The 57,671-nt window shown below is 69.4% G+C and carries 46 protein-coding genes and 2 pseudogenes (1 of these 48 cut by a window edge); 26 read left to right on the top strand and 22 right to left on the bottom strand.

What is annotated here, in order from left to right; genetic code table 11:
- Positions 1–517: 517 nt before the first annotated feature.
- Positions 518–2,263 (bottom strand): acetyl/propionyl/methylcrotonyl-CoA carboxylase subunit alpha, encoded by a 1,746-nt coding sequence (locus tag AFR_RS39570; RefSeq protein WP_023562465.1) that lies wholly within the window; start codon positions 2,261–2,263, stop codon positions 518–520.
- Between the two features lie 64 nt (positions 2,264–2,327).
- Between AFR_RS39570 and AFR_RS39565 the strand changes: the two genes are divergently transcribed.
- The 3 genes from AFR_RS39565 (at position 2,328) to AFR_RS39555 (ending at position 4,726) form a co-directional block, all read left to right on the top strand.
- A complete protein-coding gene (locus AFR_RS39565; RefSeq protein ID WP_238547192.1) occupies positions 2,328–2,927 on the top strand; it encodes a PadR family transcriptional regulator in 600 nt (199 codons plus the stop codon).
- 89 nt (positions 2,928–3,016) lie between these two features.
- Positions 3,017–3,967: a daunorubicin resistance protein DrrA family ABC transporter ATP-binding protein gene (locus tag AFR_RS39560; RefSeq protein WP_023562463.1), complete on the top strand. Its 951-nt coding sequence runs from the start codon at positions 3,017–3,019 to the stop codon at positions 3,965–3,967.
- Between the two features lie 3 nt (positions 3,968–3,970).
- Positions 3,971–4,726 (top strand): ABC transporter permease, encoded by a 756-nt coding sequence (locus AFR_RS39555; RefSeq protein ID WP_023562462.1) that lies wholly within the window; start codon positions 3,971–3,973, stop codon positions 4,724–4,726.
- On the opposite strand, the gene AFR_RS39550 is transcribed toward AFR_RS39555, so the two are convergent.
- The 5 genes from AFR_RS39550 to AFR_RS45605 all read right to left on the bottom strand — a co-directional run bounded on the left by AFR_RS39550 (position 4,723) and on the right by AFR_RS45605 (position 8,666).
- A complete protein-coding gene (locus tag AFR_RS39550; RefSeq protein ID WP_041841483.1) occupies positions 4,723–5,343 on the bottom strand; it encodes a Maf family protein in 621 nt (206 codons plus the stop codon). The two genes, AFR_RS39555 and AFR_RS39550, sit on opposite strands and share 4 nt — an antisense overlap.
- 53 nt (positions 5,344–5,396) lie before the next feature.
- Positions 5,397–6,524, bottom strand: a complete 1,128-nt coding sequence (locus tag AFR_RS45610) for a S8 family serine peptidase (protein ID WP_023562460.1) — start codon at positions 6,522–6,524, stop codon at positions 5,397–5,399.
- Entirely contained in the window at positions 6,521–7,939 is a 1,419-nt protein-coding gene (locus AFR_RS46520; protein ID WP_148308213.1) for a hypothetical protein, read from the bottom strand. The genes AFR_RS45610 and AFR_RS46520 overlap by 4 nt, the downstream gene beginning before the upstream one ends.
- Positions 7,939–8,349: a hypothetical protein gene (locus AFR_RS39540; protein WP_148308212.1), complete on the bottom strand. Its 411-nt coding sequence runs from the start codon at positions 8,347–8,349 to the stop codon at positions 7,939–7,941. The genes AFR_RS46520 and AFR_RS39540 overlap by 1 nt, the downstream gene beginning before the upstream one ends.
- Positions 8,350–8,462: 113 nt before the next feature.
- Positions 8,463–8,666, bottom strand: coding sequence for an acyl-CoA carboxylase epsilon subunit (locus AFR_RS45605; protein ID WP_084298280.1), 204 nt, complete (start codon positions 8,664–8,666; stop codon positions 8,463–8,465).
- A gap of 101 nt (positions 8,667–8,767) precedes the next feature.
- On the opposite strand from AFR_RS45605, the pseudogene AFR_RS48245 reads away from it, so the two are divergent.
- From AFR_RS48245 to AFR_RS39520, 5 genes and pseudogenes are all read left to right on the top strand, one after another.
- Positions 8,768–10,012: pseudogene (locus AFR_RS48245) on the top strand (serine/threonine-protein kinase); the annotation flags it as partial.
- Positions 10,007–12,253 carry a serine/threonine kinase C-terminal domain-containing protein gene (locus tag AFR_RS48890; RefSeq protein ID WP_498368209.1) on the top strand — a complete coding sequence of 749 codons (2,247 nt, stop codon included), beginning with the start codon at positions 10,007–10,009 and terminating at the stop codon, positions 12,251–12,253. The pseudogene AFR_RS48245 and the gene AFR_RS48890, both read left to right, overlap by 6 nt.
- Positions 12,254–12,315: 62 nt before the next feature.
- Positions 12,316–12,519, top strand: coding sequence for a hypothetical protein (locus tag AFR_RS44670; protein ID WP_023562456.1), 204 nt, complete (start codon positions 12,316–12,318; stop codon positions 12,517–12,519).
- 193 nt (positions 12,520–12,712) lie between these two features.
- Positions 12,713–13,453, top strand: a complete 741-nt coding sequence (locus AFR_RS39525; protein ID WP_023562455.1) for a M50 family metallopeptidase — start codon at positions 12,713–12,715, stop codon at positions 13,451–13,453.
- A gap of 78 nt (positions 13,454–13,531) precedes the next feature.
- A complete protein-coding gene (locus AFR_RS39520) occupies positions 13,532–14,191 on the top strand; it encodes a M50 family metallopeptidase (RefSeq protein ID WP_023562454.1) in 660 nt (219 codons plus the stop codon).
- Here the strand turns inward: AFR_RS39520 and AFR_RS39515 are convergent, their stop codons facing one another.
- Positions 14,192–15,769, bottom strand: coding sequence for an acyl-CoA carboxylase subunit beta (locus AFR_RS39515; RefSeq protein ID WP_041841482.1), 1,578 nt, complete (start codon positions 15,767–15,769; stop codon positions 14,192–14,194).
- Positions 15,770–16,942: 1,173 nt separating this feature from the next.
- Between AFR_RS39515 and AFR_RS39510 the strand changes: the two genes are divergently transcribed.
- From AFR_RS39510 to AFR_RS39500, 3 genes are read left to right on the top strand one after another with little or no spacing between them, the layout of a single operon-like run.
- Positions 16,943–18,673 (top strand): hypothetical protein, encoded by a 1,731-nt coding sequence (locus tag AFR_RS39510; protein ID WP_148308210.1) that lies wholly within the window; start codon positions 16,943–16,945, stop codon positions 18,671–18,673.
- Between the two features lie 32 nt (positions 18,674–18,705).
- Entirely contained in the window at positions 18,706–19,566 is an 861-nt protein-coding gene (locus AFR_RS39505) for a biotin--[acetyl-CoA-carboxylase] ligase (RefSeq protein WP_023562451.1), read from the top strand.
- Between the two features lie 4 nt (positions 19,567–19,570).
- Positions 19,571–20,185: a PH domain-containing protein gene (locus AFR_RS39500; RefSeq protein ID WP_023562450.1), complete on the top strand. Its 615-nt coding sequence runs from the start codon at positions 19,571–19,573 to the stop codon at positions 20,183–20,185.
- Here AFR_RS39500 and AFR_RS39495 read toward each other — a convergent pair.
- From AFR_RS39495 to AFR_RS39485, 3 genes are all read right to left on the bottom strand, one after another.
- Positions 20,112–20,675, bottom strand: a complete 564-nt coding sequence (locus AFR_RS39495; protein WP_023562449.1) for a GtrA family protein — start codon at positions 20,673–20,675, stop codon at positions 20,112–20,114. The genes AFR_RS39500 and AFR_RS39495 overlap by 74 nt on opposite strands.
- Positions 20,676–20,737: 62 nt before the next feature.
- Positions 20,738–21,301 (bottom strand): GtrA family protein, encoded by a 564-nt coding sequence (locus AFR_RS39490; protein WP_238547191.1) that lies wholly within the window; start codon positions 21,299–21,301, stop codon positions 20,738–20,740.
- A gap of 23 nt (positions 21,302–21,324) precedes the next feature.
- Positions 21,325–22,116, bottom strand: coding sequence for a sigma-70 family RNA polymerase sigma factor (locus tag AFR_RS39485; RefSeq protein ID WP_023562447.1), 792 nt, complete (start codon positions 22,114–22,116; stop codon positions 21,325–21,327).
- Positions 22,117–22,426: 310 nt separating this feature from the next.
- On the opposite strand from AFR_RS39485, the gene AFR_RS39480 reads away from it, so the two are divergent.
- The 4 genes from AFR_RS39480 (at position 22,427) to AFR_RS39460 (ending at position 28,072) form a co-directional block, all read left to right on the top strand.
- Positions 22,427–24,232, top strand: a complete 1,806-nt coding sequence (locus AFR_RS39480) for a phosphoenolpyruvate carboxykinase (GTP) (RefSeq protein WP_041841481.1) — start codon at positions 22,427–22,429, stop codon at positions 24,230–24,232.
- Between the two features lie 55 nt (positions 24,233–24,287).
- Positions 24,288–25,139, top strand: coding sequence for a hypothetical protein (locus AFR_RS39475; protein ID WP_023562445.1), 852 nt, complete (start codon positions 24,288–24,290; stop codon positions 25,137–25,139).
- A gap of 1,003 nt (positions 25,140–26,142) precedes the next feature.
- Positions 26,143–27,270 carry an NAD(P)/FAD-dependent oxidoreductase gene (locus AFR_RS39465; protein ID WP_023562443.1) on the top strand — a complete coding sequence of 376 codons (1,128 nt, stop codon included), beginning with the start codon at positions 26,143–26,145 and terminating at the stop codon, positions 27,268–27,270.
- Between the two features lie 31 nt (positions 27,271–27,301).
- Positions 27,302–28,072 carry an isoprenyl transferase gene (locus tag AFR_RS39460; RefSeq protein ID WP_023562442.1) on the top strand — a complete coding sequence of 257 codons (771 nt, stop codon included), beginning with the start codon at positions 27,302–27,304 and terminating at the stop codon, positions 28,070–28,072.
- Positions 28,073–28,139: 67 nt separating this feature from the next.
- Here AFR_RS39460 and AFR_RS48240 read toward each other — a convergent pair.
- Positions 28,140–28,658, bottom strand: a pseudogene (locus AFR_RS48240) (EamA family transporter); the annotation flags it as partial.
- Positions 28,659–29,053: 395 nt separating this feature from the next.
- On the opposite strand from AFR_RS48240, the gene AFR_RS39455 reads away from it, so the two are divergent.
- Positions 29,054–29,929, top strand: a complete 876-nt coding sequence (locus AFR_RS39455; RefSeq protein ID WP_023562440.1) for a LysR family transcriptional regulator — start codon at positions 29,054–29,056, stop codon at positions 29,927–29,929.
- Here the strand turns inward: AFR_RS39455 and otsB are convergent.
- Positions 29,906–30,733 carry a trehalose-phosphatase gene (gene otsB / locus AFR_RS39450; RefSeq protein WP_041843329.1) on the bottom strand — a complete coding sequence of 276 codons (828 nt, stop codon included), beginning with the start codon at positions 30,731–30,733 and terminating at the stop codon, positions 29,906–29,908. The two genes, AFR_RS39455 and otsB, sit on opposite strands and share 24 nt — an antisense overlap.
- A 260-nt stretch (positions 30,734–30,993) precedes the next feature.
- Between otsB and phoH2 the strand changes: the two genes are divergently transcribed.
- From phoH2 to AFR_RS39430, 4 genes are all read left to right on the top strand, one after another.
- Entirely contained in the window at positions 30,994–32,406 is a 1,413-nt protein-coding gene (phoH2, locus tag AFR_RS39445) for an RNA 5'-3' helicase PhoH2 (protein WP_023562438.1), read from the top strand.
- Positions 32,407–32,791: 385 nt separating this feature from the next.
- The gene (locus tag AFR_RS39440; protein ID WP_023562437.1) at positions 32,792–33,511 is read left to right on the top strand and encodes an aggregation-promoting factor C-terminal-like domain-containing protein; all 720 of its coding nucleotides are present in this window, start codon (positions 32,792–32,794) and stop codon (positions 33,509–33,511) included.
- A gap of 78 nt (positions 33,512–33,589) precedes the next feature.
- Entirely contained in the window at positions 33,590–34,381 is a 792-nt protein-coding gene (locus AFR_RS39435; protein ID WP_041841480.1) for a serine protease, read from the top strand.
- 60 nt (positions 34,382–34,441) lie between these two features.
- Positions 34,442–35,104, top strand: coding sequence for a rhomboid family intramembrane serine protease (locus AFR_RS39430; protein ID WP_023562435.1), 663 nt, complete (start codon positions 34,442–34,444; stop codon positions 35,102–35,104).
- Here the strand turns inward: AFR_RS39430 and AFR_RS39425 are convergent.
- Together AFR_RS39425 and glpX are read right to left on the bottom strand one after the other, a co-directional pair.
- Entirely contained in the window at positions 35,091–36,092 is a 1,002-nt protein-coding gene (locus AFR_RS39425; protein ID WP_023562434.1) for a DMT family transporter, read from the bottom strand. The genes AFR_RS39430 and AFR_RS39425 overlap by 14 nt on opposite strands.
- Positions 36,089–37,114, bottom strand: coding sequence for a class II fructose-bisphosphatase (glpX, locus tag AFR_RS39420; protein ID WP_023562433.1), 1,026 nt, complete (start codon positions 37,112–37,114; stop codon positions 36,089–36,091). The genes AFR_RS39425 and glpX overlap by 4 nt, the downstream gene beginning before the upstream one ends.
- 96 nt (positions 37,115–37,210) lie before the next feature.
- Between glpX and AFR_RS39415 the strand changes: the two genes are divergently transcribed.
- Positions 37,211–37,762: a DUF4245 domain-containing protein gene (locus AFR_RS39415; RefSeq protein ID WP_023562432.1), complete on the top strand. Its 552-nt coding sequence runs from the start codon at positions 37,211–37,213 to the stop codon at positions 37,760–37,762.
- On the opposite strand, the gene AFR_RS39410 is transcribed toward AFR_RS39415, so the two are convergent.
- The 4 genes from AFR_RS39410 to AFR_RS39395 are packed head-to-tail and all read right to left on the bottom strand — an operon-like array spanning position 37,759 to position 40,314.
- A complete protein-coding gene (locus AFR_RS39410) occupies positions 37,759–37,962 on the bottom strand; it encodes an exodeoxyribonuclease VII small subunit (RefSeq protein ID WP_023562431.1) in 204 nt (67 codons plus the stop codon). The genes AFR_RS39415 and AFR_RS39410 overlap by 4 nt on opposite strands.
- Positions 37,962–39,179 carry an exodeoxyribonuclease VII large subunit gene (gene xseA, locus AFR_RS39405; protein WP_023562430.1) on the bottom strand — a complete coding sequence of 406 codons (1,218 nt, stop codon included), beginning with the start codon at positions 39,177–39,179 and terminating at the stop codon, positions 37,962–37,964. The genes AFR_RS39410 and xseA overlap by 1 nt, the downstream gene beginning before the upstream one ends.
- A 20-nt stretch (positions 39,180–39,199) precedes the next feature.
- Positions 39,200–39,733: a hypothetical protein gene (locus AFR_RS39400; RefSeq protein WP_052359576.1), complete on the bottom strand. Its 534-nt coding sequence runs from the start codon at positions 39,731–39,733 to the stop codon at positions 39,200–39,202.
- A gap of 59 nt (positions 39,734–39,792) precedes the next feature.
- The gene (locus AFR_RS39395; protein ID WP_148308208.1) at positions 39,793–40,314 is read right to left on the bottom strand and encodes a hypothetical protein; all 522 of its coding nucleotides are present in this window, start codon (positions 40,312–40,314) and stop codon (positions 39,793–39,795) included.
- A gap of 50 nt (positions 40,315–40,364) precedes the next feature.
- On the opposite strand from AFR_RS39395, the gene AFR_RS39390 reads away from it, so the two are divergent.
- The gene (locus AFR_RS39390) at positions 40,365–41,402 is read left to right on the top strand and encodes a 4-hydroxy-3-methylbut-2-enyl diphosphate reductase (RefSeq protein WP_052359575.1); all 1,038 of its coding nucleotides are present in this window, start codon (positions 40,365–40,367) and stop codon (positions 41,400–41,402) included.
- Here AFR_RS39390 and AFR_RS39385 read toward each other — a convergent pair.
- Positions 41,399–42,565, bottom strand: a complete 1,167-nt coding sequence (locus AFR_RS39385; protein WP_041843325.1) for a DNA recombination protein RmuC — start codon at positions 42,563–42,565, stop codon at positions 41,399–41,401. The two genes, AFR_RS39390 and AFR_RS39385, sit on opposite strands and share 4 nt — an antisense overlap.
- 54 nt (positions 42,566–42,619) lie before the next feature.
- Between AFR_RS39385 and AFR_RS39380 the strand changes: the two genes are divergently transcribed.
- Positions 42,620–43,336: a hypothetical protein gene (locus AFR_RS39380; RefSeq protein WP_023562425.1), complete on the top strand. Its 717-nt coding sequence runs from the start codon at positions 42,620–42,622 to the stop codon at positions 43,334–43,336.
- Here the strand turns inward: AFR_RS39380 and AFR_RS39375 are convergent.
- Positions 43,333–43,881 (bottom strand): hypothetical protein, encoded by a 549-nt coding sequence (locus tag AFR_RS39375; protein ID WP_023562424.1) that lies wholly within the window; start codon positions 43,879–43,881, stop codon positions 43,333–43,335. The two genes, AFR_RS39380 and AFR_RS39375, sit on opposite strands and share 4 nt — an antisense overlap.
- Before the next feature lie 54 nt (positions 43,882–43,935).
- On the bottom strand, positions 43,936–46,461 hold the full coding sequence (valS, locus tag AFR_RS39370; protein WP_041841479.1) for a valine--tRNA ligase: 2,526 nt from the start codon (positions 46,459–46,461) through the stop codon (positions 43,936–43,938).
- A 177-nt stretch (positions 46,462–46,638) separates the two neighbouring features.
- Between valS and AFR_RS39365 the strand changes: the two genes are divergently transcribed.
- The 3 genes from AFR_RS39365 to AFR_RS39355 all read left to right on the top strand — a co-directional run bounded on the left by AFR_RS39365 (position 46,639) and on the right by AFR_RS39355 (position 57,589).
- Complete coding sequence (locus tag AFR_RS39365; protein ID WP_023562422.1) at positions 46,639–50,307, top strand: LamG domain-containing protein; 3,669 nt, start codon at positions 46,639–46,641, stop codon at positions 50,305–50,307.
- 65 nt (positions 50,308–50,372) lie between these two features.
- Complete coding sequence (locus AFR_RS39360) at positions 50,373–57,095, top strand: polymorphic toxin-type HINT domain-containing protein (RefSeq protein ID WP_023562421.1); 6,723 nt, start codon at positions 50,373–50,375, stop codon at positions 57,093–57,095.
- Positions 57,095–57,589: a hypothetical protein gene (locus tag AFR_RS39355; RefSeq protein ID WP_041843322.1), complete on the top strand. Its 495-nt coding sequence runs from the start codon at positions 57,095–57,097 to the stop codon at positions 57,587–57,589. The genes AFR_RS39360 and AFR_RS39355 overlap by 1 nt, the downstream gene beginning before the upstream one ends.
- Here the strand turns inward: AFR_RS39355 and AFR_RS39350 are convergent.
- Positions 57,529–57,671 carry the 3' portion of a methylated-DNA--[protein]-cysteine S-methyltransferase gene (locus tag AFR_RS39350; RefSeq protein WP_084298517.1) on the bottom strand. It continues 418 nt past the right edge of the window, so the window shows 143 of its 561 coding nt (coding positions 419–561); the start codon falls outside the window, past its right edge; the stop codon is at positions 57,529–57,531. The genes AFR_RS39355 and AFR_RS39350 overlap by 61 nt on opposite strands.

The raw sequence follows: 57,671 nt of genomic DNA, 5'->3' as shown, positions 1-57,671 counted from the left end.
GTCTTGGTTGGCCTGGTAGCCCCGACTTCCGTGGAGTTGGGGTCTCGGCGGGCCCGGTGACCCCGACTTCCCTGAAGTTGGGGTCTTGGTTGGCCTGGTAGCCCCGACTTCCTTGAAGTTGGGGTCTCGGCGGGCCTGGTGACCCCGACTTCTTTGGAGTTGGGGTCTTGGTTCGCGTGGTGGGCCCGACTTCCGTGGAGTTGGGGCTTCGGCGGGCCCGATGACCCCGACTTCCTTGAAGTTGGGGGTCTTGGTCGGCCTCGTGGCCCCGACTTCCCTGAAGTTGGGGCGCCGGCGGGCCTGGTGACCCCAACATCCCCGAAGTTGGGGTCGTGGTTCGCGTAGTAGACGCCGACCGCCGCGGCGATCACGTCCCAGGCGCCTGCCGGCCCCGACTTCCATGAAGTTGGGGTCTTGGATGGCCCGGTGACCCCAACGTCCTTGAAGTCGGGCCAGCCGTCTGCCGAGGCCCGACCGAGCCCCGCGCCCACCCAAACCCGTGCGCTACTTCCGGAGGCTAGGCGATTTCGCAGATCGTTGTGCCTGCGGTGATGGTCGCGCCTACTTCGACGGTGAGCTCGGAGACGGTGCCAGCGCGGTGGGCCTGGAGGGGTTGTTCCATTTTCATGGCTTCGACGACGACGATCACGTCGCCCTCGGCGACGGTGTCGCCGTTGTGGGCGGCGACTTTGACGATGGTTCCCTGCATGGGGGCGGTCAGGGCCGCGGCGCCACTCGCTCCGCCGGCCTTGGTCGCAGCGCGTTCTTGTCGGGCGCGGGGACGGGACGGGGCGCCTGTACGCGTACCGGAGCGAAGGTTTGCAGGAAGGCGCACTTCCAGGCGCTTACCGGCGACCTCGACCACAACGGTTTCGCGTTCTTCGGTTTCGAGGGGCGCTGTGGCCGCCGGGGTGAAGGCGTCGACACCGCCCTGCCATTCGGTTTCGATCCAGCGGGTGTGGACGGTGAAGTCGACAAACGCGGGGTCGCGCACGACGAGCCGGTGGAACGGCAGGACCGTGGCCAGGCCTTCGATGACCGTTTCGTCGAGGACGCGGCGGGCTCGTTCGAGGGCTTCGGTGCGGTCGGCGCCTGTCACGATGATTTTGGCGAGCAGGGAGTCGAAGTTGCCGCCGATCACGCTGCCTGCCTCGACGCCGGCGTCGACGCGTACGCCCGGGCCGGATGGCCAGGTCAGGGCTGTGACCTGGCCCGGTGCGGGGAGGAAGCCGCGACCGGCGTCCTCGCCGTTGATGCGGAACTCGATCGAGTGGCCTCGCGGCGCGGGGTCCTCGGTCAGCGCGAGTTCGCCGCCGTCGGCGATGCGGAACTGCTCGCGGACGAGGTCGAGGCCGGAGGTTTCCTCGCTGACCGGGTGCTCGACCTGCAGCCGCGTGTTGACCTCGAGGAACGAGATGGTGCCTTGCTGGCCGACGAGGTATTCGACCGTGCCGGCGCCGTGGTAACCGGCCTCGCGGCAGATCGCCTTGGCGCTGGAGTGGATGCGGGCGCGCTGGTCGTCGGTGAGGAACGGGGCCGGCGCCTCCTCGACGAGCTTTTGGTGGCGGCGCTGGAGGGAGCAGTCGCGGGTGCCGACGACGATGACGTTGCCGTGTGTGTCGGCCAGGACCTGGGCCTCGACGTGCCGGGGCCGGTCGAGGTAGAGCTCGACGAAGCATTCGCCGCGGCCGAAAGCGGCGACCGCCTCGCGGGTGGCCGACTCGAACAGGGCCGGGATCTCCTCCAGGGTGCGGGCGACCTTGAGACCGCGGCCGCCACCACCGAAGGCCGCCTTGATCGCGACGGGCAGTCCGTGCTCGCGGGCGAAAGCGACGATCTCGTCAGCGTTCGCGGCCGGCTCGGCCGTTCCGGGGACCAGCGGCGCGCCCGCGCGCTGCGCGATGTGCCGTGCGGTGACCTTGTCACCCAGGTCGCGGATCGCCTGCGGCGTCGGCCCGATCCAGGTCAGACCCGCATCCTGTACGGCTTGGGCGAAGTCGGCGTTTTCCGACAGGAAGCCGTAGCCGGGGTGCACGGCGTCGGCACCGCTGCGGGCGGCGATGTCGAGCAGCTTGTCGATGCGCAGGTAGGTCTCCGTCGCGGTGTCGCCGTCGAGGGCATAGGCCTCGTCGGCGAGCCGCGCGGGCAGCCCGTCACGATCGGCGTCGGCGTAAACGGCGACGCTGGTCAGACCCGCGTCCTTGCAGGCCCGGATGACCCGGACGGCGATCTCACCGCGATTGGCGATCATTACCTTGCGCACGGGCTGAGCCTATCGTCAGGTACCGACAAGTTTCTCAGTCAAGTTTGCCTATTACGCTGTGAGAATGTCGGCAACCCGCATGATGATCCTCGGCCTCGTCCAGTGGATGCAGCCGGTGCACGGTTACGACGTGCGGCGCGAGCTGCTCAGCTGGAGCGCCGACAAGTGGGCGAACATCCAGCCCGGCTCGATCTATCACGCACTGCGCAAGCTGAGCGACGAGGAACTGCTGCGTGAGGTCGCGACCGAGCAGGTCGGTGCGCGGCCGGCCCGGACCACCTACGAGATCACCGACAAGGGTTCGGCGGAGTTCCAGTCGCTGCTGCGGGGCAACTGGTGGTCGATCGCCACGCCGCCGGACCCGTTCCTGGCCGCGTTCTCGTTCCTGCCGGCGCTGCCGCGTCACGAGGCCGTGGCCGCGCTGCGTAACCGGGCGACCCAGCTGGAGGCCGGGAACAAGCAGCTCCAGGCGGCGATCAGCTCGGACTGGTCACGCAACAAGCCACCGTTCGTGTCGTGGATGTGGGAGCTGACCATGGAACGGTCCGAGGCGGAGATCCGCTGGTGCGAGCGCATCGCGAAGCGCATCGAGTCGGGGGAGTCCTACCTGCCCCCGGCGGCGGGATCGGCAGGGACGGCGCCGACCGGCTGGGAAGATCTCTGATTAATCAAGTTTGACTAGTCGCCGGAAGCGGTCCTACGCTGCCTCTCGACCGGTGGCGGGCAGCAGTCCGCCCAGGACTGGGGGTCACCATGATCGAAACGCGAGGGCTGCGGAAGTCCTTCACGTCCCGTCAGGGCCGCGAGAAGAAGACCGTCGAGGCCGTCCGCGGCGTGGATCTGAAGGTCGACGAGGGTGAGATCTTCGGCTTCCTCGGCCCGAACGGCGCGGGCAAGACCACCACGCTGCGCATGCTCGCCACGCTCATCGAGCCCGACGGCGGCGATGCGACCATCGCCGGCGCCGACCTGCGCAAGGACCCGGGCGAGGTCCGGCGCCGGATCGGGTACGTCGCACAGGGCGGCAGCACCTGGGACGACTCGACGGCCCGCGAGGAGCTCGTCCTGCAGGCACGGCTGTACGGCATCAGCAAATCCGAGGCGCTCGCGCGTTCCGCCCGGGTGCTGGAAGGCTTCCAGCTCAGCGAGTACGCGGACCGCAAGTGCAAGACGTACTCCGGTGGCCAGCGCCGCCGCGTCGACATCGCGCTCGGCATCATCCACGAGCCGAAGGTCGTCTTCCTCGACGAGCCGACGACGGGCCTCGACCCGCAGAGCCGAGCCCACATGTGGGACGAGATCCGCCGGCTGCGGGCCGAAGGCATGACCGTCTTCATCACCACGCACTACCTGGACGAGGCCGACGCACTCTGCGACCGCATCTCCATCATGGACAACGGCGAGATCGTGGCCTCCGGCACGCCGGCGGCTCTCAAGCGCGAGATCTCCGGTGATGTCGTACGCGTCGGAGTGCCGTCACCCGCCCGCGCCGCCGAGGTGCTGGGCTCGGCCGACTTCGTCAACAAGCTCGAGACCCACGACGACAGCGTCCGCCTCTACGTGGACGAGGGCGCGACCGCGATCCCGCTGATTCTCCGCGCCCTCGACGGCGCGGGCGTACAGCTCGGCACGATCGAGTTGCACCGGCCCAGCCTCGACGACGTGTTCCTGACCAAGACCGGCCGATCCCTGCGGGAGAGCTGAGCCATGAAACTGCTGCACGACACCTCACTGATCTTCCAGCGGCAGATGCAGCTGCTGCTCCGCAACCCGATCTGGATCCTGGTCGGCGTCTTCCAGCCCGTGATGTACCTGCTGCTGTTCGCGCCCCTGCTCAAGCCGGCGTTGAACGTGCCGACCAACGCTGAGGCGTACGAGATCTTCGTCCCCGGCCTGCTGGTCCTGCTGGCTATTTTTGGCGGCCTGTTCCAGGGCTTCGGCCTGATCGCCGAACTCCGGGCGGGCGTCATCGAACGCTCCCGCGTCACCCCGGTCAGCCGCTTTGCACTGCTCCTGGGCCGGTCACTCCGCGACACCGTGTCCCTGCTGGCCCAGGCTGTCATCATTACGCTGCTCGCGCTCGTGTTCGACCTGCGGGTGTTCATCGGGTACCTGCTCCTCGCGTACCTGATGCTGGCCCTGATCTCTTTGATGACGTCCGCAGTCTCGTACGGCGTGGCCCTGGCCGTGAAGAGCGAGGACGTCCTGGCGCCGGTGATGAACACGGTCGCTCAGCCCGTACTCCTGCTGTCCGGGATCTTGTTGCCGTTGACCTTCGCCCCGGGCTGGCTCCAGGGCATCGCCGACTGGAACCCGTTCTCCTGGGCGGTCAACGGCGTTCGTGCGCTGTTCCGCGGCGACCTGGGCAACTCGGACGTGTGGCAGGGCCTGACCATCATGGCCGTGCTGGCAGTCCTGGCCCTGACCTGGGCAGCGCGCCTCTTCGCCCGCAGCGTCCGCTAACCCTCCCGCCGCCACAACTGCGGAACGGTGAGCCCGAACGTCATGAGCAGCCGTCGCAGCAGCGGAAGCGAAAGCCCGATGACGTTCCCGGCATCACCCTCGATCCGCTCGACGAACGCCCCACCCTTCCCGTCGATCGTGAACGCCCCGGCAACATGTAACGGCTCACCCGAGGCGACGTAGGCCTCGATCTCCTGGTCGGTGAGGTCGGCAAAATGCACCACGGTACGACCGACCTCCTCCGCCTGCTTTCCGGTGGTCAGATCGGTGAGGTGATGCCCGGTATGCAGAACGCCCTGCTTGCCACGCATGGCCGTCCACCGCCGTACGGCCTCGACGGCGGTGTGCGGCTTGCCGAGAATCTGCCCGTCGAAGGCGAGCACGGAATCACACCCGAGAACAAGCACACCCGGCTCGGCGGGAAGGGTGGCAGCAACGGCCCGCGCTTTCAACCGCGCAAGCTCAAGACAAAGCTCACCGGCGTCGGTGGCCTTGACGATCGACTCGTCAACACCACTGACCCGAACGTCGACGTCGATGCCGGCGGCATGAAGCAACGCCTTCCGAGCAGGACTCTTCGAAGCAAGAACAAGGCGCGGTGTGATGTCGGTCTGCACGGAACCCAACGCTACAAGTCCGTGGGTGGCCGCGCCGGAGCGAGGCCCCGCTTTCAGCCCGACGAGCCCGACCGCCGCCGAACAAGAAGGAAAGCGCCCACCAACCCACCCAGCAGAACAACGACCGCGGCAATCCCACCAACAATGAGCGGGGTGGTGCTGCCGGCAAGCTCGTTGTCTGGGGGAGCGGCCACGGTCGGAGCAACCGTCGGCGTCGAGGAAGCGGAAGCCGACGGCGCGGCCGAAGGAGCCGGCCCCGAGCCAGGACTGTCACTCAACGCCGCAACCAGGTTGAGGACGCCATGCCCGTAGTCTTTGTCGACGCCTGGTGCACCCTTGTCGGTAGCTGTGGACTCCAGTCGCGCCACAACCTCCGGGGCGCTCATGTCCGGATACTTGCTACGAATCAGTGCGGCCGCTCCAGACACGATGGCCGCAGCATCCGAGGTGCCTGTTCCAACGCGATAGCCGCCACCGGCGTCGGTACTTTCGATGTCCTCTCCAGGTGCCATCAAATCGAGCGCGGCACCGGAAACCGAAACATCGGCTTTTTCCCCGGAACGGTTGGTGGCGCCGACCGCAACTATGTCCTTGAGGAAAGCCGGCGCGATGACGTCGAACTCGGCCGGTTTATTTCCAGCGGAGGCAATGATCACCACATCTGCGGCCTTGGCTTCCTCGACAGCCGAAAGAGTCGCTGGATCGATGGAACCGCCGAGCGACAGATTGATTACCTTCGCGCCCTTTTTGACGGCATAGTCGATCGCCGGCCCGACCTCGGCGTTACGCCTCCCGCGATCAAGCACCCGGATGGGCAACACCTTGGCGTCCGGGGCTATACCCAAAGCCCCATTGTTGCCGTTTCCGTGGGCAGCGATTAGTCCAGCCATTCCCGTGCCATGGCCAGACCTGTCGGTTCGACCGTCAGCGCCGCGTTTGACAAAGTCGGTGCCGTCAAGAACGGAACCAGCGAGATCAGGATGTCCGGCAACCCCAGAATCAATGACGGCGACGGTGATGCCCTTGCCGGTGCTGGAACGATGTGCTTCTTCGACCTTGAGGTATTTCAGGTGCCACTGTTTGTTCCGGACCGCATCTGCAGCGATAGCCGGTGCACCGTAGGCAGCGGCGCTGGAACCCGCCAGCACCGCCGCAACCACGGCTGCGATAAAACGTGTCACCTGCGGTAACCGATGGCAGGTCCGGGGTCGATAGGACCAGGCTCCTCCGGCGGAAGCACGACCGGGTCGACGCCCTCCTCGGTCGTCCAAGGATTGTCAGGGTCCCAATGAGTTGGTTCGGTGCGATCGCTGTTTCGACCGCGTGTCCGGCTGGACGGGCTCATGGCTGGGCCGTGCTGACTTGAGCCGCGCCCGACAGAAGTGGTTCCCCGAGAACCCGGGGCACCTCCTTGCTGGCCGATGACACCACCCACCGGGTTGACCCGGGCTCCGGTTGCCGGGCGACTTCCCGGGCTTCCCGCCGGCATCTGACCAATGACGCCGCTGCCCGGGTTTGCTCCTATGACCCCACCGGATGGCATGGTCATGCGGCCACCGACTCCACCTGCTCCCATGCCGGGTTTCATCGCGGTACCCGGCGTGAGTCTTCCGCCGTTCTGCGCATAGGCACTCGAGGACGTCGAGACGCCTGGTGGGCCGATGATGCCGGGCACCAAGCCAGGAGGCGTCGGAGGTGGAGCGGGAACCGGAGATGGGAAAGGCGCCGGCCCAGTAGTCGGAGGTGTAATGACCGGAGTCGTCCCGACGCCGCCCAGGACAGGTCCGCTGCCCCCACCCACGCCAGGCGAGATCGGGCTGACCGGGACGTTAGTGGTGGGTGACGGAGAAGCGACCGGCGAATGGGAAATCGGGTTGTGGGACGGTGTTGAGACGCCGCCAGATCCCGATCCTGATCCCGGAGCAGGGATCACCGGAGGAACCGCAAACCCTGTCGACGAATCAGATCCATCTCGGCCTGTGGACTCAGGATCCTGACTATCGGTCCCCGGCTTGTAGGGCTGAGGCTTCTTGAGGGCGGCGTCGCCTTCGATGATGGTGCTGCTCAGGTCGTACATGATGACGCGGGCCTGGTTGTTCAGTTGCTCTTGCTGGGCCGACGTCACCGGCGGTTTGTCCTGGGCCGGCGTCTGGATCGACGTGGTCGACTTGGCCGGCGCGTCCTTCTTGGCCTGCCAGGCCAGGTTCTTCTGGTCGTTCGCCTCGTACTGGTCCAGGATCGGCTTCAGTTTGTGGCGGGCCAGGCTCAGCGTCAGCGTCACCGTCGAGAAAGCCAGGTAGTTGGCCGCCGCGGCGTCGTGGGTGGCCTGGAGGTCGACCAGGAGTTTGTCGAGGCGTGCGATGTAGGCAGCTGCGGCCGGGCTTTTCGAGGGCGGCCAGACACTTGCGAGGTTGTCTCGGAACATCTGGACCTGGCCGCGGTGGGTCAGGGTCAGGTCCGCGGTTTTGCGCCAGCCTTCGACGACCTCGAAGTGGGGCGCGGTGTCCTGGTCGGCGATGACGGACCACATGAAGCGAACGTCTTTCGACATCCAGTCCGTGCCGCCGTAACCGCCGCCGCCGTCTGCGATCAACATCAGCTGTCGACCCCGCCTTCGCTCTTGAGGGGGTTGCTGGCGTCGGTGAATGCTTGCGTGACGTCGTTGACCTTGGCGTGGGCGTAGGCGTCCGTGTCGGCGTATTCGGCACTGATCGTCTGGGCGGCCGTTGCGAAGTGGTGGGTGCCGTCGCGGAAGTTGAAGGTGTTGGAGAAGGTCTGCTGCTGGACCTCGTGGTGGCGATCGAGGAAGCCGGCCAGCTCCGGGAAGGCGGGATTGCCCTTCGGGACTCTGGTGAGCATGGCGGTGGTGACCTGGTCGAGGTGTGGGGCGTAGCCCGACGCCACCTCGTTGGCCAGGGTCGCGGCGAACTCTTCCATTGCCTGGATGTCTGTTTCGATGGATTCGAAACCGCCGAGCCAGCCTTGTGGTTCTCGCGCTTCGCTCATCGCCGTGGCCCTCCCCCGAGAGTGCGAAATCTTCCGCGAGAGTAGTCGGTCACTGCTTGTCTTTGCTGTCCCTACCCAGTGCTGTGGACAGTCGCAACCTTACCGAAACCTGTCTATGTCCGGGTGGGGTGGGCGGAGGCTCTCCAGGTGGTCCGGCCTGCGGCTGGGCGGGCGCTGCGGGCCCAGGCTGACAGCTCAGGCGGGCCCGAATGTGAAACTTCGTTCGTGGTTCGGGTGGTCAGGACCACCGTCAGCGCCGCGAGTTCTTCCGGGGTCGGTGTGCCTCGGATGACGCTGACCTGGGGTTCCTCATCCATTGATCAAGGGTACGACGGTTCGGGTGGTTCTCGGTGACACGCGTCCCACACTCGGCTGATCGATTCGCTGCGGCTCGACATGACCGGGTATTTTCTGCGTGATGTCTACTTCCCCCCCGCTTGTTGTCGCTGACCGCTACCGGCTTGTTGCGCCGCTCGGTCAGGGCGGGATGGGTCGTGTCTGGCGGGCGACCGATGTCGTCCTGCACCGTGAAGTTGCCATCAAGGAGCTGGTGCCGCCGCCTGGGCTGACGCCTGACGAGCGGCGAGAGATGCGGGAGCGCTCGCTGCGTGAGGCGCGCGCCATCGCCCGGCTCAACAACATCAACGTGGTGCGTGTTTTCGACGTGCTGCGGACCGACGCCGACCCGTGGATCGTCATGGAGTACGTGCCGTCGCGTTCCTTGCAGGACATTCTCGCCGCGGACGGGCCTTTCGCCCCGGTACGCGCCGCTGAGATCGGCCTCGGTGTCCTCAACGCGCTCCGGGCCGCGCACCGGGCGGGTGTGGTGCACCGGGATGTGAAACCGGGCAATGTACTCATCAGCGAGGACGGCCGGGTCGTGCTGACCGACTTCGGCCTCGCCACCGTGCCCGGCGACCCGAATGTGACCCGCACCGGCCTCGTGCTCGGTTCACCGGCCTACATCGCGCCTGAGCGGGCGCGGGACGGCACTGCGGGGCCGGGCGCCGACCTGTGGTCACTGGGCGCGACGCTCTACGCCGCCGTCGAGGGTGCGTCACCGTTCGCGCGGCCGTCCGCGATCGCCACGCTGGCTGCGCTCGCCACCGAAAACCCGCCGCCGGCGCGCAACGCCGGGCCGCTGAAGCCGGTGCTCAACGGTTTGCTCCGCAAGGACCCCGCTCACCGCATCAACGCGGAGGAGGCCGAGCGGTTGCTGCTGCGCGCCACCGGCCGCCGCTCGAAGCTGAGTTTCCCGATGAGCCCGACCATGCGGCGCCCCGGTGTCGGCCGGGAGCGCCCGTCGGCTGCTCTGTCACCGCCCGTCGTGCCTGGTGTGTCGGCTTCCGCGCCGGTTGTGCCCGGCCCGCGCCCGCCCGTTTCCCCGGCGCGTCCACCGGTCTCCCCGGGGCGCCCGCCGGCCTCTGCGGCCCGTCCGCCGGTCGAGCCGCCCGCAGGTGGTCCCCCTCCGCGGTTCACGCCGGGCAAGGCCGTGGTCGGCCGCCCACCGGCGGAAACCCCGACGCGGGTCGACGGTCCGAAGCCGCCCGCTCTCGATGCCACCAAGATCGAAAATCGTTCCGGTACGGACACAGCCCCGCCCACCACCCCACCAGCATCTGCACGGCCGTCGCGGGGCGCTGCCCCCGACGCGACGATGCGCGGGTCGGGCTCCGCCCCAGGCTCCTTCACGGCTGACGAGGTCGCCGCCGCCCGCAAGCGCCCCACGGGCCGCACAGCCGTACCCATCACCCCAGCCGTCCGCCCCGCGCCGGCCGCATCGTCGGGCCCCGCAGTGGCTGACGCCCCCACCGAGGTAAAAAACCCCCCGGCCAAACGCGACTCAACCGCCCCAGCCACGCCAGCCCCCGCAGCGGGACCAGCCACGCCGGCACCCGCTACCCATGCACCGGCAGCGACGGCACCGGCCACGTCTGCACCCGCACCGGCGGAACCAGCCACGCCGGCACCGGCACCTGCCACACCGGCACCGGTACCTGCCACGCCGGCACCGGCACCTGCCACGACGGCACCCGCACCTGCCACGACGGCACCCGCGGCGTCTGCACCGGCTGCCGCGGCCTCCTCCCCGGCGGCACCCGCCCCGGTCGAGGCGGAGCAGCCGGAACCCCCAGCCAAGTCCACCGTCACCACACCCACCGACGAGTCCGCAGCGCCGCCGGTGGAAGCCGGAACCGCAACAGACACGCAGCAGCCGTCGACCGAGACCCCCGAAGCCGTCGACGAAGCGTCGGAGGCCCGGACCCCGGAAGCAGCAACCTCGGAAGCGGTCACCGAGGCACCAGAAGCAGCAGCCTCGGAAGCAGCAGCCTCGGAAGCAGCGACCCCGGAATCCGTCACGCAGGCCCCCGAAGCCGTCGAAGAGACGCCGGAACCCACCAAGCCGGCCCTCGCCGCAGCCTCTCTCGCGACTTCCAAGGCAGCGCGTAAGAAGGCCCGTGCCGCCGGCACCACCACCAAGCCCGACCAGCCCGCCGAAGCCGTCCCGGCCGAAGCCGCCCTGGCCGAAGCCGAGCCGGTCACGAGCAAAGACGCTGAGCCGGTCGAGAACAAAGACGCCGAGCCGGCCACAAACAAGGAAGCCACGACCCCGGCCGAAGAAGAGCCGACGACCGCAGAGCCCAAGGCCGCAGAGCCGGTAACCGCAGAGCCCCAGGCTGCAGAGCCGGTAACCGCAGAGTCCCAGGCCGCAGCGCCGACGACCACAGAGCCAAAGGCCGAAGAGCCGAACCCGGACACCGCTGAGTCGAAGGCCGAAGAGCCGAAAACCGCAGAGGCACCGACCGAGCCCCCCACGGCTGACAGCGACCCAGCACCCAAGACCAACAGCATCACCCCGGCGGCCCCCGAGACAGACGGCAAACCGCAGGCCAAGCCCGGCACCACCCCCGACCGCACCCGCATCATCAAGCCGGTCACCCCCGCGGACGCCACCAAGCCCCGCACCACCGGCGGCACCCCCAAGCGTCCTCAGAAGACCGCGGCCGAGCGCAAAGCGTCCACCCGGGTCGGCGCGGTCCCCGCCGCCCGTACGGAGGCGGCGTCAGCGCGCGCCGCCGCCCCGACCTCAGGCGTTCCCGGGTTCGGGCAGCCGAGCCGCCCCGCCTGGCAGCCGATGAATCTGCGGGAGCCGTCGAGCGGACCGCGAGGCATCACGATCTTCGGGACCACGCTCACCCGCAGGCAGACCGTCATCGCGATCGCCGTGCTGGCCGCCGTACTGCTGGCTCTGATCGTGGTGATTCCGCAGGCGTTCGGTGGCGAGGAGGACAAGCCGGACGGCCGTAAGGCCGGGGTTGCGCCGGCGGCGAGCGCGACGAAGCCGACGACCGCGGCCACGACAGCTGCGCCCGCGCCCGCTGCGCCCGCGCCGGAGTCGCCGTCACCGTCGCCGTCGTCCGCGGCGCCGAGTTCGCCTCCGCCGCCGGCTCAGGGTGATGTCAAGATCCCGAAGGGCTGGTACCGCTACAGCGACGACACCGGCTTCTCGGTGCCGTTGCCGAACGGCACGTCGATCGAGCGCCAGGGCACCGAGGTCTACTTCACCAAGAACAACCGGCTGCTGATCATCGATCAGACCGACAAGCCGCGACCGGATCCGGTGGCGGACTGGGAGCAGCAGGAGGACGACCGGGCCGGCCGGAACTACCGGAACTACAACCGGATCAAGATCCAGCCGGTGGACTACTTCGTGAAGGCCGCGGACTGGGAATTCACGTACACCACGTCGAGCGGCAATCCGCAGCACGCGGTGAAGCGCGGGGTCATCACCAAGGCGGGCAAGCAGGCATACGGCCTCTCCTGGTACACCTCGCCGGGCGACTGGGACGCCGGTAAGAAGGATCTGCAGCTGATCTACCAGGGGTTCAAGCCGAAGTCGTGACCTCCGCGATTGAGTGATCAGGTGAATGGGTATTCATCGGTCACCACTCATGGAGGTGCAAGATGATTCGACGACACGGCAAGAGGCCCACGATCGCGTTGTGGATGCTCGTCGCGATCGCCGATGTAGCGCTCGTCATGGCAGCTGTCGGCACGCTCGCCGTGCTGTTCACCGTCGCCGTGGCAGCAATCCTCGCCGGAGGCGTCCTCATGCTCCAGCGCCGCACGACTCCCCAGCAGGAGTCCATCCTGCGCCGCCGCGCTTAGGGGGTGTCGCGGGGGCCAGGACGGCCTGCGCCGGGCCCAGCTTCCGCCTCGCTGCGCGGACCGAAAGCCCGGATACAACACCGGTATCCGACCTTCCGGCCCACTGGCGACGCGAAACCTGGACCTCGCCGCAGACTCGCCCTGACCCCCGCGACACCCCCTGACCGGCGCTGATCGACTACGCTCGCGGGCTGTGTCGATCGACTCGGTAAGTGACCTCTGGGACACCCTGCTCGGTGCCCAGCCGGACCCGCCCGGCCTGCTCGTCCTGGTGACGGCGGTGATCGCGCTGGTCGTGGTCTCGTTCCGGCCGCTGTGGCGGGTCGCGCGCAACGCGATCACCATCGCCCACGAGGGTGGCCACGCGCTGGTCGCCCTGCTCACGGGGCGCAAACTGCGGGGCATCCGGCTGGAGTTCGACACGTCGGGGCTCACGCTCTCGGCGGGTCGCCCGACCGGCCCCGGCATGATGTTCACCCTGCTGGCGGGCTACATCGCGCCGTCCCTGGTGGGTCTCGGCGGCGCCTGGCTGCTCGGCGGCAATCGCATCACGCTGCTGCTGTGGCTGGCCGTGGTCCTGCTGCTGCTCATGCTCATCAACATCCGGAACGTCTTCGGTGCGGTGTCCGTCCTGGTCACCGGCGCGATCGTGTTCGGGGTTTCCTGGTACGCGTCCGCGCAAGTCCAGGCCGCTTTTGCGTACGTCGGTGTGTGGTTCCTGCTGATCGGCGGTGTGCGCCCGGTCTTCGAGCTGCAGAAGTTGCGCGGTCGCGGTCGCATGCCGGAGTCCGATGCGGACCAGCTGGCCGGCATCACGCACGTACCGGCGATCTTCTGGGTGGGTGTTTTCCTCGTCGTTGATCTTGCGGCGCTGGTGGTCGGCGCGTTCATGCTGGCCGGCCAGTGGTTGCCCGCTGTCAGCAACACGCCCTGACTTGAAGTAGCCGGACGGCAACACTTTGAGTATCCGGCGGTGATGTGGCTTGCCGGTGACCGTCAGTAGCGTCGGACCATGGCGGGTTCTCTGGGTCTGGCCTGGACTTCCGGCGTGGTGGCCTGGGTGGCCGCCGTGCCGTTGTGGCGGTTCACGCAGCACACGATCGCGGTCGCGCACGAGGGCGGCCACGCGATGTTCGGCGTCCTCTTCGGTCAGAAGGTCCACGGCGTCAGGGTGACCGCCGACGGTGGCGGCGAGACGCGTTTTTCGCCCAGCATGCCGTGGCTCGCCGACCTGTTCATCACCCTGGCCGGTTATCTCGGGCCGTCCGCACTCGGCCTCGGCGGAGTGTTTTTGCTGGCCCGCGGACAGCCCGAGATGGTGCTGTGGGCGAGTGTCGGCCTGCTGGCCGTCATCCTGCTGATGATCCGTAATCCGCTCGGGTTTGTCGCCGTCATCGGTACGGGCGTGGTGCTCTACTGGGTCGCCCGGCACTGGCCGGACCCGGCCCAGCTGGCCTTCGGCTACTTCTGGGTGTGGTTCCTGCTCATCGGCGGCGTCCGGACGATCACCGGACTGTTCTGGGCGACCTACCGGGACGACCGGGGTTCCGACGCCGCGATCCTGCAGAAGCTCACGGTGCTGCCGGACATCTTCTGGCTGGCGCTCTTCTGGCTCGGCACGATGGCGGCGCTGGTCTACGGCGGCGCCACCCTGCTGCACCTGCGCTCCTGATCAGAGCGGGATGTTGCCGTGCTTCTTCGGCGGCAGCGTCTCCCGCTTGCTCCGCAGCATCCGCAGCGCCCGCGTGACCTGCGCGCGGGTCTCCGACGGCTTGATCACCGCGTCCACGTAACCCCGCTCGGCCGCGATGTACGGGTTCGCGAGTGTGTCCTCGTACTCCTTGATCAGCTCGGTACGCAGCGCCGCCGGGTCGTCGGCTTCGGCGAGCTCGCTGCGGTACAGGATGTTGACCGCACCCTGGGCGCCCATCACCGCGATCTGCGCCGTCGGCCAGGCGAAGTTCATGTCGGCGCCGAGGTGCTTCGAGCCCATCACGTCGTACGCGCCGCCGTACGCCTTGCGGGTGATCACGGTGACCTTGGGGACGGTCGCTTCGGCGTACGCGTAGATCAGCTTGGCTCCGCGCCGGATGATCCCGTCCCACTCCTGGCCGGTGCCCGGCAGGAAGCCGGGCACGTCGACGAAGGTCAGCACCGGGATGTTGAACGCGTCGCAGGTCCGCACGAAGCGGGCGGCCTTCTCGGACGCCGCGATGTCGAGCGTGCCGGCGAAGTGCATCGGCTGGTTCGCGACCACACCGACCGGGCGGCCCTCGACACGACCGAACCCGACCACGATGTTCTGCGCGTACAGCGGCTGGACCTCGAGGAAGTCCTCGACGACGGCCTCGACGACCCGCTTGATGTCGTAGGGCTGGTTCGCCGAGTCCGGGATCAGCGAGTCCAGATCAAGATCGGCTTCGCCCGCCACCAGGTCGGCGGTCTCCTCGAGCACGGTCGGTTCGTCCAGGTTGTTGCTGGGCAGGTACGACAACAGCGCCCGTACGTAGTCGACGGCGTCGTCCTCGTCGCTCGCGAGATAGTGGGCGTTCCCGCTGCGGGAGTTGTGCGTGCGTGCGCCGCCCAGCTCCTCCATGCCGACGTCCTCGCCGGTGACCGTACGGATGACGTCCGGCCCGGTGATGAACATGTGCGACGTCTGGTCGACCATCACCGTGAAGTCGGTGATCGCCGGGGAGTAGACGGCACCACCGGCGCACGGACCCATGATCAACGAGATCTGCGGGATGACACCGCTGGCCCGGACGTTGCGGAAGAAGATGTCGGCGTAGAGCCCGAGCGCGACCACACCCTCCTGGATGCGCGCGCCGCCGGAGTCGTTGATGCCGATGATCGGGCAGCCGATCTTCATGGCCAGGTCGAGCACCTTGACGATCTTCTCGCCGAACACCTCGCCCAGCGAGCCGCCGAAGACGGTGAAGTCCTGCGAGAACACGCACACCTGGCGGCCGTCGACCGTGCCGTGACCGGTGACCACACCATCGCCGTACGGGCGGTTCTTCTCCAGCCCGAAAGCGGTGGACCGGTGCCGGGCGAGTCCGTCCAGCTCCACGAATGAACCCTCGTCGAGCAGCAGCTCGATGCGCTCACGGGCGGTCTTCTTGCCGCGGGCGTGCTGCTTCTCGACCGCGCGGGCCGAACCGGCGTGCACGGCCTCGTCGATGCGCCGCTCGAGATCGGCGAGCTTTCCGGCCGTGGTCTGGAAGTCGTCCTGCTGCGCCGTCACGATGCCCTGTCCTTCGCTCGCCCCCGCATGCCCCGAAGATCGTATCCAGGGTCAGCAGGGGGAAGTGCGGTGCCCGGGCGAGGGGTAGCGCACTTCGGACGTTTCGCACTCAATGCCCCATTCGTTACAACCCCCGTGACGACATGGATGACCCCCGTCGGCGTGGCGTTGATCGTCGGTGGCATCACCACGCTCATCGTTTTCCGCAGGGCCCTCTTCGGCAACGCGCAGAAAACCGCCGCCGAACGGCCCACGACCCGTACCGGCCGCCGAGCCGCCGGCACGGGCGGCGCCCACGCCGACGGTGCTGCCGCGAGCGGGGAAGTCCCTGGTCGTGCTGCCCCGACCCGCAAACAACGCCGCGGCCGGTCCGCCGCCCGCGAGCCGGAACCCACCGCCGTCACACCCCCGGCCCGCTCGAGCTCGGTCTACGCGACGTCGCGCTCAACCGACGACCGCCACCCCGGCGGCGCGGTCCAGGACTCCGGGTCGCGCTCGGTCGGCGATCGGCCGTCCGAGGGGCCGGGCCAGGTTTCCGGGGCGCGCCCGGTGGCCGGCCGGCAATCCGAGGGGCCGGGTCAGATCTCCGGGGCGCGCTCAGTAGGCGGCCGGCAGTCCGAGGGGCCCGGTCAGGTTTCTGGGGCGCGTTCGGTCGGCGGTCGGCAGTCTGAAGGGCCGGGTCAGGTTTCTGGGGCGCGCTCCGTAGGTGGTCGGCAGTCTGAGGGGCCTGGTCAGGTCTCCGGGTCGCGTTCGGTCGGCGACCGGCAGGCTGGGAACGCGCAGGCCGGCGACCGGCAGTCCCGTGGTGGCGCCCCGGCGTCGCGGGCGGGTGCGGGCGGGCGGTCGTCGCGTTCGAAGGGAACGGACGACTCGGGTGACCGGGCCGGCGGGAAGCGGCAGTCCGGCGCGGATCCGCAGGTCTCGCGCCCCGGTCGGCCGACCGACCAGAGAGCGGAAGCTCTGTCGGCGGCGTTGCTGGCCCGGTCGCGCGGAGCTTCCCCCGCGCCGGCGCCTGCGGCCGGCCACCCGGAGGGCGCTCCGGGATCTCGACGTTTCTGGCCCACCTCGGCTCCCGTTTCCGGCGCGGAAACCGGACGATCCGCGAGCGTCGCGCCTGGTGAGGAGCTGTCCGGCCGGATCCCGGTCGTCCCGCCGCAGAGCAGGGACGGTGGAGGGGTGCGTCTGTTCGACGAAGAACCGCTCGCGCCTGTTGCAGTGGCCTCCGGACCCGCCGACGTAAGCCTCCTCGCGCTGGACACCCTGGTACCGGTGCGCAGTGGCGATCCCGAGCTCGACATCGACCCCGACCTGGACCGTGTCGCGGACGAGGAACCTCCGCCGCTCGACCTGGCCGACGACTTCCTGGCCGACCACTTCCTCGACCCCGCCGACCAGGCCCTGCACGAGCACGGCGCTGACGGCCGGCTCCCCGATGAACAACAGTCCGATGAGCTGGGTAGCAGTGATCTCCGGGGGAGTGACGTCCGGGATGGTGATGGTCGCGAGGGCGGGACCCGCGACGTCTGGTCGCCCGGATATCTGGAGACCCCGGAGGACCCCGAGCTGTCGGGTGATTTTGAGGCCGTGGACACCAACGGCGGGTCCGGCTCGTTCACCAGCGCCTTCACCGGCCTCTTCGCCGTCCCCGACGAGGCCGGAGGCACCGGGCCGGACGAGGCCGAAGGCCTCGACGAAGCTGGAGGCGCTGGATCCCCCGAGGCGAGAGGCTCTCTTTTTGCCGTCCCCGACGACGCTGGAGATGCCAGGACGGACGAGGCGGGAGGCTCCCGCTTCGCCGGCCTCGACGAGGTCGGAAGCGCCAGGTCCGACGACGCGGGGGATGCCTTGTTCGCCGGTCCCGAGGCGGGAGATGCCCTCTTCGCCGGATCGGACCGGGCGGGAGACGGCCTTTATGCGGTACCGGACGAGGCGGACCACGCGGCCCTCTTCGGCAATCCAGGTCAACCCGACGAGGCCGCTACAGGCCGCTTCGGCGACACCGGCCTGACAGGGGAAACCGGCCGTTTCGGCGAGCCGGGACGCTTCGACAACCGAAGCGGAGCTGCCGACTCGGGCCGCTTCGACGACCGGGGCGGAGCTGCCGATGGCCGCTTCGACGATCGGGGCGGTGCTGCTGACGCGGGCCGCTTCGATGACCTCGGCGGGCCTGCTGACGCGGGTCTTTTCGGCGACCAGGCAGGCCTGTTCGACGGAGGGCCGGACGACCCGGATCGGCCGTGGGGCAGCCGGGCCGAGTCGCGGTACGGCGACCGGGTCGAAGGCTGGATCCGGCCGGAGTACCGGGACGAGCCCGAGCCGGTCTCCGGCGAGTACTGGACGCCGGTGCCGGAGGGGACCTACGACTCCGAGTACGGCTGGCCGGTGCCGGTGGAGCGTCTGCCCGAGGTGCCGCCGTACCCGGTGGCGGAGGAGGTGGCGGAGGTCGAGTCCGAACCGACGGCCCTCGTGCCGCAGTGGCCGCCGGCGCGGCCGGACGACCGGATCGAGTTGCCGCGGTCGTGGTCCCGCCGGGACGAGATCGCGCACCGTGAGGGCCGTGCCGCCACCGACGACGACGAGTCGCCGGCCGAAGAGGGGCGCGGCTTCTGGCGGGAGGACGCGAACCGGGCCGGGACGCCGCGGTTTCCGGTGAACGAGGCGCGCCCCGATCCGGTTGTCCACGACGACAACGGGCGCCGGGTCGACGACCGGTCGCGCCGCCCCGGCGTGATGGCTCGGAAGCGTCGTGGGCCGGTCGGTGAGGGACCGACCCAGGCGATCCCGGCCATGGAGCTCGGGGAGATGGCAGCCCGGGCCCGTCCCCGCCCGCGGCCCCGCCCGTCCGGTGGGCAGCCCGAGCCGCGCAGCACCGTCTACGTCAGCAGGCACGCGGCCGAGCCCAGCTGACGGCGTGCGGTGGGTGGGCCTACGCTGGGGCGATGGCCTCCTCGCCGTACACCGATCTTGATCGTCCGCCGCTGGCCGAGCGGGCGCTGCAGCGTGCGCTCGTGGTGCCCGGAGGGCTGTGGCAGCGGGTCGAGGTGCGGACCGAGACGGGTTCGACAAACGCCGACGCCGCGGCGGCTGCCCGTGACGGTGCCGCCGGCGGGCTGGTGATCGTCGCCGAGCAGCAGGTCGCCGGGCGGGGGCGCCGCGACCGGCAGTGGGTCTCGCCGGCCCGGGCGGGTCTGACGCTGAGCATCATGGTGCGTCCGGGTGCGGCCGACGCCGAACGGGGCTGGGCGCCCGCGCCGCAGCGCACCTGGGGCTGGTTGCCGCTGATGGCCGGTGTTGCGCTGCTGGAGACCGTGCAGCGTCTCGCCGAGCTGGATGCCTCGCTGAAGTGGCCCAACGACCTGCTGATCAGCACCGAGGCCGGTGACGCCAAAGCGGCGGGGATCCTCGCCGAGGTGGCCGAGGACGCCGTGGTCGTCGGCATCGGCCTCAACGTGACGACACGTCCGGAGGAGCTTCCGACCACCGGTCTGCAGGCGACCTCTTTGCAGACGGCGGGGGCCAAGGCCACCGACCGTGATCCGCTGCTGCGTTCACTGCTGCGGGGTGTCGCCCAGTGGTACGTCGGCTGGCGCGAGGCCGAGGGTGACGCGGAGATGTGCGGGCTGCTGGCCGCGTACCAGAGGGGTTGTTCGACGGTCGGCCGGGACGTGCGGGTGCTGTTGCCGAACGGCGAGGAATTCACCGGCTCGGCGACCACGGTGGACGGTGACGGGCGGCTGGTCGTTCTAACGGCTGACGGTGAGCGGCGCGTCTCGGCGGGGGACGTCCTCCACGTACGCTGACCGGGTGGCGTTCCCGGACGAGATTTTGACCGAGGAGGAGGAGGTTGTCCTCCACCTCCACCCGCATGCGAAGGCGGCCGTCCGTCCGGTTCTGGTGCTGCTGACCGCCCTGGCCGCGGTGATTCTGGTCTGGGTGATGCTGCCGCCGACGACCGGTGGCCTGATCGGTGTGCTGGTGGTCGGGGCGATCGCGCTCTTCATGGGTCTGACCCGGGGTGTCTGGCCGCTGCTGGTCTGGCGGACCACGCATTACGTCCTGACCGACGAGCGGATCCTGCTGCAGGACGGCGTGATCGCCCGCGAGCGCCGGGACCTCCCGCTGAACAGGGTGAACGACCACGCGATGAGCCAGTCGCTGCTCGACCGGCTGCTCGGTTCCGGGACGCTGAAGATCGACTCGATCGGTGACCAGGTCGCGGTGCTGGCGTCGGTGCCGCACGCGCAGCGGGTGCAGACCCTGCTCTACGAGCTGATCGAGACCGACCGTGAGCTACGCGGTGACGGCGACGACGAGGAACCCGGCGATGACCTGCCGCCGGAGCCCGTCAGACAGCGCGACGCTGGGCGTCGATCTCCTTTGCCAACTCCGCGTCCAGGCTCCCGTCGGCCTCGGCGCTGAGCTCGGCCAGACCGGCGACGACGTCCATCTCCGCCACGACGGCCTCGTGCCCGTCGACCGGCGGCTTCAGGAAGACGAAGGTCCTGTACGCCCAGAAGCGGAAGATCGTCGCCACGCCGATGCCCAGCACCGTGACACCCATGAACAGCAGCTCGTCGTGCTGCTCGGTGAGGCCGAAGCCGTACTTGCCGATGGCGACCGCGCCCGACTGGATGACCATGCCGATCAGGTTGAACCCGAAGAACAGGGTGTATTCGCGGCGCAGGGCGCTGCGGGTGTGGTGGCGGTAGGTCCAGTACCGGTTGGCGAGGTACGCGAGGGTCGTCGTCACGAGCGTTGCGACGATGCTCGCCTTGACGGCGCCGATGGGCAGCAGAGCCCAGGTGATCGCCATGTAGAGCAGGGTGTTGCCGGCCCCGATGACACCGAAGGCGAGTGCTTCGGGGGCGAGGGAGCGCAGGCGGTCCGCCAGCGAGCGGGCTGAAGGCATTGGTCAACCTTACGGGGGGAAAGGGCGAGGACGTCGTACCGGACGGGTGGGTGAACCCGACGTCACATTCGCGGAACGGCGCGCGGGGTGCTCGGCGGCGCGGACTGCGGCGCCGGTGCGGACGCGTGCAGGTGTGACTGGACCGGGAGGCCCGGCTCGATCGGGTCCGGGACCACGGTGTCGCCGAACACGAAGCGGCGGTACGACCAGAAGCGGAACAGGGTGCCCACGGCGGTGCCGACGAACTGGCCCGAGATGTTGTCCGCGAGCGGCGTCTGGAACTCCGGCCAGACCTGGCCCAGACCGTAGTGGCTGATCGCCAGGCAGGCCAGGCCGATGCCGAGGCCGACCGCGTTGAGCAGGAAGAACATCGTGTACTGCCGGGCCATGTGCGCGTGCCCGCGGTGCCGCCAGGTCCAGAACCGGTTGCCGAGGAACGCCACGGTCGTCGCGATGACCGTGGAGATCGTCTTGGCGATCAGCGTCTCGCTGCCGGTCTGCAGGAGCACGTTGAAGATGGCCAGGTCGATGGCGAAGGCGATGCTGCCGACGGTGCCGAACTTGCTCAGCTCGCGCACGAGTGCCCCGAAGCGTGCCCGCAGTGCGGGCAGAATCTCGGCAGGCACGATCCCGAGAGTACCGGCGCGGGTCACGGACTGCCGTTTTTGTGAGCGACTCTTAACCCGTCGGTCCCGTTGTGGTCACGCTGCTTGAACGCACGGTAACTACCCTGGTTGATCTCGGTGAGCTCGGCGTGCCGGGCCTGGCAACCTGTGCACCAGCCGAGGTGCGCCTCGAGCCGTACGGCGTCGCGGGGTGCCATGCGTCCGCGGACGTGCCCGCCGAGCCGGTCGCCGGTCCACCGGCACTCGGGCGGGTCCGCCACGGCGACGTGCTGCTGGAGGTAAAGGCGGCGCAGGCCCTCTCGCGCCCGGTGGGCGAGCACGGCGACGGCGTTCGGGGTCAGGCCCAGGTGCGGGGCGACCTCGGCCGGGCTGGCCCCTTCGACCTCGGTGCGCCACAGCACGTCCCGCCACCGGTCCGGCAGCGCCCGGAAGGCACGGGCGGCGTACGTGCGCTCGAGGTGGTCGAGGGCGGGGTCGCGGAACGGTTCGCCTTCGTCGTACCGGGTCAGGTCGTCGGTGAACTCGAGCCGGCGGTCACGCCGGGCCCGGTGGTAACAGACGTGCCGCAACGTCGTGCAGAGGTAGGCACGGAAGGCCACCAGCGGACCGCGCCCGGCGCGCAGCGAGGCGAAGACCTTGGCGAACGTCTCGGCGACCAGGTCGTCGGCATCGGCGGGATCGTGGACGAGCCCGTACGCCAGCGCGCGGGCGGCGGCCCGGTGGCGCTGGTACAGGACGCCGTACGCGGCGGTGTCACCCGCGCGAACGGCGGCCAGCAGATCGGTGTCATCGGTCTCGCCGGCCGGGATCGTCATTCCTGCCTCCTGTAGCGGGGAGTGGGAGGAAAGCCCGATTAGCGGCTAGCTTAGGCCGTTTCGTCCGCTTTGTGAAAGCAGGCTGGAAGCGGTGCAGGAATGCATCCGGCTCGGTGCTCCTGCGCGCTTCTGCATCAAACGGCGAAGGATCGATCGTGATCGCGCACAAACGCCGAGGATTGTGCGGTTGTCCACAAGATTCGCCGATGAACTGAATGTTTCCTCGGCTTAGGCTGACGTGACTCCCGTGACACCGGCCGGCTCCACCGGCCTGGTTCGTCACAGGTCAGTGCCGACCGAAGGGATTCACATGTCTGTGCCCCCCACTGCTCATGCCAAGCTCCTGACCTGGGTCGACGAGGTTGCCGCCCTCACCGCGCCCGACCGCGTCGTCTGGTGTGACGGCTCCGACGAAGAATGGGCGCGGCTCACCGACACGCTGGTCGAAGCCGGCTCGCTGGTGCGTCTCGATCCCGTCAAGCGGCCCAACTCGTTCTGGGCGCGGACCGACCCCGGGGACGTCGCCCGGGTCGAGGAACGCACCTTCATCTGCTCCGTGGATCCCGCCGACGCCGGCCCGACCAACAACTGGACGGCGCCGGACGAGATGAAGGCGACGATGACGGAGCTGTACCGCGGCTGCATGCGCGGGCGCACCATGTACGTCGTCCCGTTCTGCATGGGACCGCTCGACGCACCCAGCCCGATGTTCGGCGTCGAGATCACCGACAGCGCGTACGTCGTGACCTCGATGCGGATCATGACGAGGATGGGCACCCCGGTCCTGGCCGCGATGGGTGACGACGCGGACTTCGTGCCCGCGCTGCACTCCGTCGGCCGCCCGCTGGCCGAGGGCGAAGCCGACGTGGCCTGGCCCTGCAACGAGACGAAGTACATCTCGCACTTCCCGGAGACCCGCGAGATCTGGTCCTTCGGCTCCGGGTACGGCGGCAACTCGCTGCTCGGCAAGAAGTGTTTTGCGCTGCGGATCGCCAGCGTCGCCGCCCGCGACGAGGGCTGGCTGGCCGAGCACATGCTGATCATGAAGCTGACCTCACCCGAGGGGCAGGTCAAGTACATCGCGGGCGCATTCCCGTCGGCGTGCGGCAAGACCAACCTGGCCATGCTCGAGCCGACGCTCCCGGGCTGGAAGGTCGAGACGGTCGGCGACGACATCGCCTGGATGCGGTTCGGCGAGGACGGCCGGCTGTGGGCGACCAACCCGGAGTACGGCCTCTTCGGTGTCGCACCCGGCACGGACCAGCACACCAACCCCAACGCGATGCGCACGCTGGCCCGCGGCAACTCCGTGTTCACCAACGTCGCGCGTACCGACGACAACGACATCTGGTGGGAGGGGATGGGTGAGCCGCCCGCGCACCTGATCGACTGGAAGGGCAACGACTGGACACCGGACTCCGACGAGCCGTCCAGCCACCCGAACAGCCGCTTCTGCACCCCGATCAACCAGTGCCCGATCCTGGCGCCCGAGTACGACGACCCTCGCGGCGTACCGATCGACGCGATCCTCTTCGGCGGCCGCCGCAAGACGACGGTCCCGCTGGTCACCGAGGCCCGCGACTGGGTGCACGGTGTCTACTTCGGCGCAACGCTCTCGTCCGAGACCACCGCCGCCGCGGTCGGCCAGGTCGGCGTGGTCCGCCGCGACCCGATGGCGATGCTGCCGTTCATCGGGTACCACGCCGGCGACTACTTCAACCACTGGATCGAGATGGGCAAGGCGGCCTCCGGCGACGCCGAGAAACTGCCGAAGGTCTTCTACGTCAACTGGTTCCGCCGCGACGAGGACGGCGGCTTCCTCTGGCCGGGCTTCGGCGAGAACTCACGCGTCCTCAAATGGATCGTCGAACGCCTCGACGGCCGCGGCGACGCGATCGAGACCCCCATCGGCCACGTGCCGACCGCCGACGCGATCGACGTGACCGGCCTCGACATCAGCCGCGCCGACCTCGAAGCCGTGCTGCGTGTCGACACCGACGAGTGGCTGGCCGAGATCCCGCAGGTCGAGGAGTGGTTCGCCAAGTTCGGCGACAAACTGCCGGCAGTGCTGTGGTCCGAGCTGGACGCCCTCAAGGCCCGCCTCAACGCCGCGTGATTCCCCGCGCCCGCCTCGTGAATGGGGCGGGCGCGGCCTGGGTACCTTCGACCAGGTGACCCCAGCCGACATCCGCCCGCGCGCGGTCCGTGCGCTGACCGGACTGCTCGTCGCCACCGCTGCGGCCACGGCCGGGGTCGAGCTCCTCAACTTCTGGTACGCGCCTGAGCACGGTTTCGGGCTCGCCATCCGCACGGGGTGGGCGCTCCTGCGTACCCTGGGCTGGTTGATCTTGATCTGGCACGTGCGCCGCGGTCGCGCCGGCGCCCGCCCTCTCGGTCTGATCCTGGCGATCACCACGGTCTTCGCCGTCGGCCGCCTGGTCGTGCCCCAGACCGGCGCACCGCCGATGGCCGGCCTGATCGGCTTCGGGGTCCTCACCGCGCTCTGCGCCATCGTGGTGGTGCTGCTCTACCGCCACCCCACCGTCCAAGATCATCTGGTACGCCACCCGAACCGTCTCGTGGTCACCCGGCAGGGTGTCGAATGGCGTGAGGCACCGCCGCGCCGGCCCGTCGCCGCGTGGGTGCTGACCGCGCGGGTCTCCGCGTTCACGTACAGCCCGCTGATGCTGGTGCCGGCGCTGATCTCGGTCGGTGAGCTGGGCTCGAAGCCGGAGTACATCCTGGCCGTCGTGTTCTGGATCGCCGTGGGCATCGGCGCCAGCTATGCGGTGCTGGCTGCGGTCTTCTTCCTGCAACGGGGCAAGGCTTGGGCGCGGACGCTGATGGTCTGGGTGACGATCGGGGTGCTGGTGATCGACTTGCCGCTCTGTTATCTGCTGCTCGGCACGGACGGGTTGATCCGCGACGGTGCGCCTCTGGTGGCTGCGGGGATGCTTGCGTGTTATTCGCTGTGGCGGGCTGGGCGCGGGGTTTCGCCGACCGTTGCCACCAGCCCCGCATGAGCCCCACCAAGCCCGACTTCCTTGATGTTGGGGGTGTGGTGGGCTCGGTTGGGCCCAACTTCCGTGAAGTTGGGGGCGCGGTGGGCTCGGTTGGGCCCGACTTCGTTGAAGTTAGGCCTGTGATCGGCCTTGGTGGGCCCGACTTCCTTGATGTTGGGGGCGCGGCGAGCTGGGCGGGGCCCGACTTCGTTGATGTTGGGCGCGTGGTGGGCTCGGTTGGGCCCAACTTCGTTGAAGTTGGGCCTGAGATGAGCCTTGCTGCGTCCGACGTCCTTGGGTTGGGGCGTGCGGTGAACCCCGCCGGGCCCGACTTCCTTGAAGTTGGGCCTGCACTGCACCTGGGTGGGCCCGACTTCCTTGAAGTTGGGGGCGCGGTGGGCTTGGTTGGGCCCGACTTCCTTGAAGTTGGGGGCGCGGTGAGCTTGGCGAGTCCCGACCTGCTTGAAATTGGGCGCGCGGTGAGCTCGGTTGTGCCCAACTTCGTTGAAGTCGGGCCCGCGATGGACCTTGCTGGGCCCGACTTCCTTGATGTTGGGGGCGCGGCGAGCTGGGCGGGGCCCGACTTCGTTGATGTTGGGCGCGCGCTGGGCTCGGTTGGGCCCAACTTCGTTGAAGTTGGGCCTGTGATGGACCTTGCTGGGCCCAACTTTCTTGATGTTGGTGGCGCGGCGAGCTCGGCGAGTCCCGACTTCCTTGATGTTGGGCGCGCGGTGGGCTCGGTTGGGCCCAACTTCGTTGAAGTTGGGCCTGGGATGAGCCTTGCTGCGTCCGACGTCCTTGGGTTTGGGCGTGCGGTGAACCCCGCCGGGCCCGACTTCCATGAAGTTGGGCCTGAAATGCACCTGGGTAGGCCCGACTTCGTGGAAGTTAGGCCCGCGATGAGCCTCGCTGGCCCCAACTTCCTTGAAATTGCGCCCGCGGTGACCACCACTAGGCCCAACTTCCTTGAAGTCGGGCCCTCGAGAAACCCTGCTAAGCCCAACTTCAAGGAAGTAGGGCCTGAGTGAGCGCCTTGGAAACCTTCGACGTAGTGGTGGTCGGCGGAGGACCAGCCGGTGCCACCGCCGCCCTGGCCGCCCATCGAGCCGGCGCCACCACCCTCCTCCTGGACAAGTCCGATTTCCCCCGGGACAAGCCCTGCGGTGACGGCATCGCAGCCGACGCAGTCGACGTCCTGACAGATCTCGGCGTCACAGGCGTAACCGACGGCTACGCCCCAGTGCTGAACCTGCGCCTGATCGCACCAGGCGGCATAGAGGTAGCCCGCCCGCTGCCCCGCCCAGCCCACACGATCCCGCGCCGGGTCTTCGACGCCCGCCTGGTGGCTGCAGCGACCGCGCAGGGCGTCGAGCTGCGGCGACACACGGTCAGATCACTGACGCAGGACCAGAACGGAGTCACCCTCGACGACCGGATCCGGGCGCGGGTAGTGATCGGCGCGGACGGTGCCAGCTCAATCGTCCGGCGCGAGCTGGGACACGCAGTCAACCCCGACGGTCATCTAGCGCTGGCGATCCGCGGCTACGCCCCCACCACCGGCACCGAGCAGCTCATCCGAACGACAAGCGCCCGCTGGCCCGCCTACGCGTGGTCGTTCCCGATCGGTGACGGCACCGCCAACGTCGGGTACGGCGAGACGTTGCGGGGGACGGCGCTCACGAAGGCGTACCTGGTGGAGCGGTTGGGTCAGCTGCTGCCGGGCACCGAACCGACCGGCCTGCGCGCCCACCACCTGCCCTTGTCGACCCACCGCCCGCCACCGGGACGCGGCCGCGTGCTGCTCGCGGGTGATGCACTGTCGCTGATCAACCCGTTCACGGGCGAGGGCATCTTCTACGCGGTGCTCAGTGGTGCCCTGGCTGGCACCGCCGCGGCCGCGGCAGAGGGCGCCGCCGAGCGTTACACCGCCGCTCTCAGGATGCGGCTCGGACGGCACCTGCGGCATTCCGGTTCGGTGGCCCGGCTGACCCGGCGGCCGGGTGTGGTCGACGCCGCGGTCCGTGCGGCTCGCCGTGATGGCCAGGTTTTCGACCGAATGGTGGACTTGGGGCTGGGTGACGGGGTTTTCGACCTTCGCACTATCGGGCGGATCGGGGCCGAGATGCTCCACATCGCCCGGCCGCCCTCTTGAGCGCGGGCCCGTGCTCGATAGGCTTGCGGGGATGACTCTGCGGTCCCTGGTCTATTCGCTGTACGAACGACGACTCGCCGGAAAGCTTGCCGGCAAGCCGGTGCCGCAACATGTCGGGGTCATGTGTGACGGTAATCGTCGCTGGGCCCGCGAGATGGGGTACGTCGATCCCAACGACGGCCACCGCGTCGGCGCCGTACGGATCAAGGAGCTGCTCGGCTGGTGCGACCAGGCGGGCATCAAGCACGTCACGCTCTACCTCCTGGCGACCGACAATCTTCAGCGTGCGGCGGCCGAGCTGGACCCGCTGGTGAAGATCATCGAGGACCTGGCGACGGAGCTGGCCGAGGACGGCAACCCGTGGCGGCTGCGCATCGTCGGCGCCCTGGACGTGTTGCCGGCGACGACCGCGACCGCGCTCAAGGCCGCGCAGGAGAAGACCCGTCATCGCACCGAGGGTGTCGAGGTCAACCTGGCCGTCGGTTACGGCGGGCGGCGTGAGATCACCGACGCGGTGCGGTCTCTGCTCTATGAGCAGTCGGCGGCCGGTCGCACGCTCGAGGAGCTTGCCGAGATTCTCGACGTCGAGCACATCGCCGAGCACCTCTACACGCGCGGGCAGCCCGACCCTGATCTGGTCATCCGCACGAGCGGTGAGCAGCGGTTGTCCGGGTTCCTGCTCTGGCAGTCGGCGCATTCGGAGTTCTACTTCCACGACGCCAACTGGCCGGATTTCCGCCGCACCGACTTCCTGCGGGCGTTGCGGTCCTACGCGGGGCGGCAGCGGCGCTACGGCGCCTGACACTGTTCACCACCAGCACGCCGATCACGATCAGGATGCCGGTCCATTCGTGCACCCGCAGCGCCTGTCCGAGCAGCACCAGACCGGCGAGCGCCGCCAGCACCGGATGCACGCTCATGAACATTCCGAAAAACCTTGCCGGTACGCGTCGGAGCGCGATCAGGTCAGCCGCGTACGGGATCACCGAGCTGAGCACGCCGGCGGCGGCCGCGTAACCGAGTGCTCTGCCGTCGAGGCGGCCTTGCGCCAGCAGCACCGCAGCCACCGGCAGGTAGGCCAGCGCTGACACCGCGGTCGCCGCCGCCGTCGCCTGGATGCCCGGCAGTCGCGCGCCGAGCAGGCGGTTGAGCAGGATGTAGGACGCCCAGCAGGCCGCCGCCAGCAGCCCCAGCCCGATGCCGAGGTAGTCGCTGGCCGGCCCGGGGAGCACCAGCACGTAGACCCCGGCGGCGGCCCCGGCTGCGCAGAGCAGGTCGAAGCGGGTGCGGGAGGCGGCCAGCGCGACCCCGAGCGGGCCGAGCACCTCCAGCGTCACGGCCAGGCCCAGCCCGATGCGGTCGATCGCCGTGTAGAGGCTCAGATTCATGATTGCGAACGCCGCCGCGAGCAGCAGAGTCGGCCACCACTGCGCCCACGTGAAGCGTCGCAGGTTCGGGCGGGCGAGCGGGAACAGCACGGCGGCGGCGACGAGTTGCCGGACGGCGACCACACCCGCGGGTCCGATCGCGGCGAAGGCGTGGGCGCCGATCGCCGCGCCGACCTGGTTGCTGGTCGCGCTGCCGAGCATCGTGGCCAGCCCTCGCACGGCGGCTGCCGTCCTTGTCCTGCCGGCGACAGACGCGGTCCTGCCGGCGGCAGCCGCGGCCGTAGGCGGGGAGTCAGGATCGGTGGCCGCGGGCCGGGACGGTCTCATCCTCTCAGCGTTCGCGGAAGTGGGCCGCGAGGGAAATACGCGGGCCGCAGGATCTATACGCTGCGGTTATGGATGTGCAGCTCCGCCAGCTGAGGACGCTGGTCGCGGTGGTCGACGCCGGTACGTTCACCGATGCGGCCGCTGTGCTCGGGGTTTCCCAGGCAGCGGTGTCGCGGTCGGTCGCGGCGCTGGAAGAGGCACTCGGAGCCCGGCTCCTGCAACGCACCACCCGGCACGTGGCGCTGACCCCGACCGGCACCCGGATCGTGGCGCAGGCGCGGCGGATCCTGGAGGAGGTTGCACACCTGCGGGGCATCGTCGACGACTCGCGGACCGAGCTGCGGGTCGGTTATGCCTGGGCCGCGCTGGGCCGTCACACCCGCCGGGTGCAGAAGATGTGGGCTGCGGCGCATCCGCGGGTGCCGCTGGTTTTTGTGCAGTCCAACGACCTCACGGCGGGTCTGAGCGACGGGACGGCGGACCTCGCCGTGATCCGGCGCCCGCTCGACGACACGCGGTTCGCCACCACCGAGATCGGGCGCGAGTCGCGGTATGCCGCCGTGGCCACCGGCAGCACGCTCGCCCGGCGGCGCAGCCTGAAGGTCGAGGACCTGGCGCGTTTCACGGTCGCGATCGACAGCCGGACCGGGACGACAACCACTGACCTGTGGCCCGCGGACAACCGGCCCGCGGTGGTCCGTGAGACCGCGACGGTGGACGAGTGGCTCACGCTCATCGCCGCCGGCCAGGCCGTCGGCGTCACGCCCGAGGCAACCGCGCACCAGTACCCCCGGCCGGGCGTGGCCTACCGGGTGCTGCGGCACGCGCCGCCGATCGTGGTACGCCTGGCCTGGTGGCGTGACGATCCGCCCGCTCACCTGGGTGAACTGCGGGACCTGGCCCGCCGGGCCTACGACTGGTCAGGAACGGGGGAAGGCCTGTAGCGCCTCGGCCAGGAACCCGGCCACGGCCTCGGGGGACTCCAGCGTCAGGTCGGCCGCGCTGGACACTTCGGCGCCGGTCTCGGGGTTGGCGACCGCCACACACATGCCGAAGAAGTCCGGGTCGACGGCCTCGCGGGCGCGCAGCGCGTCGAACGCCTTGATGTCGGACATGTCGTCGCCGAAATACCAGGCGCAGCTGGCGTTCAGCACACCTTCGCTGATCACCATGCCCTTGTCCTGGTCGACCGGCGGCTTGAGCTCGACGACCATGCGCCCGCCCTGGATGCGCAGACCGACACGCTCGGCCTGCTCGTGACCCCAGCGCTCGACGACGCCGGCCAGCTGCGGCGCCGTGCGGTAGTGCAGGGCGACCGACAGACGCTTGTATTCGACCAGGATCGGCTCGGGCAGCTCGGTCTTGGCCCGCTCGGCCAGCTCGGCCATCGCGGGCACCCAGGGAAGGGCGGCCGGCTCGGTCACGACCTGACCGTCGTGCCAGACCTCCAGGCCGTAGAGCCCGTACAGGTCGACGTGTGCCAGCGACCCGAAGCGGGACCGCAAAAAGCTCACGGGACGGGCTGAGACGATGGCCACACGACCCACCGCACCGGCCAATTCCTCGAGCACACCGAGCACCGAGGGCACGGGCTGGGAGGCGTCGGGATCGTCCGTGACGGGGGAGAGCACCCCGTCGAAGTCGAAGAAGAGAGTCGTTTCCGTGGCGCGTGAGGCCGTGAACTGCCAGGCCTCGGCGGCGCTCAGCGGGTGCGTGGGACGCGCATTGCTGGGGAGAGACTCGGGCACGACCACCAGCGTACCTGTCGGACGGGCTGTTGCACGCCAGGGAGAACGGCCCCGAATTGGCGTATCACGCGGGTACTACCGCAGGTGGCAGTTGACCAGTAGCGTTCTAGTCATGGCACGGGGTCGTCCCGGGCCAACCGGTCGGCCCGGACCTGCGACAAGAGCGCCACGGGGCCCGCATCCCGGCTCCGTGATAGGGACGGGCGCCGGAAGTGGCGGACCGCGGGCGGACCGGGTTGCACGCCCGCTGGAGCAGGCCTGTGACATCTCGCCGTAATGACGCCGGGGCTTCGCAAGACCCGGCCGCCAACGTCTCCAGCAGCCGCGCCTCCACGGGACGCAGGTCGTCCCGTGATCGGCACGCCGACGCGGAGCCCGCCCCAGCCGGCAGGGTCTTCGTCCTGGACACCTCGGTCCTGCTGTCCGACCCGGCGGCCTTCCGCCGGTTCACCGATCACGAAGTGATCATCCCGCTCGTGGTCATCTCGGAGCTCGAGGACAAGCGCCACCACCCCGAGCTCGGCTGGTTCGCCCGGCAGTCGCTGCGCATGCTCGACGAGTTGCGCATCAAGTTCGGCCGGCTCGACCAGCCCGTCCTCTGCAACGACGAGGGCGGCACGATGCGGGTGGAGCTCAACCACGCCGATCAGAGTGTGCTGCCGCAGGGCTTCCGCAACGACTCCAACGACACCCGGATCCTCTCGGTGGCGCTGGGACTGGCCGCGGAGGGCCGCGACGTCACGCTGGTGAGCAAGGACATGCCGCTGCGGGTCAAGGCCGCGTCGGTCGGCCTCACCGCCGACGAGTACAGGCACGGTCAGGCCAGCGACCCCACCTGGGTCGGCATGGCCGACCTCAAGATCTCCGAGGACCAGGTCAGCCAGCTGTACGCGGGTGAGGAGCTGGAGCTCGAGGAAGCGGACGCACTGCCCTGCCACACCGGCCTGGTGATCCACTCGTCGCGGGGTTCGGCGCTGGGCCGGGTCAACCCCGACAAGTCGGTACGCCTGGTCCGCGGCGACCGGGAGGCGTTCGGGCTGCGCGGCCGTTCGGCGGAGCAGCGGATCGCCCTGGACCTCCTGCTCGACGAATCGATCGGCATCGTGTCGCTGGGCGGCCGGGCCGGCACCGGCAAGTCGGCGCTCGCGCTGTGCGCGGGTCTCGAGGCGACCATGGAGCGCAACCGCCACAAGAAGGTCATCGTCTTCCGCCCGCTCTACGCGGTCGGTGGTCAGGAGCTGGGCTATCTGCCCGGCAGCGAGTCCGAGAAGATGTCGCCCTGGGCCCAGGCGGTCTTCGACACGCTCGGCGCGGTGGTGCACGCCAACGTCATGGAAGAGGTCATGGCCCGCGGGATGCTCGAGGTCCTGCCGCTGACCCACATCCGGGGACGCAGCCTGCACGACGCCTTCGTGATCGTGGACGAGGCCCAGTCGCTGGAGCGCAACGTGCTCCTGACGGTCCTCTCCCGCATCGGGCAGGGCTCGCGGGTCGTCCTCACCCACGACGTCGCCCAGCGCGACAACCTCCGAGTGGGCCGGCATGACGGCGTGACGGCTGTCATCGAAGCTCTGAAGGGTCACCCCATCTTCGCCCACGTCACCCTTACGAGGTCCGAGCGGTCGCCGATCGCAGAGGTCGTCACCGATCTCCTGGAAGACATCCCGCAGTAACCCACCGTGATCGGCTGAGGCGGGGATCCGAGGGGTCCCCGCCTCACGCTGTGCAGAGGGATAACTACATAAGGTGAGGTTTTGGCTACCTCGAAAGTGCTCGAAATGGCGGGTATTTGCCCGGATAAAAACCTAAACGCCCTGTGATTCATTTCACACGTGCGCGCCGCCATTTCACATCCACTTCACCGTGAGCCATCGTGTCTGGCGAGCATCAATCGTGTGGCCCGACCGGTCGGAGATCGACTGAAGGGTCACCGTGATCGATCGCTACCGGATCGGTCACGCGGCCCCAGGGGTCGTCGATGCTCGCGGCGGGAAAAGTCGCCGGGATTTGTCCCGGTGAATTTGCGCCGCGTCATTGCCCCCTACGAAGGGATACTTCGTGAATCGGCTCTGGAGCCGGGTCGGCATCCGTGTGGCCTCGGTGGGCCTGCTCGTTGCAGGCGTGATCGGCGGCGTTTACCTCGGACAGGACCAGGAAGTTCAGGCGCAGAGCACCCAGGCCGACGCTGTCGCCCGGGTCGACGTGGACGACATGCAGCTCCTGAAGGAGCGGCACGGTCAGCACGCCGCAGCTCGCGCTTACCAGCGGGAGGCCGAGGGCGAGGCTGCCTCGAAGGCAGCCTCCGAGGCGAAGGCCGCGGCCGGCAAGGCGCGCACGCTGGAGAAGAAGGTCATCGAGAAGAAGGCCGCTGAGAAGAAGAAGGCCGAGGAGAAGAAGGCCCAGGAGTCCGGCAGCTCCAGTGGCTCCGGCGCGACGGTGCCCTTCACCGGCCCGATCCCGGAGTCCTGCAACGACTACAGCGGCAACCGCGAGACCGGGTGTGCCCTGATGCTCAAGGCCGGCTTCAAGATCTCTCAGTTCCCCTGCCTCGACAAGCTGTGGAAGAAGGAGAGCGGCTGGAACCACCGCGCCTCCAACGCCAGCTCCGGTGCGTACGGCATCCCGCAGTCGCTGCCCGGCAGCAAGATGTCCAGCGAGGGCTCCGACTGGCGGACCAACCCCGCGACGCAGATCAAGTGGGGCCTCGGGTACATCGAGGGCCGCTACAACACCCCCTGCAACGCGTGGTCGCACTCGCAGAGTTCAGGCTGGTACTAAACGTCATAGCTCGACAAAAGGGGTACGTGCTTCGGCGCGTACCCCTTTTGCCGTAGTGGTCCGTGATGAAATGTCCATATGGTTCGGAAAGTCGCTTCGGTAGTTGTGCTCGGCGTTCTCGCCGCTGTTCTTTCCGCGAACCAGATTGCCGCACAGGCCGGTGACAGTGCCGAACCCGTCCGTGAAGTCGTGGGTGGGGACACCGCACCGGACGGACGCTTTCCGTGGATGGTCCGGCTCTCCATGGGCTGCGGCGGAGCACTGACCGCACCCCGCGTGGTGCTCACCGCGGGTCACTGTGTGACCGGCAGCGGCAAGGACAGGACCATCGAAGTGGTCGCCGGCGTCACCGACCTCAAGTCCCGGAACGCGATCAAGGCGAAGTCCGTCGCGGTCTTCCGTCCGAAGAGCTTCCACAGCGAGACCCGCGGCGACGACTGGGCACTCGTCAAACTGGACCGGCCCCTCGACCTGCCGACCCTCGGCATCAGCCGCGGTGGCGCCGACGAGTACGGCCCGCTGACCATCCTGGGCTGGGGCCAGACCGGCGAGGGCTCCCTGAAGCAGCAGTACAAGCTCAAGTACGCGTCCGTGCCGGTCGTCGCCGACGGTACGTGTGCAAAGGCGTACCGCAAGGCGAAGGTCAAGCTGGTCGAGGACGAGTCGATCTGCGCCGGCAAGCGGGGCGTCGACACCTGCCAGGGTGACTCGGGTGGCCCGCTGGTCCACCGCGTCGCCGAGGACCGGTGGGTGCAGGTCGGCATCGTGAGCTGGGGTCTCGGCTGTGCCCGCAGGAACTACCCCGGTGTCTACACGCAGGTGTCCAAGTTCCGGGACGAGATCCAGGCGGCCACCCGGAAACTGAGCTGACCGTGCCTGATCGGCCACACGAAGTTGGCGTCCCTGGCATGCATCGGCCACCATCGGGAGATGGGTTACCCCGGGGAGCGTGAGGATCAGGCGGCGAGATTCGGCACCGAGGCGTTTTTTGCCTCGCTCGGCCGCGCCTTCGTGGCGATGTGCGCCGTCATCCCGGTGCTGTTCCTGATCGAGGCGATCGACGTCGGCCTCGGTGCCGGCCGCCTCGACGTCGCGGGCGGCATCATCCCGCACCGCATCGACGGGCTGGACGGCGTCATCTTCAGCCCGTTCCTGCACGCCGGGTGGGACCACCTCTACGGCAACAGCATCCCGCTGATCCTGGTCGGCACGTTCGCGCTGGCCGGTGGCACCCGCCGCTTCCTCTGGTCGACCCTGGTCATCGTGCTGGTCAGCGGGTTCGGCGTCTGGCTGATCGGCGACCCGAGCAGCGTTGTCGTCGGCGCCAGCGGTGTCATCTTCGGATACCTCGGCCTGCTCTTCGCCCGCGGCTTCGTCGAGCGCAGCTGGTGGAACCTCGGCGTGGCCGCGTTCATCGGGCTGCTCTACTGGTACCAGCTCTACAACGTGCTCCCGACCGACCAGCCGATCTCCTGGCAGGGGCACCTGCTCGGCCTGCTGGGCGGCGTCATCTCGGCGATCGCCTTCCGCCGCCGTCGCCCGCGCCCGGCCCCGTCCCTCTACGACCCGGGCGCCACGCTCACCGACCTCTGAACGGGGACCCCGCGCGGCGGCGTGCGGGCACGACGGCCACGCCCACCGCCAGCAGGGTGAGAGCGGCGCCGAGGACGGTGTTCCAGCCGGGACGGCCGGCAGCTCCCGGGACGATCTCGTCCAGCAGCAGAGCACCCGTGACCTGGCCCGCGATCATGCCGAGGCCGAGCAGCAGCACACCGGTGTAGCGGACCACGGCCGCACCCACGGCGATGAAGACGATGCCGAGCGAGCCACCCACGTAGAGCCACCAGGGGCCGTGCGGGAGGCGGTCCGGGAAGCCGCGGATGGCGACCGAAACTGCAAACGCGACCAGCAGCACCGCCGTACCCATGATGAAGTTGATCAGGCCCGCGACCATCGCGCTGCCGGAGACGACCCGGACGTGGCCGTTGACGGCCTGCTGCCAGGCGATGCCGACACCGGCCACCAGGGGCAGGACGGCCAGGGCCAGCGCACTCGGGTGACCGATGCGGTCGCCGACGGCCAGCAGGACCGCGCAGACGGTCAGGACCGCGCCGGCCAGCCGTGGGGTGGTCACCGGTTGCGGACCGGCCGGGCCCGCGCCCGCCCGGTCCACCAGCAGACTGCTCGAGGACTGACCCGCCACCAGCGCCACGATGAAAACCGCGACGCCCAGCGTCGGCACGGTGAGGCCCTGGGTGGCGACCAGGAAGCCGCCACACATGCCGCCGATGCACTGCCACGGGCGGATCCGGCCTTCGCGGAGAGCAGCGCGCAGGTGGCGCAGGCCGGCCCGGCCGACCGGGAGCAGCGGCACGAGCACCGCGAGCACCAGCAGGCCGGAGCCGAACGAGATGGTGGCGGCGCCGATCGGGTCGTCGAGGCGTACCGAGAGCTCGCCGTTGATCCTCGACTGCACGGCCAGGGCGATCCCCGCCAGGAGAGCGAAGAGGACGCCGGCGGCGCGCCGGCCGGCCGTGACGGCCGGAGCGGCGGGCGGTGCCGTGGTCGAGGACCGTGTCACTCGCGCACCGTCGGCAGGTGCCCGTCGAAGTCCACCGACGAGTAGAGCGCGAGCTTCTCCAGCCGGTGGTAGGAGTCGATCACCCGGATCGTGCCGCTCTTGGACCGCATGACGATCGACTGGGTGTGTGCGCCACCGGCCCGGTAGCGCACGCCCTTGAGCAGGTCGCCCGAGGTCACACCGGTGGCGACGAAGAAGCAGTTGTCGCCCGTGACCAGGTCGTCGGTGCTCAGCACACGGTCGAGGTCGTGGCCGCCGCCGATGGCCTTCTCGCGCTCCGACTCGTCCAGCGGCCAGAGTTTGGCCTGGATGGCGCCCCCGAGGCACTTGAGCGCGCACGCCGCCGTGATGCCCTCCGGGGTGCCGCCGATGCCCATCAGCACGTCGACGTCCGACTCGGTGCGGGCGGCCGAGATGGCCCCCGCGATGTCGCCGTCGGAGATGAACTTGATGTTGGCGCCGGCTGCGCGTACCTCGTCGATCAAGCTCTGGTGCCGCGGCCGGTCCAGGATGCAGACGGTCACGTCGGAGACGCTCGAGCGTTTCGCCTTGGCGATGCGCCGCAGATTTTCGGTCGCGCCCGCGTTGATGTCGATGACGTCGGCGCAGTCCGGGCCGACGGCGATCTTCTCCATGTAGAAGACGGCGCTCGGGTCGAACATCGCGCCGCGCTCGGCCACGGCCAGCACGGCGACCGCGCCGGGCATGCCCTTGCTCATCAGCGTCGTGCCGTCGACCGGGTCGACGGCGACGTCGACCTCCGGTCCGGTGCCGTCACCGACCTCCTCGCCGTTGAACAGCATGGGCGCGTTGTCCTTCTCGCCCTCACCGATCACGACGACGCCGCGCATCTGGATCGAGTTGATGAGCTTGCGCATGGCGTCGACGGCGGCACCGTCACCGCCCTCTTTGTCGCCGCGGCCGACCCAGCGGCCGGCAGCCATCGCCGCGGCCTCGGTCACGCGGACCAGGTCGAGGGCGATGTTGCGGTCGAGGTCCTGCGGGTTCTGGGATGCGGGCATGGAGGCCTCCTCGCGACGGTGCGGGTGTGGTGCACCGATCCTCACACGGGGATACGCGCGAAGTCCCGTGTCCGCGACATGGTTAACAATGGTGAGGTGACTACCCCTGATGCCGCTGCCGAACCCGTCGCCGTCGGCAAGCGCGGCGGCCGCTCGCCGCGGGACATGGCGATGTCGCTGGGCGTCCTGCTGGTGCCGATCGCCCTGCTGCTGCTCTTCTACCGGCTGGTCCTCGACGGCGACAAGCCGGTCAGCGTCGACGTCGAGCCGACACTCCAGCAGGCGCGGAGCGCGGCGGTCTTCCCGGTGCTGGCGCCCCAGGGTCTCAGCGACGACTGGCACGTGATGAGCGCGACGTTCAAACGCGACACCGCGGGCGCCACGCTGCGCATCGGCTACGTCGACCCGGACCGCGACCCGGTCCAGCTGGTCGAGAGCAGCCTCCCCACCGCGACGCTGCTGCCGGTGGAGCTGGGCAAGGACCCGAAGGCCACCGGCACCTTCCGCGACGGCCCGCGGACCTGGCAGCGCTACGACGCCCGGCAGGGGGAGTACGCCCTGCTGCTGATCGAGAAGGGCCGCACGGTCATCGTGGTCGGCACCACGGAGACCGAGACCCTGGAGAAGTTCGCCTCGTCGTTGCGTTAGCTGTCAGTACGCGCCGCGCGCGCTGCCTCGATGCGTTCGCGGGCGCCGTCGAGCCAGTGCTGGCAGACGTCGGCCAGCTTCTCGCCGCGTTCCCACAGGGCCAGTGACTCCTCGAGCGAGGTGCCGCCCTGCTCCAGGCGTTCGACCACTGTCGCCAGCTCGGTACGCGCCTGCTCGTAGCTCAGTTTTTCGTCCGTCATCACTGCACTTCCGCTCGGAGCTCGCCGTCTGCCAGCCGTACCCGGAGAAGGTCGCCCGTCTCCACCTCGTCCGCCGCCCTGACCACGTGACCGTCCGGGCGCTGCACGATCGCGTAACCGCGTTCGAGGGTCGCCTTCGGTGACAGCGCCCGCAGCCGGGCCAGGGTGTGCCGCAGGTCGTCGTCGGCGCGCCGGAGCCGCTGGTCGAGGCTGCGGGTCGCCCGGTCGCGCAGGGCGTTGACCTCGGTCTCCCGCTGGTCGACGAGGACCTCGGGGCGGGCCAGCACCGGCCGTGAGCGCCACGACTCGAGGCGGTGCGACTCGCGGTCGACCAGCGTGATCACCGCGCGGTCCAGCCGGCGGCGGGCCTGCTGGATCAGCGTCGTCTCCTCGGCCAGGTCGGGCACGATGCGCTTGGCGGCGTCGGTGGGCGTGGACGCGCGGACGTCCGCGACGTAATCGATCAGCGGGGCGTCGGTCTCGTGCCCGATGGCGCTGACGACCGGGGTGCGGCAGCCGAAGACCGCCCGGCAGAGCGCCTCGTCGGAGAAGGGCAGCAGGTCCTCGACGCTGCCGCCGCCGCGGGCGATCACGATCACGTCGACGGTCTCGTCGTTGTCGAGCACCTTCATCGCGTCGATGATCTGCGGCACCGCGGTCGGTCCCTGCACGGGCACGTTGATCACCCGGAAGTCCACGGACGGCCAGCGGCGCCGGGTGTTCATCAGGACGTCCCGCTCGGCCGCGGAGGCCCGCCCGGTGATCAGCCCTACGCGCTGCGGCAGGAACGGCAGCCGCCGCTTGCGCTCACGGGCGAAGAGTCCCTCCGCGCCGAGCAGCTTCTTCAGGCGTTCGAGCCGGGCGAGCAGCTCACCCAGGCCCACCTGGCGGATCTCGTCGGCGCGCAGGCTCAGTGACCCCCGCGCCGGGTAGAACTCGGGCTTGGCGTGCATCGTCACCCGGGCACCCTCGGCCAGCTCGGGTGCGCCCGCGTCGAGCACGTCGCGGTGGGCGGTCACGGTGAGGCTGAGGTCGGCCGACGGGTCGCGGAGCGTCAGGAAGACCACGCTGGCGCCCGGACGGCGGCTGATCTGGGCGACCTGGCCGTCGACCCAGACCCAGCCGAGCTTGGCGATCCAGGCGCTGAGCTTCTGGCTGACGACCCGGACGGGCCACGGCTCGTCGGCGCTCGACTTCGGCGTCTCGGGCTGGGTCACCCGGCCAGCCTACGGGCGGACTACTCCCGCGCCTCGTGGTGGTGCGTGGCGCGCCGGGCGAGGGCCACCACGACCAGCACGATCAGGCCCGCGTACCCCCAGAAGAGCAGGTCGGCCAGCAGGTGCTGGCTGTCGACGTGCCAGCGCCCCCCGTCAGCGTCCCGGGCCGCGAAGGAGAACGGATAACCGTGCCGGACCGCGTACGCGGACAGACAGCACAACGCGTCGCTCGCGGGCACCCCGGAGGCGAGCATGCCCGCGGCCAGGACGCCGCCACCCGCGGACCAGCCGGCGACACCCGGACGGGCGGCGATCCAGGCCAGCGAGACCATCAGCACGCCCCCGACCAGCAGCATGGCGTGAAAGAGCAGGTAGGCGCCGTCGGCCGCGCTCCCACGGTCGAGCTCGACCAGCAGGTTGAGGATGCCGATGGCGATGCTGAACCAGCCGACGATCAGCCGCAGTGCCGCGCCGAAGGACTCCCACAGGCCGGGCGCCTCTTCGTCGTCGTCCTCCACCTCGGTGGCGGACTGCACGTTGCCCACGGCGCTCATCGCCCGAGTATCGCGCCCGGAAACCCCGTCACGTGCGGAAACGGCCAGGGCCCGAGAGATCAGGGATGGAGGACGGCCTGGCGGCGGGCGCCGGTGCGCCGGATGAGGACAAACGCGGCCAGGAGCAGCAGCCCGACGAGGGCCCAGAAGTAGAGGTCCGCGACGAGGTTGACCGCGTCGGCCTGCCAGGACGACTGGTTCGCTGCCACTCGGGCCGCGACGGGGTCGGGTGCGGTCGCACCGCGGGCCAGCCAGGCGTGCGGCCAGCCGTGACTGGCCACGTAGACGAAGGCGCCCCCGGTGGTGATGGTGGTGGCCACGCTGCCGGCCAGCGTGCCGCCGATCGCGGCGCCCGCCGTCGCGGCCGCCGTGGCCCGCCCGGGCAGATCGACGCGGTGCGGCATGAGCAGCACCAGACCGCCCGCGGCCAGCACCAGACCGACGATCAGGTCGCTCACCGGGCGTGGCGCGTCCAGGTTGAGCAGGATCCAGGTCAGGCCGCCGACGAGGCTCACCGCTCCGAGCAGGCCTCGTACGACGCCGCCGGCCCGCTGCCCGGGAGTCACAGTTGTCTCATCCACCGCACGAGTATGCCGCGCCCCCGGCTGTGGTGAGCGTCGCAGCACTGCTGGTGGGGGCGGCGGGCACGTACCATGGCGGGGTGACTGCCGACTCGATCAGCCCTGTCCGCAAGCGTGTGCTCCTCGCCAAGCCGCGGGGTTACTGCGCCGGTGTCGACCGCGCCGTGCAGACGGTCGAGGAGGCGCTCAAGCTCTACGGCGCCCCCGTCTACGTGCGCAAACAGATCGTGCACAACAAGCACGTCGTGACCACGCTCGAGGCGGCCGGCGCGATCTTCGTCGAGGAGAACGAAGAGGTTCCCGAGGGGTCGACCGTCGTCTTCTCCGCCCACGGTGTGGCGCCGGAGGTGCACGAGCAGGCCCGCGAGCGGCGGCTCAAGGCGATCGACGCGACCTGCCCGCTGGTGACCAAGGTCCACCACGAGGCGAAGCGGTTCGCCGCCGACGACTACGACATCCTGCTCATCGGTCACGAAGGTCACGAAGAGGTCATCGGCACCGCCGGTGAGGCCCCGGCGCACATCCAGCTGGTCGACGGCCCCGACGACGTGGACAACGTCGTCGTCCGCGACCCCGCGAAGGTCGTCTGGCTCTCCCAGACCACACTCTCGGTCGACGAGACGATGGAGACCGTCGCCCGCCTCAAGACCAAGCTGCCGCTGCTGCAGTCGCCGCCCAGCGACGACATCTGTTACGCCACGTCCAACCGGCAGCACGTGATCAAGGAGATCGCCCCCGAGTGCGACGTGGTCATCGTCGTGGGGTCCACCAACTCCTCCAATTCGGTACGTCTGGTCGAGGTCGCCCTGGGGGCCGGGGCGCGCGCCGGGCACCTCGTCGACTTCGCCTCCGAGATCCAGGACGAGTGGCTCGAGGGTGCGACGACGGTCGGTGTCAGCTCGGGCGCCAGCGTCCCCGAGGACCTGGTCATGGAGGTCCTCGCCCACCTCGCCGACCGGGGTTTCGGTGAGGTCACCGAGTTCACCACCGCCGAGGAGCGCCTGACCTTCTCGCTGCCGCAGGAGCTGCGCCGCGACATGAAGGCCGCAGCCGCCGCCCGCGCAGCCGCAGCCGCCGTCGTCGCCTAGAAGAGCCGCCGACCGTCGAAGCTGCTGTCCTCCAGCAGCTCCGGCGCCTGTGGCTGGCGCGGGGTCAGCTCGACCTGAGCGGGCGCGGCCAGTTCCTCGTCGGAGACACCCATCTCGGCGAGCTTCCGCGCGCTGACCAGCACCCGGGACTCCAGCGAGCCCACCGCGCGGTTGTACGCGGTGACCGCGCCGCTCAGCGAGCTGCCCAGCTTGCCCACGTGGTCGCCCAGGGTGGCCAGGCGCCCGTAGAGCTCACGGGCCAGGCTGTGCACCTCGAGGGCGTTGCGGGCCAGGGCCTCCTGCCGCCACGAGTAGGCGACCGTGCGCAGCAGTGCGACCAGCGTCGCCGGCGTCGCCAGCACCACGTTGCGGCTGAACGCGTGCTCCATCAGGGACGCGTCACGCTGGAGCGCCGCGTCGAGGAACGGGTCGGCCGGCACGAAGAGCACCACGAAGTCGGGTGTCTGGTCGAACGCTGTCCAATACGCCTTGGCCGACAGTGCGTCGACGTGGCCTCGCAGCACCTTGGCGTGCTGGTCCAGGTGCATGTCGCGGGTGCGCTCGTCGCGTGCCTCCATCGCGGACAGATAGGAGTCGAACGGCGCCTTGGCGTCGACGACCACCGACCGTCCGCCGTGCAGGCGCACCAGCATGTCGGGGCGTACGCCCTGGTTGTCGGTCGATCCGGTGACCTGCTCGGAGAAGTCGCAGTGGTCGAGCAGCCCCGCCGCCTCGACGATGCGGCGCAGCTGATGCTCACCCCAGCGTCCCCGCACCTGCGGCGCCCGCAGCGCGGCGACCAGCTGTTTTGTCTCGGTGCGCAGCTCGCTGGAGACCGCGCCCATCGACCGCACCTGCTCGCGCAGCTCGGAGTAGGCGTCGATCCGGTCGCGTTCGAGCTCGGCCACCCGCTGCTCGTAGCGGTGCAGCATGTCGTGCAGGGGCGCCACCGCGCGGGCCACGGCCTCCTGGGACTGGGCAGTCGCCTCGTAGGACAGTGAGCGCAACGACTGCTCCAGGCGACTCTCGCCGTCGCGGCCGGCCTGCACGGTCGCCTCCAGACGGGCGATGTCGGTGGCGGCCCGCAGGCGCGCGGCCAGCCAGCCGAGTGCGCCCCCGACCCCCAGACAGACGAGCACCACAGCGAGCGTCGAGAAGGTCACACCCCGGAGCTTGCCAGAGGGGTATGACGAGATCGACGAGGGTACCGTCGACACATGAAGGTGTTTCTGCTCCTGATTCTGATCGTCGTCGCGGTTTTTGCGATCATCGTTTTTGTCCGCCGTGGCAGCGCCGCGCGTGAGCAGCGGCACCTCGAGGACGCCCGCGCCGACGCCCAGCGCTGGTACGAGCGGCTCGGCGGCCAGGTGCTGAACCTCCACGGTGAGGACCCGGCCGCCCGTCAGGCCCTGTCCGACGCGAGTGAGCGCTACAACGCCGCCGGTGGCCAGCTGCAGCAGGCGAAGTCGGTGAAGCAGTTCGAGCTGGCGCGGGAGTCGGCGCTGGAGGGCCTGACCTACGTGCGGGCGGCCCGGCAGGCGATGGGCATCGACCCGGGTCCCGACCTGCCGCCGCTGGCCAGCGCCCGCGGCGCCGGTCAGATCACCCAGGAGCGCGAGGTCAACGTCCAGGGCCAGCACTACAAGGCGGGACCGCAGCCCGGTCCGGACACTCCCTACTACTACCCGGGCGGTCGTGTGCAGGGCCGGCCCGTGCCGTCCGGCTGGTATTCGACACCGGTCTGGAAGACGGCGCTCGGCGCGGGTGCGGGTGTGCTCGGCGGCATGCTGATCTTCGACGCGCTGCTCTCACCGGGCTTCGGCGACATGGGCTACGGCGACGGCTACCAGGACGGCATGCAGGACGCGTCCGGCGACTTCGGCGGAGGCGGCGGAGATTTTGGTGGCGGCGACTTCGGTGGCGGCGACTTCTAGTGCATGCGCCGGGCGAGCTCGCGGCGTAGGACCCGCGGGCCCGGCCAGATCTGCGTGAGGTCCGCGGTGAAGGCGGGCCGGCCCGAGGGATCGGCGTCGTCGTCCCGGATGGTCGGCCAGCCCTCGTGCTCCTCGGAGACGGGGTGGACCCGGTCCAGGTCGACCGGTGTCACGTCGAGGACCGTGCGGAATCCGTCGCGGCGGACGACCACGTGGTCGATGTCCGGCCAGGCCAGCAGGACCGGGTCGCTGCCCTGGGCGGCCAGCTCGAGACCCCCCGAGGACGCCCGCACCCAGGTGGAGAGCCCCGACCGGGCCGAGACGGCGTACCCGCCGGCGACCAGAGCGCCGATGACCGCCCCCTGGGCGACGGTCGACCACCACGGGTCGTCCGGGGCGCCCATCAGCAGCTCCACCAGGGGCGACACGGCAACATAGGCGAGCAGCACGGCGCCGGACAGCAACGCGAACGTCCGCCACGGCGACGACCGGAAGAGCACCGCGTCGTCGGCCGGAGCCTCGACCTCGTCGGGCGGGATCGACATGCCCTCCATGCTGCCGTGCCGAACCCGCCCGTAGGGCCGGGTTGCCCAAGAGGATCAGAAGGCGCTGGCGATGACCAACTCCTCGGTGCGGTCGGGGAGCATGTCGAGTTTGCCGATGCGGCCCGCTGCCTTCAGGTCGGCCTCGACCAGCGCCAGGCGTTCCAGCATCGCCGCGGGGCCGAGCGCCTCGGCCAGGGGGATGTCGGCCTTCATGGACAGCTTGCGGTCCGACTTGGCCCGGCGGACCTGGCGCAGGGCGTCGCCGGCCAGGTCGAGCAGGGTCGCGTCGCCGTCGGGGGCCACGCGGGTGAGCTCGTACTTGGTCGGCCAGGTGGCGCGGTGGACCGAGCCGTAGCGCCACCAGGACCAGATCTCCTCGGTCGCGTACGGCAGGAACGGCGCGAACAGGCGCAGCAGCACGGACAGACCCGCCGACAGGGCCGCCCGCGCCGAGTCACCCGCGGGTCCTTCGGCGTACGCGCGGTCCTTGACGAGCTCGATGTAGTCGTCGCAGAAGGTCCAGAAGAACGCCTCGGTCGCCTGGAGTGGGGCCGTGTGGTCGTACGCGTCGAACGCCGCGGTGGCGACCTCCACGACCTCGGCGAGGCGGGCGAGCATCGCGCGGTCCAGGTCGGCGGTCACCGGTTTGCGCAGGGCGTCGGCGGCGCCGAGGCCGAGCGCGAACTTGGACGCGTTGAGCAGTTTGGTCGCGAGCCGCCGCCCGACCTTGATCTGCGCCGGGTCGAACGCCAGGTCGGCGCCCGGCCGCCCGTTCGCGGCCCAGTAGCGCACCGCGTCGGCGCCGTTCTGCACGAGGAGGTCCATGGGTGTCACGACGTTGCCCTTGGACTTCGACATCTTCTTGCGGTCGGGGTCGAGGATCCAGCCGGAGAGCACGGCTGTTTTCCACGGCAGCGTGCCGTGCTCGAAGTGGGAGCGGACCACCGAGTAGAACAGCCAGGTCCGGATGATCTCCTGGCCCTGGGGGCGCAGGTCCATCGGGAAGACCCGGGCGAAGAGGTCGTCGTCTTTGCCCCAGCCGCCGACGATCTGCGGTGTCAGCGACGACGTCGCCCAGGTGTCCATGACGTCCGGGTCGGCGGTGAAGCCACCCGGGACGTCCCGCTGCGACTCGTCGAAGCCGGGCGGACACTCCGAGGAAGGGTCAACCGGCAGCGATGAAACGTCCGGTATGAGAAGCTGGCTGTGGTCCGGCTCGCCAGCGTTGTCGAGCCGGTACCAGACCGGGACGGGCACGCCGAAGAACCGCTGACGGCTGATCAGCCAGTCTCCGGTGAGGCCGTTGACCCAGTGGTCGAAGCGGTGCTGCATGTGCCCCGGGATCCACTTCAGCTCCCGGCCGCGGGCGAGCAACTCGTCGCGCAGCTCCTGGTCACGCCCGCCGTTGCGGATGAACCACTGCCGGCTGGTCACGATCTCCAGCGGTGAGTCGCCCCGCTCGTAGAACTTCACCGGGTGTGTGATCGGCCGCGGCTCGCCGAGCAGGTCACCGGTCTCGGTCAGCAGCCGGACGATCTCCCGCCGGGCGGCCTTGACGGTCAGCCCCGCGAACTGCTGGTAGGCCGCGTCGGGCACACCCGCCGGCCGGTCGGGCAGGAACCGCCCGTCGCGGCCGAGCACCACGCGCGTCTCGAGCTGCAGGTCCCGCCACCAGATCACGTCGGTCAGGTCGCCGAAGGTGCAGACCATCGCCACGCCCGTACCTTTGTCGGCCTCGGCGAGCGGGTGGGCGTACACGGGGACCTCGACGTCGAAGAGCGGGGTGCGGACGGTCTTGCCCACCAGGGGGTGATCCGGGTGGGTGACCAGCGCGACGCAGGCGGGGAGCAGCTCGGGCCGGGTCGTGTCGACCTCGACCGGGCCGTCCGGGCCGTGGAACCGCAGCCGGTGATAGGCGCCGGGCCGCTCCCGGTCCTCGATCTCGGCCTGCGCCACCGCGGTCCGGAAACCGACGTCCCAGAGCGTCGGCGCCTCCGACGTGTACGCCTCACCGCGCGCTAGGTTGTCGAGGAACGCCCGCTGTGACACGGCCTGCGAGCGCGCGCCGATGGTCGTGTAGGTCATCGCCCAGTCGACCGACAGGCCCAGCCTGCGCCACAGTGCCTCGAAGACCTTCTCGTCCTCGACAGTGAGCCGGTTGCACAGTTCGACGAAGTTACGCCGCGACACGGCTTCCGCGGGTTTCGGCGGTGTCGCGGGCGGCTGCCACGCCGGGTCGTACGGCAGGGACGGGTCGCAGTAGACGCCGTAGACGTTCTGGACGCGGCGCTCGGTCGGCAGGCCGTTGTCGTCCCACCCCATCGGATAGAAGACGGACTTGCCCCGCATCCGCTGGAACCGCGCGACCGTGTCGGTGTGCGTGTAGGAGAAGACGTGCCCCATGTGCAGCTCGCCGGAGACCGTCGGCGGCGGGGTGTCGATCGAGTAGACGTTGGCACGCTCAGCTACGGACCGGTCGAACTTGTAGGTCTGCTCGGCCTCCCAGAAGGGGGACCACTTGTCTTCGAGTCCGTCGAGGCTCGGCCGGTCGGGCATCCGGCCGCTTGCTGGCTCCGTCATCCCGCCAGGGTAGAGCCGCGTTCTGCCGGCGGCCAGAGACTTTGCCCTCCGCCGCGCCGGGGACCGGCGACAGGTCGCTGAGCTGGCACATCGATGCCTGTTGACACTTTCCTGAAAGAAACCTTAAAGTTCGCCTCGCTGCATTGATGATCACGGGGGTTGTGAAGGTATGCGTCAGTGAATGCTGCCCGGAATGGTTCCATTCTGTACCGCTTCGCCGCCCTGGCGGCGTCGTCGGTGATCCTGGTTCCGGCGGTGTTCGCCGTGGCCGGTCCGGCTGCTGCCGCACCCGCCACGCCTGTCTTCGACAAGCCGGCCAAGCCCAAGGAACGCGCCACCGAGGCCCAGGCGGTCGCCGCCGCGGTCGCGACCGATTCGCGGGTCGAGGTGACCGGCGCGCGCTCCGAGACCACCCAGGTCTTCGCCGAGCCCGACGGTCATCTCACGCTCGAGGCCACCGCCGTGCCCCAGCGGGTACGCCGGGAGTCCGGCGAGTGGGCGCCGATCGACCTGAACCTGCGGGAGGCTCCCGACGGGACTCTGCGTCCGGGTGCCTCGGTCGCCGACGTGCGCTTCTCGCCGGGTGGCACCAAGCCTCTGGTCACGCTGGTGAGCGAGGGCAAGAAGCTGTCGATCGGCTGGCCGCGACCGCTGCCCGAGCCGACGGTGGCCGGCACGGCCGCCACCTACGCCGAGGTGTTCCCCGACGTGGACCTCGTGGTGCACGCCACGGAGACCGGCTTCACGCATGTGCTGGTCGTCAAGACCCCCGAGGCTGCTGCGGATCCGGCGATTCAGCAGATCCGGTACGACCTCGGCGGTGACGCGACGTTCGTGGCCACCCGGGGCGGCGGGCTGCAGGCGGTCGCCGGTGGCAGGACACTCGCGTCCGCCACCGAGGCGGTCATGTGGGACTCCGCGCGGCCCACCGCGGCACGCCGGGCACTCTCCGCCGAGCCCGCAGCGGGTTCGACCACGGGTGCGCCCGCCGACACCGCGACGATCGCGCCCGTGGCCGCCACGGTCGAGGGCGGCGACCTGGTGCTGCGGCCGGACGCCGAGCTGCTGGCCGCGCCCGCGTCGGCGTTCCCGCTCTACATCGACCCGCCCTGGTCGACCGGGAAGAAGCGCTGGGCGTACGCGACCAACAACAACGGCAACAACACCGACGTCTCGAAGGCCCGGGTCGGCAAGGACCCCGAGGGCAGCCGCACGTACCGGTCCTTCTTCGAGTTCTCCACCTCGTTCCTCAAGAGCAAGCACATCGAGTCCGCGTACGTGCAGATGGAGCTGGACCACTCGGCCTCCTGCCTGGAGACGTGGACCCACATGTACTCGACGGGGAGCATCGCCTCGACGCCGCGTACCAAGTGGAGCCCGAAGCTGAGCACCTGGCTGGCCGCGACGGCTTCGCGGGCCCCCGAGGGCGACGGGTGTGACGGCAAGGGTGACCAGACCGTGAACTTCCCGGCCGACGTCACCAAGGCGCCGCAGGTCACCAACAAGATCCAGGCCATCGCCAAGGCCGGCAGCACCACCGTCACCATGGGTTTCTGCGCCTGCAACGCCGACGGTGACTACGAGTCGTCGGCGGACCGGTGGAAGAAGTTCTTCCCGAACAAGGCGAAGCTGATCGTCGATTACGACAGCAAGCCCGGTAAGCCGTTCAACCTCAAGATCTCCGGTGTCACCTGCCCGAGCTCCGGTTCCGTGTCGATCGGCACCGCCGAGCCGACCCTGACCGCCACCTACCCGGACGCCGACGAGGACAAGAACCAGAGCCTCACCGCCTCGTACGAGTGGGTCGAGGTCCCGTCCGACGGTCACGTCCTCTCCACGACCCCGCGCCGCACCACACCGGCACCGAAATCCGTGCCCGCCGGCGACGCGGTCTCCAGCAACAAGCTGACCGGTGTGCTCAAGGACCACCGTTACGCGATCCGGACGTTCGCCACCGACCCGAAGCCGTACCAGGTGGCCGGTGACTGGTCCGCGTGGTGCATCTTCCGAGTCGACACGACCGTGCCCAAGCCGCCGGAGCTGACGGTCAAGACCAGTCCGACGCTGCCGGGCACCGCCGCCACCGTCCAGCTGAGCTCGCCGAACAAGGACGTCACCAAGTTCGCGTACGGCTGGGACGACACCCCGCTGCGGACGGTGGCCGCGACCGGTACGACCACGAAGACGGCGACGGTCTCCTTGACCGCACCCCGGTACGGCGGTCTCACCTTCTTCGCGTACGCCATCGACATCACGCAGAACAACGGCAACAACGCCCAGGTCGAGTTCACCGTCGGGCGCCCGACCGAGGCGTTCGCCCGGTGGAAGCTCGAGACGTACCCGCTGGTCGAGACGCCGGCGAAGGCCATGGCGGATGCCAACCCGGCCGCCGCCGGTGACACGCCGCTGGTGCCCGACTCCACCGCACCGGACGTCACCTGGGCGGCGGACGCGCACCTGATCGGTGGCAGCGCCGCCTCTTTCAACGCGACCGCGAACTCGCCCTTCGGCGCGCTCAAGTCCACGGCCGCCCTGGACACCTCGAAGTCGTTCAGTGTCGCCGCCTGGCTGCGGCTGGGTGACGTCGACGACTACCGCACCGCCGTCTCCAAGGACGGCGCGGCCATGAGTGTCTTCCGTCTGCAGTACCGCGTCGACCGGAACGCCTGGTGCTTCAGCGTCCGGGCCAAGGACGAGCCCGGTTCCGAGCTCACCGGCGCCTGCTCGGTGGCCCCGGCTGTCCGCGGCAAGTGGACCCACGTCGCCGGTGTCTACGACGACGCCGAGCTCAAGCTGCGGCTCTACGTCGACGGTGTGCTCGTCTCGGACTTCACACCCCCGGCCACCTGGCTGGCCACCTGGGCCGGCGGCTGGAACGCGAAGGGTGCCGTGGTTGTCGGCCGTGCCCTCGACACCAAGTACACCGGGCCGGTCGACTGGTTCCACGGTGAGATCGCCGACGTGCAGCTCTTCGACCGGGCCCTCGTGCCCGCCGACCTGCTGGGCCAGCGTGCCGACGACCTGAACTCCAACCTGGTCGACGAGCCGGGCATCATGCGGCCGATCCAGGTCGGGCAGTGGGACTTCGACGCCGCCGGCTGGTGCTACCAGGCCGGTGTGCCGGACACCTGCACCGCGCCGGACGCCTCCGCGTTCGACCGGCCGCTCACGCTGACACCGGGCATCGAGACCGGTGAAGGCGTCCGGGATGCCGGTCTGGTGCTCGACGCCACCCACTGGGCGTCCGACCCCGACCCGCTGGCCGGCACCCCCACGCAGGAGTACGGCTTCAGCCGCGACCTGCCGGTGCTGCGGACCGATCAGGCGTTCACCGTCGCCGCCTGGGTCCGCCTCGACGACAGCCTCGGCACCGAGACCGTCGTCAGCCAGGACACCGCCGGCGCCGGCTTCAGCGGCTTCGACGTGCGCTACGAGTCGACCGGCAGCAAGTACGTCTTCGCCATGCGCAACACGGCCACCGCCACGACACAGGCGTCGTCGGTCTCCGTGGCCGTGGAGGACCCGACCGTGTGGCACCACCTCGTTGCGGTGTTCGACCCGGGGCTGCGCGAGCTGCACCTCTACGTCGACGGCGGCGGTCAGCCCGACCTGGACGACCCGGCGGCGAACCGGCACGCCGTGGCCGCAGCCAACACCGGTCTCGTGCCGTGGCAGGCCACCGGTTCGCTGGTCGTCGGCCGCTCGGACCAGCCCGCAGGTTTCACCCACTGGCTGTCCGGCTCGGTGGACACCGTCACGGCCTGGCAGGGCGAACTGACCGCGGCCGCGATCCAGACGCTCTACGACAGCGAAGCGCCTCAGGCGGATCCCGCTTCCGCCGGTTAGTGCTCCCGCTCCGCGTCCGCGACTCCTCTTCTTCCCAGCCCGTACGGGCGGAGGTCCTTGTGCGTATGTCCCGATCCAACCGTGCCGTGACGGCGGTGGCCGTCTGCGGCTTGTTCGCCACAGCCCTGGTCACCCTCCCAGCGGCAGCCGGCGCGCAGACCCCGGCCGGTGTCCGGCCGGTGGGCCCGTCCGACCAGCTCAACACGTCCGGTCACAACGTCCGGGGCGTGGCGCCCGACGTGACGCCGTACAACAACACCCCGCCGCCGGCACCGAAGTGGCCGGCCGCGGGCACGGCGATCGCCACCGTGCCGGTGCAGAAGGGTGCTGCGAAGGTCGCGGCGGCCGACGCCGTCAAGGTCGAGGTCGTCGACCGGACGAAGGTCGCGGCGCGCTGGCGTGACGGCCTGGTCGTCAAGGCCGCACCGGCTGTGGCGTCCAAGCAGCCCGCCCGGCTCTCGGTGAGCTACGACAGCTTCCGGTACGCGCAGGGCGGCGACTGGGCCTCCCGGCTCAAGCTGTGGAAGCTCCCCGCCTGTGCCGTGACCACACCCGATGCCGCCGGATGCGAGGCGGCGGAGGTGCCGTCCACGAACGACACCAAGACCGGCAAGGTCACGGCCGCGCTGGCCCCGTCGAGCCTGGCCGCCGGTACGTTCCTGGCCCTCGACACCGCCCCCGAGGGTCCCGACGGTGACTACAAGGCGACGTCCCTGGCCGCCTCCTCGACCTGGTCGTCGGGCGGTTCCACCGGCGACTTCACCTGGTCGTACCCGATGCGGACGCCACCGGCGATCGGCGGCGCGGCACCGACCGTGGGCCTGGCGTACTCCTCGTCGAGCGTCGACGGCCGCACCTCGGCCACCAACAACCAGCCGTCGGTGATCGGTGAGGGCTTCGAGTACTCGCCCGGCTTCATCGAGCGGCAGTACCTCGCGTGTTACGACGACAAGAAGGGCTCGACGAACGACAAGGACAGCGGCGACCGCTGCTGGCGGTCGGACAACGCCGTGCTCAACCTCGACGGCCACGCCAGCGAGCTGATCCTGGACAAGGACGACGTCTGGCGCTCCCGCAGCGACGACGGTTCGGTGATCACCAAGCTCCCCGGCGCCGACAACGGTGACGACAACGGCGAGCACTGGAAGGTCACCGCGGCCAACGGCACCCAGTACTTCTTCGGCCTCAACAAGCTGCCCGGCCAGACCGACGCCACCAGCTCGACCTTCACCACCCGCGTCTACGGCAACAAGGACAAGGAGCCGTGTTACGACGCGGACTTCGCCAAGGCGCACTGCAACCAGGCCTGGCGGTGGAACCTCGACTACGTCGTGGACGTGCGCGGCAACACGATGTCGTACTGGTACGACCGGGACTGGAACGCGTACGGCGCCAACCTGAAGAAGGACGACGTCGTCCCGTACGTGCGCGGGGGTTTCCTCAAGCGCATCGACTACGGCACCTGGGACCGCGGTGACAGCGACCGCTCCACCACCGCCCGGGCGCAGGTCGTCTTCACCTCGGCCGACCGCTGCAAGACCGGCGCGGACTGTTCCAAGCACACCGCCGGCAGCTGGCCCGACGTGCCCTGGGACCAGGAGTGCAAGACCGACGCGACCACGTGCGACAACTTCTCGCCGACGTTCTGGTCCACCCGGCGCCTGGCCAAGGTGACGACCAAGGTCTGGGACACGACGGTCACGCCGAACAAGTGGCAGGACGTCGACTCCTGGACGATGACCCACGACTTCCCGTCCCCGCAGGACGGGACCCACGCCGGCCTGTGGCTCTCCTCGATCGTGCACGCCGGTCTGGTCGGCGGTGAGAAGAAGCTTCCGCCGGTCACGTTCTCGCCGACCACGCTGCCGAACCGGGTGCTCACCGCGCACAACCGCACGGACAGCTGGCAGCGCATGGGCAAGATCATCAGCGAGACCGGTGCGAAGACGACCATCACGTACAACCTGCCGGACTGCACGGCGGACGACACCAAGGGCATCAAGCCCGAGAGCAACACGCGGCTCTGCTACCCGGTCATCGGACCGAACCCGAGCGACGCCGACGAGGACGACATCACCGAGTGGTGGCTGAAGTACCGCGTCGATCAGGTGGCACAGTCGGACGTCCAGCTCGACAGCAGCCACCAGACCCCGATCCGCAACACCTACTACAAGTACGTGGGGGCGCCGGCCTGGCACTACGCCGACGACGACGGTTTTGTCCGCGAGTCCCGCAAGACCTGGTCGGACTTCCGTGGTTACGGCGAGGTCGAGACCCGCGTCGGTGATGCCGGCAGCCCGCGGAGCCTGACCGTGACGTCGTTCCTGCGCGGCATGCACGGCGACCGGCGCAACGAGGCCGGCGACAAGCGCGAGGTCATCGTCGACGCCACCCTGGGCGACGAGAAGGTCTACGACGAGGACCAGTTCGCCGGGCAGGTCCGCGAGCAGACGGTCTACAACGGCAGCACGAGCAAGCCGGTCTCCAAGACGGTCAACGTGCCGTGGCGGTCCCCGTCCCACGCGTCCCGCACCATCAACGGCGACACGGCCGAGGCACGGTTCATCAACACCCGCGTCAAGTACGCGTCCACGGCTCTCGGTGTCGACGGCAAGCGCGGCTGGCGGACCACACGCCAGGAGAACTGGTTCGACGGCGACGACGGCACCTTGACGAAGATGCAGGACGTCGGCGACGTGGCCGTCACCGGTGACGAGCAGTGCGCGTCGTACACGTACAACAACAACACCAAGAAGAACCTGATCGGCCTCAAGCAGCAGGTTGTCACCAAGGTGCTGACCTGCGACAAGGACGTGGCGAGCACCGACGACGTCCTGTCCGACACCCGCTATTTCTACGACGGCGCCACCGACGTGACGACCGACCCGAAGTTCGGATCGGTGACGCGGACCGACGAGCTGAAGAACTGGACGAAGGCCGGCGGCACCGAGTACCGCACGGTCGGCGGGGCCACGTTCGACGCCTTCGGCCGGGCCGACACCCAGACCGACGAACGCGGGAACAAGAGCGCGCTGACGTACGAGCCCGCGAACGCCCCCGCGGCGAAGATCACCACGACCACCGGTGCGCCGTACAACTGGAAGACCGAGGTCGGGCAGGCGCCGTACTGGGATCTGCCCACGACCACGGTGAACCTGTCCGGCGGCACGTCCCGGCAGGAGTACGACCCGCTGGGCCGCCTCAGCAAGGTGTGGGCGGTGGGCTGGTCCTACGCCGACCACAAGGACACCCCGTCGAGCACGTTCGACTACGTCTTCTCCGACAAGCAGACCGATTACCCGTACGTGGTCACCTCCGCCCTGAACGCGGGCGGCAAGTACAGCACCTCGTACGCGATCTACGACGGCTTCCTCCGCCCCCGGCAGACGCAGATCCGGGCGACCGACGGCAACCGCATCGTCACCGACACGATCTACGACGAGTACGGCAACGAGGTGAAGAGCTACCAGCCCCACGCCGCCGAGGGCGCCCCGTCGGGTCAGCTCTGGTGGGCTCCCGAGTGGAGCCTGCGGCGCGTCCAGCAGACGATCTTCGACCTCGCCGGGCGGGCGACCGACGTCATCGACTTCGCCGGTGACGGCGAGACGAACCTGGTCGAGAAGTGGCGGACCCACACCTCCTACGAGGGTGACCTGACGAGGGTCACACCCCCGAAGGGCGGCACCGCCCAGACGAACGTGGTCGACGCGCAGGGCCGCACCCGCGAACTCCGGGTGCACACCACCGCCGACGGGGTCGACGGTGCTTTCGACAAGACGCTCTACACGTACAACCGCAAGAACCAGCTCACCGACGTCGTCGACGTGGGCAAGAACCGCTGGACAACCAAGTTCGACATCCTCGGCCGGGTCGAATCGACCACGGACCCCGACCGTGGCACGACCAAGCTGTCCTACAACGAGTTCGGTGACCTCGTCTCCACGGTCGACGCGGAGAACCGCAGCCTGATCACGGACTTCGACGCGCTGGGCCGGCCGTTCGCCCAGTACAACGGGTCGAAGTCGGCGGACAATCTGCGCACCGAATGGAAGTACGACGTGCTCTACACGGGTCAGCCGGCACCGAGTCAGCTGACCCAGACGATCCGTTACGACAACAAGCTCGCCTACAAGACGCAGATCGTCTCGTTCAACGCCCGCAACCAGGCCACCGGCGTCAACTTTGTCATTCCGGGCGGCGAGACGGGGCTGGGTGGCACCTACACCTACGGTTACGGCTTCTCGCCCTTCAACGGCGATGGCGAGAGTGTCACCTTCCCCAAGGCGGGCGACCTGCCGGCGGAGAAGGTGGTGACCGCCTTCTCCGGCGACACGGGCCTGGCCTCGAAACTGACGACCAACCTGCCCGGCGTGGACAGCTACGTCACCCTGCAGGAGTACTCGAAGTTCGGCGAGCCGACGGTGACACAGCGCAAGATCACCGGCGAGCAGTACGTGCAGAACACGACCGAGTACGACATCTTCACCCGGCGGACCAGCCGGATGTCCGTCAAGGTGGAGACGGCGACCGGTACGTCTCTGGACCGGCGCTACGACTACGACGCCGCCGGCAATATCCTGCACCTGCTCGACGTGCCGGAGACCGGCGCCGCGGAGAAGCAGTGCTTCGCCTACGACAAGCAGCAGCGGTTGGTCTCGGCCTGGACGCCGGACACCGCGGTGAGCTGCCAGACGGCACCCTCGGCGGCCGCTCTGGCCGGCCCGGCGTCCTACTGGACCGACTGGACGATCGACAACCTCGGCAACCGCCGGGTCCAGACGTCCCACTCGCTTGCGCAGGACACCACGACCACCTACGCGGTACCGGAGCCGGGCGACGGCGTCGTGCAGCCGCATGCCGTGACGACCGCCACCACGGCGGCGCCGGGCGTTGCTGCCAAGACCGCCGCCTACAAGTACGACAAGACCGGCAGCATGATCAGCAGGCCCGGTGCCACCGGCGCGACCCAGGAACTGACGTGGGATGCCGCGGGCAAGCTCACCAAGATCATGGAAGGTGCGGCCCAGACCACCAACGTCTACGACGACAGCGGCAACCGCCTGGTGCACCGGGACACGACCGGCTCCACGGTCTACCTGCCGGACATGGAACTGACCCGGCGCGCGGGGGCGTCCAGCACCGCCGCGACGCGCTACTACACCTTCAATGGCTCAATCATCGGATCGCGGACCGGTCCTGGAGGTCTCCAGTGGACCTACGCCGATCACCAGGGCACCCAGGTGCTGGTGGTGAACGCGGCTAACCAGCAGCCGACGGCGCGGCGGCAGAGCCCGTACGGCGAGCCGCGCGGCGGTAACCAGGTGTGGCCGTCGTTGAAGGGCTTTGTGGGTGGCGACTCGGACACGAGCGGCCTGACCCACATCGGTGCCCGCGAGTACGACCCGGTCCTCGGCCGCTTCATCTCGGTGGACCCGCTGATGGACATGGCCGATCCGCAGCAGTGGAACGGCTACGCCTATTCCAACAACACCCCCGTGACCATGTCGGACCCGAGTGGAGAACACGGCTCGGCCAGCTGCGCACCGGGCATGGTCGGCAACGGCCAGGGCTGCGACGGCCACGAGAACTCGGGTGGTTCGACACCGCCCCCGCAGACCGACACGGACGAGGGTGAAGTCACCCTCCCGAACGGCACGACCTATGACAGCAACTACGACGGAAACGGCAACGGCTCCATCAACGGCGTCGCCTTCGACCTCGGCGGTAACCACACCACCTCGGTCAAGGAGATGGCGCTCGCCCTCGACCGTTACAAGGGGGACCACCCTCCGTCGCTACCCGGCGTCATCGATCAGGACGACAACGACCACACCCTCAAGGGCATCTTCTCGTCGTGGATGGCCGGCTACCTGAAGTTCCGCGGTGAGCGGGAGAAAACCTTCGACTGGTGGCAGATGGTCATGACCATCCACGCGTGGAACGGACTCCTCGCCCTCGGCGGTGACGGCAGCATGCACCCGATCGGTCCGATGGCCCGCCCCGGTGGCAAGGGGCAGTCGGGTGGCATCAAGATCGGAAAGGCCGGTGGCTGCAAGAGCTTCTCCGGTGACACGCAGGTCCTGCTGAAGGACGGCTCGTCGAAGGCCTTCAAGTACCTGCGACCGGGAGACGAGGTGCTGTCCACCGACCCGGTCACCGGCGAGCAGGGTGGAAGGGAGATCGAGAAGGTCTGGGTTCACGACGACGACCTGTTCGTTCTGACCATCGACGGCCGGCGCCTGGTCACCACCGAGGACCACCCCTTCTGGAACGCGACCGCCGGACGGTGGGAGCGGGCCGACGAGCTGGGTGCCGGTGACAGGCTCAGGACGTCGTCCGGAGCGGGTGCGACGGTGGACGGTCTCGATCTCGACGACCATCGTTATGCGGCTGCCTACAACCTCACCGTGAAGGACCTGCACACGTACTACGTGCTTGCCGACGGTGTTGCTGTCCTGGTCCACAACGACGGCCTCGGCGACAACATCAACCTGTACGGCGATTACACCGCCCGGATGGATCAGTTCAACGTCCGTGGCCAGGCCTCGTTCGAGGTGCACGTCTACCACCGCGGGTCCGAGGTCGGGATCTACGGGAGCAACGGGTTCTTCAACAAGCACGGCGTGGACGCCAGTAAGGTCGATGTGCCGCAACAGGTGCACAACCGCCTCAAGGGAATTGCCATCGACAAGATGCGAAAGACGGGTCAGCTCCCGCAGAACGCGGACGTCAAGGGTGACGCCTGGAAGCGTCCGATGGTCGGGTCGACGGCGGGCCGGGGGTGCTGATGCGGTACGTCGTCATTTCCCGCGCCGAGGGCAACTGGCCGGGGAACAACCTGGACCCCGAGCCCTATCTGCGTGTTCTGCCCGAGCTCCTGCCTCAGCTTCCGCCGGGCGCGCGGGAGTTCGCCGGTGCTGCTGACCACTACGACTTCACCGCCGTCCGGTGCGTCAAGGATTTGCAGTTCGGCTCGCTCACGGCCGGCGAGGCCGGTGCGGCGCAGATCAGCATGTCCTTGAGGTTTGCGCCGAATCCCGCCAAGCACGATGCCGCGCTCACCGTGCGCTACCTGGGTGTCTCGGAGTTTCGTATCGACGTGAAACAGCTGGGCGAGAAAGCGCGCGTCTGGCCCGAGAGCCGGCGATTGGGTGATCTGCAGCTCGACGAGATCCTCCCGGTCGACGGCGGGTGCACCCACGAGATCCAACTGACCGGCGGTCACATTTTTGTCCGCTGCACGGACCTGGTCGCCGAGTGGGAGACGACTGCCGGCCCCTGAATGCCGGCGGTCTGCTCGTGCTGCAGCAGCCAGGTCTTGACGTCGAGGCCCCACCGGTAACCCCGCAGCGTGCCGTCGGTCC

It is taken from the genome of Amorphoplanes friuliensis DSM 7358, assembly GCF_000494755.1.
Classification (GTDB): domain Bacteria; phylum Actinomycetota; class Actinomycetes; order Mycobacteriales; family Micromonosporaceae; genus Actinoplanes; species Actinoplanes friuliensis.
The sequence above is the reverse complement of the archived record's forward strand: the minus strand, read 5'-3'. Positions and strand labels throughout refer to the sequence as shown.

Bases quoted from the DNA above. Each gene is read 5' to 3' on its own strand.
- AFR_RS39565 (WP_238547192.1), top strand. From the start codon at position 2,328: ATGTCGGCAACCCGCATGATGATCCTCGGCCTCGTCCAGTGGATGCAG.
- AFR_RS39560 (WP_023562463.1), top strand. From the start codon at position 3,017: ATGATCGAAACGCGAGGGCTGCGGAAGTCCTTCACGTCCCGTCAGGGC.
- AFR_RS39555 (WP_023562462.1), top strand. From the start codon at position 3,971: ATGAAACTGCTGCACGACACCTCACTGATCTTCCAGCGGCAGATGCAG.
- AFR_RS46520 (WP_148308213.1), bottom strand. From the start codon at position 7,939: ATGTTGATCGCAGACGGCGGCGGCGGTTACGGCGGCACGGACTGGATG.
- AFR_RS39540 (WP_148308212.1), bottom strand. From the start codon at position 8,349: ATGAGCGAAGCGCGAGAACCACAAGGCTGGCTCGGCGGTTTCGAATCC.
- AFR_RS45605 (WP_084298280.1), bottom strand. From the start codon at position 8,666: ATGGATGAGGAACCCCAGGTCAGCGTCATCCGAGGCACACCGACCCCG.
- AFR_RS48890 (WP_498368209.1), top strand. From the start codon at position 10,007: ATGCGCGGGTCGGGCTCCGCCCCAGGCTCCTTCACGGCTGACGAGGTC.
- AFR_RS44670 (WP_023562456.1), top strand. From the start codon at position 12,316: ATGATTCGACGACACGGCAAGAGGCCCACGATCGCGTTGTGGATGCTC.
- AFR_RS39520 (WP_023562454.1), top strand. From the start codon at position 13,532: ATGGCGGGTTCTCTGGGTCTGGCCTGGACTTCCGGCGTGGTGGCCTGG.
- AFR_RS39505 (WP_023562451.1), top strand. From the start codon at position 18,706: ATGGCCTCCTCGCCGTACACCGATCTTGATCGTCCGCCGCTGGCCGAG.
- AFR_RS39495 (WP_023562449.1), bottom strand. From the start codon at position 20,675: ATGCCTTCAGCCCGCTCGCTGGCGGACCGCCTGCGCTCCCTCGCCCCC.
- AFR_RS39485 (WP_023562447.1), bottom strand. From the start codon at position 22,116: ATGACGATCCCGGCCGGCGAGACCGATGACACCGATCTGCTGGCCGCC.
- AFR_RS39480 (WP_041841481.1), top strand. From the start codon at position 22,427: ATGTCTGTGCCCCCCACTGCTCATGCCAAGCTCCTGACCTGGGTCGAC.
- AFR_RS39460 (WP_023562442.1), top strand. From the start codon at position 27,302: ATGACTCTGCGGTCCCTGGTCTATTCGCTGTACGAACGACGACTCGCC.
- AFR_RS39455 (WP_023562440.1), top strand. From the start codon at position 29,054: ATGGATGTGCAGCTCCGCCAGCTGAGGACGCTGGTCGCGGTGGTCGAC.
- AFR_RS39435 (WP_041841480.1), top strand. From the start codon at position 33,590: ATGGTTCGGAAAGTCGCTTCGGTAGTTGTGCTCGGCGTTCTCGCCGCT.
- AFR_RS39430 (WP_023562435.1), top strand. From the start codon at position 34,442: ATGGGTTACCCCGGGGAGCGTGAGGATCAGGCGGCGAGATTCGGCACC.
- glpX (WP_023562433.1), bottom strand. From the start codon at position 37,114: ATGCCCGCATCCCAGAACCCGCAGGACCTCGACCGCAACATCGCCCTC.
- AFR_RS39410 (WP_023562431.1), bottom strand. From the start codon at position 37,962: ATGACGGACGAAAAACTGAGCTACGAGCAGGCGCGTACCGAGCTGGCG.
- AFR_RS39400 (WP_052359576.1), bottom strand. From the start codon at position 39,733: ATGAGCGCCGTGGGCAACGTGCAGTCCGCCACCGAGGTGGAGGACGAC.
- AFR_RS39380 (WP_023562425.1), top strand. From the start codon at position 42,620: ATGAAGGTGTTTCTGCTCCTGATTCTGATCGTCGTCGCGGTTTTTGCG.
- AFR_RS39375 (WP_023562424.1), bottom strand. From the start codon at position 43,881: ATGTCGATCCCGCCCGACGAGGTCGAGGCTCCGGCCGACGACGCGGTG.
- valS (WP_041841479.1), bottom strand. From the start codon at position 46,461: ATGACGGAGCCAGCAAGCGGCCGGATGCCCGACCGGCCGAGCCTCGAC.
- AFR_RS39360 (WP_023562421.1), top strand. From the start codon at position 50,373: ATGTCCCGATCCAACCGTGCCGTGACGGCGGTGGCCGTCTGCGGCTTG.
- AFR_RS39355 (WP_041843322.1), top strand. From the start codon at position 57,095: ATGCGGTACGTCGTCATTTCCCGCGCCGAGGGCAACTGGCCGGGGAAC.